This is a genomic window from Chloroflexota bacterium (assembly GCA_016875535.1).
Taxonomy (GTDB): Bacteria; Chloroflexota; Dehalococcoidia; order SHYB01; family SHYB01; genus VGPF01.
In genome coordinates, this window is record VGPF01000009.1 from 1 (window position 1) to 55,820 (window position 55,820).

The following is a 55,820-nucleotide window of genomic DNA, read 5'->3' on the forward strand; positions in this document are numbered from 1 at the left end:
GATATCCTAGTGAGCCTAATTGCCAAGGAGAGGGTCGCGGGTTCAAATCCCGTCTTCCGCTCCAGAATCTCAAAGGCCCCCGATCACCGGGGGCCTTTTCTTTCCCTTCTGCACCTCCCCCTCCCTCCGGTATGCTATATTCCCTCTCATGAGTTCTCCCCTTCGCTCTGCCCAAGTCGCCGTTGAAGGCCCCGTCGAAGCCATCGAGGCCTGCTTCGAGCGCGGCTGGACCGATGGCCTCCCCGTCATGCCGCCTACGCCCCAGCGCGTCGCCGAGTTCCTGGACGCCGCGGGCCTCGATCCCGCCGATGTCATCGGCTCCGTCCCCACCCGCGAAGTCGTCATCACCGCCGAAAAGGTCGCCGCCAACGCTGTCATGGCCGGCTGCCTCCCGGAATACATGCCCGTCGTCGTCGCCGCCTGCCGCGCCATGTGCGAAGAGCCCTTCAACCTCCACGCCAACTCCGGCACCCTCTCCGGCGCCGCCCAGATCATCGTCGTCAACGGCCCCATCCGCAAAGCGCTTGCCGTCAACTGCCGCGATGGCGCCTTCGGCCCCGGCTTCCGAGCCAATGCCACCATCGGCCGCGCCGTCCGCCTCGTCATCCGCAACGTTGCCCGCTCCATCCCCGGCTTCCTCGACCGCGCCTCCTTCTCCCAACCCGGCCGCTTCACCTGGTGCTTCGGTGAGAACGAAGAGGAGAGCCCCTGGACGCCCCTGCACGTCGAGCGCGGCCTCTCCCCGGATTCGAGCGCCGTCACCCTCTTCGCCGTTATGGACTCCGTCAAGGCCACCGGCCTCCGGCCCGATTCGCCCCAGTCTTTCCTCGATCGTGCCGCCTTCCTCGTCCGCAGCGTCTGGACCTACGAGCAGACCTCCAGCTACGATGCCGTCCGCAGCCTCCTCGTCGTCATCGGGTGGGAGCACATGGAGCTCTGCCGCAAGGCTGGCTGGACCAAGGCTAACATCCGCGACTATCTCTTCCCCAAGCTCCGCGCCCCTACGAGCGGCTGGGAGTTCCGCTCCCCCATCACCAGCCCGGACAACATCCTCGTCGTCGCAGCGGGCGGCCGCGCCATGATGCAGAGCTGGTTCATGGTGCCCTTCCCGAGCCACGGCCCCGTGACGCGCATCATCGAACCTCCACGGAGGAGCCCATGACCATAGCGGCCAAGCCCTACATCATCCTCGACCCGTCATCCGGCCCCCTCAAGGGCAAAGACCCACGGCCCATGGCCCGGCGCAAGCCCACTCTGGATGGCGCGGTACTCGGCCTCCTCGCCAACGGCAAGTCCAATAGCGGCGAGTTCCTTGAGGCCGTCTACGAAGAGCTTTCGAAGAGCTTCGAGTTGCCTGCGCCGCTTCGCTTCCGCAAGGACAGCGTCTCCGTGCCGCCCAGAAAGGCCGATTTTGAGCGCCTCACCAGGGAAGCGGGGGCCGTCGTCACCGCCATAGGCGACTGAGGCTCCTGCTCGTCGCGCAGTATGCGCGACTGCATCGAGCTCGAGTGGACCGGCGTCCCCTCCGTCGCTATCATCGCCGAACCCCTGGTCGGCTCCGCCGAGGCCATGAAGCGCGTCAGCGGCGTCCCCGATTACGACTACGTCGTCGTCCCATTCCCCGTCGGCGGCCTCAGCCGCGAGATGCTCCAGCTGCGTGCGCGGGAGATCGCCCCCAAAATCATCCACCTCCTCACCGCCAAGCGCTAAGGACAGTCCCATGCCCTCCTACAGCGTCATCTCCTCGGATACCCACCTCGAAATCTCGCCCGATCGGTGGACCTGGCGTCTCCCCGCCGACTACCGCGACCGCGGCCCCCGCGTCGTCCCCCTCACCGAGCGCGACCTGCCGCCGGGCATGCCCGTCTTCGGCGAGGGTTGGATCGCCGAAGGCATAGACCGCGCCGTGCCCCTCGGCATGAACCTCGCCGCGGGCAAAAACCCGGAAAAGCGGCGCACCTACGGCTGGTATTACCGCGAGAACCACATCGGCACGGGCGATGCCGCCCAGCGCCTGCGCGAGATGGACCAGGACGGCGTGGACGCCGAGGTTGAATATGCCGCCGTCGCAGGGCCGGGCTTCCTCGGCCGCATCAAAGACCGCGACCTCTACCTCGCCTGCATCGAAGCCTACAACGATTTCCTGGCCAAGGACTTCTGCTCCCACAACCCCGACCGCCTCTGGGGCCTCGCCCAGGTTCCCTTGACGGGCATCGAAGATGCCGTGGATGAGCTCAAGCGCACCCGGGGGTACAAGGCCATCAAAGGCTGGCAGCTAGGCGCATGGCCCAGCGGCAAAGGCCATCCCTCTCCGGAAGACGATGCCTTCTGGTCGCTTGCCCTCTCCCTGAAAGCGCCCATCACCGCCCACGTCACCTTCAGCCAGGACGCCGCCGGCGAGCCGAAGCGCAGCGGCCAGATCCTCGAAGGCACAGGCGCCCCCCTTCACCAGGTCATGGCCGGCGGCTGTCCGCGCCCCGCCTATACCGTCTGCCAGCTCATCGTCAGCGGCGTCTTCGACCGCTTCCCCGCCCTCCGCATCCACTTCGCCGAGACCGGCGCAGGCTGGGCTCCCTACTTCATGGAGCACGCCGACCAGATCTACCACCAGTTCGGCCACGCCAAGGGCGTCAAGCTCAAGATGCTCCCCAGCGACTACTTCAAGAGGCACGTCCTCCTCGGCTTCCAGACCGACCACTATGCCATGAAGAACCGCCGACTCATCGGTGTGGAGAACCTCTGCTGGGGGAACGACTTTCCTCACTCGGCAGGCGATTGGCCCGAATCCCGCCGCGTCATCGCCGAACACCTCGCGGACGCCACCGAAGACGAACGCCGCAAGATACTCTGGGAAAACGTCGCCCGCTTCTACGGCCTGGTCTAACGCCCTTGCCACCCTGAGACCCCGGAGTCCGCATTCGAGGTCGAAGGGGCTGCTCCTCAGCCCCTTCGTTCAATCTCCTCAGTGGTTCACCTATCTCTCCGGAACCTTGTCAGATCTGTGTTCATCTGTGCAATCGGTGGATGCACTCCTCTCCTTCCCCTACCTCAGCGGCGAAAACCCCAGCGGCAGCAGCATCCTGTCCTGCCACTCCTGCCGCCACTGCCACCCCTTCCGCATCCAATCCCACTCCCCCTGCTCCGGCAGCGGCCGTCCCGGCTTCATCCAGCTGCTCGGCTCGAACAGCCCCTTGCGGCCCGACTCGTTGGAGACGTACCACAACAACTCCCGAGGCTTCATGTGGTTCAGGAAGATGCCCTCCACGCGCCACCCGGCGGCATCCCACTTCGGGATCGCCTCCACCTTCAACGCCTCCAGGTACTCGATCAGCTTCCCCGCATTCACCTGCATCGTCTCGTGGAAGAAAAGCCTGCGGCGCTTCGCTCCGCGCACCACCCCCGGCTGCGGCGCCGGCGAGACCGGCACCGGCGACATCAGCTTCCCCTCCACGTCCTCCACCAGCGTCGCAAGCTCCCTGCTCCACGCGCCGCCCTTCGGCTGCGCCTTCGGCGCGCGCAGCAGCCAGCCTTCGTCGGAAAAGGCATCCGGCGACTCCACTTTCCAGATGAGCAGCGCCTCGCGGAGCGCCAACTGCACCTGCCACGCCCCCACCAGCTTCAGCCCCGCCCGCTCCGTCGCCGCCACTCCCCGTTTTTCCATCGCTGCTACGTACGCATCCCACTTCCCCGGCGTCACCTTCACGATCTCCTGCAGATAGAGCGTGGATTCCATCACATCCCTCCCCGTTTATGCTGTGCCAGCCACTCCTCGCGCAGGATGGCATAGAGCTTTCGGTCTTGGAATTTCCCTTTGGGTTTGTCGTGTTGTCGCAAGAGCCCTTCGTATCGCATCCCGCACTTCTCCATCACTCGATACGATCCGATATTATCGGGACTGCAGCGCGCCTCCACCCGGTTGATACCGAGTCGCTGGAACGCGAAGCGCAGGACCTCTCCGAATGCCTCCGTCATGGAGCCCTGCCCCCAGGAATCACGCGCTAAAGCGTACCCGGCTTCGATGCGTGCGTCCTTTTCTGAATAATGGATAAATCCGATCGCCCCGATGAGCCGATTATCTGTCTTACGCACGATGGCCCAAGAGGCAGGTTCGCCTCTGCGATAGTGCTTCAGCGTATCGCGCAGAAAACTCTTCGCATCCTCGATTGAGCGATGCGTCGGAAACGCGACATGCTTCGTCACCTCCGGGTCACGACCGTACGCATAGACCGCCTCCGCATCCGCCATCGTCAGCTTCCGCAGCACAAGTCGCTTCGTCCTCAGCGTCGGCAGCTCCCGGAATAACTCACTCGCTTTCATATCCTGCCCCCTAAACCTTTCCCCATCTGCGTTCTCTGCGACATCTGCGGACAATCCTCCCCTCCGTAACCATGCTCCCTGCTCCATGAACCTCTCCTCCCCCCTACTTCCCCATCCTCACCACCTCGCTCCACTCCGCCTCCGTCACCGGCTGCACGGAGAGCCGACCTCGCTTCAACAGCACCATATTCGCCAGCGCCGGGTTCGCCCGTATCGCCTGGACGCTCACCGGCCGCCTGAACCGCATATCCGGCTTCAGGTCCACCACATACCAGATCGGGTTCTCCGGCGTGCTCTTCGGATCATAGTGGTCCGACTTCTTATCCATCGCCGATTTGTCCGGGTGCGCCTCACGCGCCACCGTCGCCGTCCCCACGATCTCCAGCGGGTCGGTGCTGCTGTGGTAAAACAGCACCCCATCGCCAGTCCGCATCGCGCGCAGATTGTTCCGCGCCTGGTAGTTCCGCACCCCGTCCCACTCCGCCATCTTGTCCCTCACCAGGTCGTCATATGCATACTCCCCCGGCTCCGATTTCACTAGCCAATAGCTCTTCGCCATCGCACTCCTTTTCCTCTCTGTCGCCCTGAGGCGCGGTGATGTCCAATCACCACGACGAACGGGCCTGCGCTCTCCGGGTTGCCCCTCAGCCTATCCTCTACTCCGGTAGGGGCTGGCCTACCCACAGGGCTCCGATATCACCGGAGAGGCCAGCCCTCCCTGTCGAGCGCACCCTGCGCTCTTACCCTCGCCCAGCTTCCTAGTGCACCTCGGGAAGCGTCCGGGAGAGGGCCAGGGGAGAGGTCTCTGAAATCCCCCAGGTTGCCCCGCAACCCACCCACCAAACTGGGCTGCTACTGCAACCCCTATCCCTCCCTTCGTGTGCTCGTCTTCGAGCTACGGAAGGGGCCAGAGGTTAGGTCAAATTTCCCCCTACCCCACAACCTCCGCCAACCGCTCCATTTGCTCCATCCCGTTATCCGTCGGCGAAAAGATCACCTCATCCGCTCCCGCGTCCGCGAATGCCTGCACCGCCTGCCGTATCGCCTGCGGCGAATCCAGGATCCCCTTCACCGCTCCCTCCGCCAGCGCCGCGCCGCCGAACGCGTAATACCCGCGCACATATGCTCGCCCGCGCTCCTTCGCTTCATCCCCCAGGGCGAAGAACGACCCCGCGACGAATCGCGGCCTCCCCGGCCGCCCCGCCTCGCGCCATGCCTGCTCCGCCGTCGCGTACAGCTTCCCCGCCGAGCGCGGCCCTGTGCTTGCGATATACCCGTCGCCCCATTTCGCGATCCGCATCGCCGCCTTATCGGAGAACCCCCCGATCAGCACCTCCGGCCCGCCCTTCCGCGTTGGCGCAGGCCCAATCACTCCCTGCCCCTCCGCGAACGGCTTCTGCGACCAGATGTGATGCAGCAGCTCCAATTGCCTATCGAACCTTGCCCCGCGGTCCTTGAGCTCCGCAGTCGCGGCGGTGAAATCATCCTGGCGGATGCCGATGCCGAGCCCCAGCGTCAGGCGTCCTCCTGAGATTGCGTCCAGCGAAGCCGCCTCTTTTGCGAGGACCCCCGTCTGTCTCAGCGGCCCGATGAGCGCGGCCGTCACCAGCCGCACGCGCCTCGTCACCGCCCCTGCTGCCGTCAGCGCGATGAGCGGGTCGTAGTTGGCGTAGACCAGCCGGTCAATGACGCTAACCGAGGAGAACGGCCCCGCATCCGCCCTGCGCGCCCACTCCAGGATGCGCTCGCCGGACGTGCCGGGGATCGTGGATGGCAAGCCGATGCCGACTCTGATCATTTCGCGATGAACGACTTCTCTGTCTGCACCCACGCGAACTGGATAGCCTCGACGATTTGCTTCGGCCCGCCCGCCCGGAAATACGGCGCAACGTCCTCCAGGTGATAGCGGTTCTTATCGTAGAGTGTCATCCCCGCCTGGTCGGCGAACTCCAGCTCCCACACATGCGTCCACTTATTCGGCGGCCCGTACTCGTGCAGCACATGTCCCAGGGAAAAATTACCGATGCTCGGCGCCTCTCGCGGCAGGCCCAACAGCATCTCCTCCAACTCCGCCACCTTGTCCTTCGGCGTCCCGTCCTTCACCTGGATCGCCATCACCCGCCTCAGCAGGTTCCGCATCCCCGGGCTCCGCGTCCCCGAGCGATAGGCTGAATAGTAGATCGGCTCGAACTTGTCCGCGATCCGCGTCGGCGCCGACTGGCTGAAGACCGGCACCAGCTTCTGCACATGGTACGGGTGGTCCTGGTACGCCTGCACCGCGTTCTCCCCGGTGAACTCCATATCCCACATGTGCGAGATGGGACTGTTCGCCCGCAGGTTCGCCCCGATCTGCACCCGCGCGATGGACGGCACCTTGCTTGGCAAAGCGCGCACATCGCCCAGAACGGTCTCCGCCTGCGCAGGGCTCGTCCCCTCCTTGAAATGCACATAGGACACTCGACGGATCATCGCCATCACCTCGCTTCAAAGTGGCGAAACTATAGCACAGCCCCTGGCCCTCCCCCCGGATTACCCCCGGGCCCTTCCCCTCCCTTGACGGCACCATCGCCTCACGCCATAGTTACGCCCATCCTTCGCCAGGAGCGCCCCATGCCGGAAGACCCCATCGCCCAGGAGTACCGACGCCTCACCCCCAAGTCGCGCAAGGTCTGGGAGCGCACCGGCAAGTACATCGCCGGCGGCCTCTCCAGCACCGGCTCCATGGTTCCCTACCCCACCTACATCGTCCGCGCCGAGGGCCCCTACCTCTATGACGCCGATGGCCGCCGCATCACCGATTTCATGAACGGCAGCATGGGCCTGCCTCTGGGGCACAACCCGCCTGCCGTGCGCAAGGCCCTCCAGGAACAGATCAAGAACGGCATGTTCTACACCCTCGCCTCTGTCTACGAAGAGCGGTTGGCGAAGCTCATCTGCGGGCGCATCCCCTCCGTGGAAAAGGTGCGCTTCGCCCCCACGGGTAGCGAGGCGACGATGTTCGCCCTGCGCATCGCCCGCGCCTTTACCGGGAGAGGCAAGATCGCCAAGATGGACGGCGGCTACCACGGCAACCACGATGTCGCCTGGATCGGCCTGGGGAAGAACTACCTCCGCGACCCCCAGCAGACGGCGGCGGGCCTGATGCCCGGAACGGCCGAGAGCGTCGTGCGCCTCCAGTTCAACCACACCGAGGAGTGCGAGCGGCTCATCACCCGGCACAAGGACGAGCTTGCCGCCGTCATCGTCGAGCCTGTCCTTGGCGGCGGCGGCTGCATCACGCCCATCCCCGGCTTTTTGGAGATGCTGCGCGAGGTCACCAAGCGCCACGGCATCATCCTTATCTTCGACGAGATGATTTCCCTCCCGCTCTCCAAGGGCGGAGCCCAGAAACACTATGGCGTCATCCCCGATATGACCACCGCCGGGAAATCGGCCGGCGGCGGCATCCCCTTCGGCTTCTTCGGCGGCCGCGAGGACCTCATGGCGCTCACGGCTCCCGGCCCCAGCGGCGAGCGGCCCATCGTCAACCACGTCGCCACCTATTCCGGCCATCCCCTGGCGATGGTTGCGGGCGCGGCGGCCCTTGAAGCCATGACGCCTGCCGTCTACAAGTACATCCACTCCCTGGGCGAGATGGTTCGCTCGGAGATGCGCGCCCTCTTTGCTAGGATGGAGCTTCCCATCAAGGTCACGGGCGTTGGCCACATGTTCTGCTACCACTGGAGCGAGGCCGACGTGTGGGACTGGCAGACCTCAGCCGCAGCCCGCGCCGACCTCTCCGGCAAGCTCGGCATGGCCCTCTTCAACAAGGGCTACTTCGCCCGGGGGCGCGGCATCGTCACCGCCGCCACCAAGCCCGCCCACGTCAAAGGCCTGATCACGGCTATGGAAGGGGCTCTTGTGGAGACTGGCCTGGCGGGGTAGCTGCTCCTCCTTCCTACCTTTCTGCGTTCCTCTGTTCCCTCCTCATCTCTGTGCCCTCTGTGCTCTCGGTGGTAGACCCTCTTGTCCTCTCCCCACTTGACGTTAGTACTTACTATGGAAGTAGAGGAACGTATGGCGATACACCCTCAGCCTATGCCACAGAGTTCTGCAGAGCGGCCCCGTTGCGGGACGCCGCGCCGAATGGTACCCGGCGCTCAGCCCCCGCATCGCACTCGCACCTGGCCTAGGCCCACGCGACAAAGGAAGATCGTACGATCTGTCCGTCCTGGACGACTCATACGCGGGCGTGACCGGCTGACCCATGTCGCCGAGGGCACTGTGGGGAAGTCGCGAGACCGCTATCGCGATGCCCTGTCCCGGCCTTCCGGGAACGTTAGACGCCCGCACCTTTGCTGGACGCGTCCACCCATGGCACACCGTCGGGCCCTCTGCAGAACAAATTTCCCCACCAAAGACACCCTCGGAAAGGAGTCATCCAAAAGAGCCGCCACGCCGAGCGCGCATCAATACCTCCCAAGGCTTGTGTAGAATATCGCCGGAGAGAAAGATGGCGGCACGGCGCGCGGCGTTCATTTATGACCACCAGGTTTCGACGCATGTGCTCCGCACGGACCACCCGATGCGGCCCACGCGCCTGAGGCTGGTCTACGAGCTGCTGGATGCCTACGGCGCCTTCCGGCGATCGGCGTTGGTTGCGCCGCGGCCGGCGATGGTGGAAGAGCTGACGTGGTTCCATGATCGGGACTATGTGGACGCCGTCGCCTCCATCAGCCGGGGGGAATCGGAGTATGCCCCGGAGCGGTACCACTTCAGCGCCCAGGGGGATAATCCGCCCTACGAAGGGATGTATGAGGCCTCGGCGCTCTCCACCGGAGGCTCGCTCGTGGCGGCGGAGCTTGTGGCTGAGGGCCGCGCCGATGTGGCCTTCAACGTCTCCGGCGGGCTGCACCACGCGATGAAGGGCTACGCCTCCGGCTTCTGCATCTTCAACGACCCGGTGATCGCCATCGAGTTCCTCCGGCGACGGGGCCTCCGCTGCGCCTACATTGACATAGATTGCCACCACGGCGACGGTGTCCAGGCGGCCTACTACGCCACGAACGAGGTGCTGACGATCTCGCTCCACGAATCGGGGAGGTTCCTTTTTCCGGGGACGGGCGACGTGGAGGAGATGGGCGCAGGCAAGGGGAAGGGCTACTCGGTGAATGTGCCCCTGGGGCCGTACACGGACGATGCGACGCATACGTGGGCCTTCGAGCAGGTGGTCCCGCCGATCCTGGCATCGTTCAAGCCCGATGTGCTCGTGACGCAGCTGGGGATGGACACGCACTTCAACGACCCGCTGACCCACGGCGGCATGACGGTGGAGGGACACGGGCAGATCGTGAAGCGCCTGGGGGAATTGACCAAGAAGTGGGTCGCGCTCGGCGGCGGAGGCTATGACCTGGAGGCGGTGGCGCGCGGCTGGGCGAACGATTACGGCATCATGGCGAACATGGAGCTTCCGGACGCTATCCCCGCGACCTTTCGGGAGAAGTACGGCATCGCGAAGCTGAGGGACGGCGGCGCGCCCCTGGATGCAGAGACGCGGCGGCGGGCGCGGGCCTTTGCCGAGGCGACGGTGGAGAAGGTGCGCCGGCTGGTCTTCCCGGTCCACGGGATCGGCTAGGCGGCGCGGCTATTCCACAGGGGCGATGGCGTCTATCGCCTTCAGGTCTTCGGGCGTAAGCCTCCAGGTGAGGCCTTTGGCGTTCTCCACCACCTGCTCGGGACTCGAAGCGCCGCAGATGATGGTGCTGACTGCGGGGTTGCTGGCAAGCCAGGCGATGGCAAGCTCGCCGACGGTGTGGCCGCGCTCCTTGGCGAACTTTTCCAGAGCGGCCACCTTTGCGAAGTTGGCGTCCGTGAGGGACCTGCGGAAGTTGGCGGCCTTATCCATGCGGCTCCCGGGAGGGATGGGCGCGCCCTGCTTGTACTTGCCGGTGAGCACCCCGGATTCCAGAGGGAAGTAGGGGATGAGGCCGATGCCGAAGTGCTTGCAGGCGGGGATCAGCTCTTTTTCCACGCCGCGCTTGAGGAGGTTGTAGTAGTTCTGGGCTGAGACGAAGCGGTTGAGGCGGTTGGTTCGGGCTGTCCATTCGGCCTCCGTCGCGAACCAGCCGGTGTAGTTGCAGCTGCCGATGTAGCGCACTTTGCCCTGGCGGATGACGTCGTCCAGGGAGCGGAGGGTTTCCTCCAGGGGCGTGACCATGTCCGGGATGTGGAGCTGGTAGAGGTCTATGTAATCGGTCTGGAGGCGCTTGAGGCTGGCCTCCACGGATTCCATGATGTGCTTGCGGGAGGCATCCGCCATGTTGCCGCCGCCGATGGGGACGGAGCCGAACTTGGTGGCGAGGATGACCTTATCGCGCTTGCCTTTGATAGCCCTGCCGATGAATTGCTCGGAGAGGGTGTTGCTGTAGATGACGGCGGTGTCTATGAAGGTGGCGCCGATGTCTATGGACTGATCCAGGACGCGGGTGGACTGGGATTCATCGCTCCTGGAGCCGAAGTTGTTAGTGCCGAGGCCGAGGATGGGGACTCTGAGGCCTGAGGTTCCGAGTCGGCGCTGTTCCATGAGGCGGCTCCTTTGGCGCGTGGTGAGGCGGCAGACATGATAGCAGAGGCAGGAAGGGAAGCTCTCTCCCGAGGAGAGCCTTGAAAAGGAGGACTAGGAGGGCTCCCGGAAACTCTGGGGTCCTCCATAGGGTGAGAGTGGTGCCGTGGTTAGGCCTTAGGGAGACGAGCGAGGGCGGAGAGCATCGTTTGACTGGAGGGGATGTCCCACTGGGTGCGGCAGCGGTAGATGAATCGGATGAGGCCTTGCCTGTCTATCAGGATGGCGGCGGGACGGGCCAGGTGGAAGGAGTCGTACGAGAGGAGGACATGGAGGCCATAGGCCTTAATAACGGCGCGGTCAGGGTCGGAGAGCCAATCGAAGGGGAGGGGATTTGCGTCGGTCCAGTGGCGCAGGGAATCGGGTTTCTGGGCGGCGATGGCGAAGACGGCCACATCCGCGGCGGCGTACCTGGGGAAGTCTTGGCGCAACTGCGCCAGCCAGCGGCGGCAGTTGGGTCAGAGGGTGCCGCGGAGGAAGACGAGCAAGAGGGCGGAGCGCTTGAGCGTTTCCGCCAGAATCACGGTCCTGCCGGAGGCAGCGGTGAGAGAGAAATCGGGTGCGGGGTCGCCTTCGCGCAGGGTGGCGGTGCGGTCGCGGGACAAAGGGCCCCGCCGCTAGACGGACTTGGGGGCGCGCTGGGATGTGACGAGAATGGCATGGGCCTGATCGCCGACACCTTCCGCGATGCAGTCCATGAGGGTTGCGAAGATGCCGCGAGAGAGAAGCATCAGGCCTTCTTTGTCCTGAGGATTCGTGCGCAGGAGGTCTTCGCGGCGCTGGGAGAGGGACTGGAGGCGCTCCAGGAAGTGCTGCTGGCGCTGGCTGAGGCCTGCGCGGCTCGTGGAGGCAGGCTCCAGGGCGATGAGCCGAGGCTGTTCAATCTGTTCGGAGGGCGCCATGGGAATCCTCCTCTATCAGCGGGCTATCACTGTCATTATATACAGCGTTCGCGAGATTTTACCACATGGATGAATCACGGTTCATGAATTGAGTTGCAGCGGCCTCTCCCGGGCGGACGGCGCTCTCCGGTGCGGCACAGGGAGTCGTGGAAACGATAGGGCGCATCCCTATCAACCAGGATGCAAACACTTCCGCCTGACCTATCGGCTCAGGCGGACTGGGCCGAGGAAATGTCCCGGCGAGGGAGTTCACACTACGCTAGACCTCGCGATACTGGCCTTCAACGGTGTCACCGCCTTTGCCGCCGCCGGGGCCGCCATCGCCGGGCTGGCCGCCTTCTTGTCCGGGACCCGGGGGGCCGTCTTGCTGAGGGCCGGCGCCGGGATGGCCTTTGGCATAGACGTGCTGGCCGATCTTCTGCAGGGCCTCTTCAAGCTCGGCGAGGGAGGACTTGGTCGCTTCGGCGTTGTTGGCCTGGAGGGCTGAGCGCAGGGCGGCGATCTTGCCTTCGACGTCCGTTTTGAGGTCGGCGGGGATGGCCGCGGCGTGATCCTTGAGGAGTTTTTCTGCGTTGTAGGAGGCGCTATCGGCGCGGTTCTTGACGTCCACTTCTTCGCGCTTGCGCTTATCCTCTTCGGCGTGGGACTCGGCCTCCTTGACGAGCTTTTCGACGGCGGCCTTATCGAGCCCGGAGCTGGGCTGGATGACGATCTTCTGCTCCTTGCCGGTGCCCTTATCTTTGGCGGAGACGGAGAGGATGCCGTTGGCGTCTATATCGAAGGTGACTTCGATCTGGGGCATGCCGCGCGGCGCAGGGAGGAGGCCATCCAGGATAAAGCGGCCGATGGACTTGTTGTCCTTGGCCAGCTGGCGCTCGCCCTGGAGGACGTGGATCTCCACGCGAGGCTGGCTATCGCTGGCGGTGCTGAAGGTCTCCGACTTGGAGGTGGGGATGGTGGTGTTGCGCGGGATGAGTGACGTGGTGACGCCGCCGAGGGTCTCCACGCCGAGGGTGAGCGGCGTGACATCCAGGAGGAGGATATCGCGCACTTCACCGGCGAGGACGGCGGCCTGGATGGCGGCGCCGACGGCGACGACCTCATCCGGGTTGACGCCGCGATGGGGGTCCTTGCCGAAGAACTCCTTGACCTTCTGGATGACGAGGGGCATGCGGGTCATGCCGCCGACGAGGACGACTTCGTTGACGTCCTTTGGGGTGATCTTGGCATCGGCGAGGGCCTGCTTCATGGGCGGGAAGGTGCCCTCCACCAGGGGCATGACGAGCTGCTCGAGCTTGGCGCGGGTCATCTGCGTGACGAGGTGCTTGGGGCCGCTGGCGTCCGCCGTGATGAAGGGGAGGTTGATCTCCGTCTGGTTGACGGAGGAGAGCTCGATTTTGGCCTTCTCCGCGGCCTCCTTGAGGCGCTGGACGGCGAGGCGGTCCTTGGTGAGGTCTATGCCGTGCTCTTTCTTAAATTCGCCGGCGAGCCAGTCCATGATGACCTGGTCGAAATCGTCACCGCCGAGCTGGGTATCGCCGTTGGTAGACTTGACTTCGAAGACGCCATCGCCGATGTGGAGGATGGAGATATCGTAGGTGCCGCCGCCGAGATCGTAGACGGCGATGACCTCGTCCTTCTTTTTATCGAGGCCGTAGGCGAGGGCAGAGGCCGTGGGCTCGTTGATGATGCGGAGGACATCGAGGCCCGCGATGGTGCCGGCGTCCTTGGTGGCCTGGCGCTGGGCGTCGTTGAAATAGGCGGGGACGGTGATGACGGCCTTGGCGATCTTTTCGCCGAGCTTGGCTTCGGCGTCTTCCTTGAGCTTACGGAGGATCATGGCGGAGACTTCCGGGGGTGAGTTGGTCTTTCCGCCGAGCATCACCTGGGCATCGCCGTTGGGGGCCTTGACGACCTTATACGGCACGTTCTTGGTATCGCGCTGGGCGGAGGGATCATCGAACTTGCGCCCCATGAAGCGCTTGATGGAGTAGATGGTGTTCTCCGGGTTGGTGACGGCCTGGCGCTTGGCGACCTGGCCGACATAGCGCTCGCCGGTTTTGGGGTTGATGGCGACGACGGAAGGGGTAGTGCGTCCGCCTTCCGCATTTTCGATGACGCGCGGCTCGCCACCCTCCACGACTGCGACGCAGGAGTTGGTGGTGCCGAGGTCTATACCGATGATCTTTGCCATGACGGGGCTCCTTGCTGGAGTGGGTTCCTGGGATTGACGCGTCTATGCGTTGACGCGAACGTGGACGGTGGTGGGCGGGCCGCGACGAGCGGCGGTGGTGAAGGAGGGAGGCGCGGCCCTCTCCTGCTCGGCCTCTTTTTCGCCGACGACCTCGACGCCGAGGAGGGAGAGGACATCGTCAATGCCCTTGAGGGCATGCTGTTTGGCCTGGCCTTCGCCGGACTCCGCGGCAAGGCGCGCACGGAGGTTCAGCAGTTTGTTGGTGATAGCCAGAGCCAGTTCGACGCCTGCGAGGTTCAACTCCAAATCTTCCACGAGGTATTTGATAAGGCGCAGGCGGGCGATATCTTCCTCCGAGTAAAGGCGAAGCGTGCCCATGCGAGGCGGCTCGATAAATCCGGCGCGCTCATACTTGCGGAGGGTCTGCGGGTGCAGCTCCAGCAACTGGGCGGCAACACTGATGATGTAGAGGCCTTGCGCTTTTCTCATCGTGCCCTTGCCTCCGTGTGAGTCGTTTGGAGACACACCCATTTATAGCACCATGTCACGGGAATGTCAACGGAACGGGATAGGGGGAATGCACCTTATGGTGCTATGTCTATTGACATGAGAGATATCAATTCTTCTACTGCGTAACGAATCATCGGCCGCAGGCCCGAAGGATATCAGAAGGAGACTAGCGATGATCTTGCAGATGCGGCATCCGTTCATGGAGTTGGAGTCCATACGACAGGCGATGGACCGGGTGTTTGAGGACCCGTTCAGGTTCTCAAGGAGTGTGGCGGCCAGCGCGCGCTCCACAGGCGTGGACATGTATGAGACGCCTGAGGAGCTTGTGGTGCGGGCGGAGTTGCCGGGCGTGAAGCCGAGCGACGCCGAGATCACGATCGAGCGCGGGCGGCTGACGATCCGGGCGAAGCGGCAGGAAGACGAGGAGGCGGAGAGGAAGGCCGTCCGTTGGTTCTATCGCGACCTGTGGACGGTCGATTATGCGGCGACGGTGATGCTGCCCGATTCCCTAGTGGTAGACCAGGCGAAGGCTACGTATGAGAACGGCATCCTGACGCTGAGGATCCCGAAGGCGGAAGGGGCGAAGCCGAAGCAGATTAAGATTTCGGTGAGCGGCAAGCCGGCAGGGAAATAGCCCGGGCCGCCGAGAGGTATTGACAAGCTGTGGAGGCTCATGTACGATTTTGAGCAAGTTTTGAAAAAGTTCAGAACATACCACTTCCAAGGAGAAGCTCCCGGAAGGCGAATCGGCATCCAAAGAAAGACTACTGGGATGGAGCCGAGTGAGAGAAGCCCAGTCGGGAGGAACGAGATGTTGTACTTGAAGAGCTGCAAGAAGTGCGGGGGCGATATGTATCAAGAGAAGGATACATACGGCCATTTCCGCCAGTGCCTGCAGTGCGGACTGGTGCAGGACTTGGATGCGAAGCCTGCGCTTCCCGTGCAGAAGCCTGCCGCGAAGGCAGTCGGCGCTCCCAAAATCGCCGTTGCATAAGGATGTCGGTTATCGTGGCGTATCGGCGCTGAACTAGCGCGTCGCTATCGCACGGAATAAAAAGAAGGCCCGCCGTACGGCGGGCCTTCTTTTTGCCTTTCAAAGGGCGCTGCTAATCGGAGAAGCGCTCTTCCTTCCAGGGGTCGGCGTCATTGTGATAGCCGTTGACCTCCCAGAAGCCGGGGCGGTCATCGGCCATGAACTCTAGGCCGCGGAGCCACTTGGCGCTCTTCCAGGCGTAGCGGCTGGGGACGATGAGGCGCAGGGGCCAGCCGTGATCGGGCTCCAGGTTCTTCCCATCGTGCTTGTAGGCCAGGAGGACGTTGTCTTCCATGATGGCGCTGATGGGGAGATTGGTGGTGTAGCCGCCATCGCAGTAGGCCATGACGAACTTGGCGTCAGGCTTGGGGCGCACGGCCTTCAAGATCTCCTTCATGCTGACGCCCTCCCAGAGGTTATCCAGGCGGGACCAGCGGGTGACGCAGTGGAAATCGGCGGTGACGTGGACGCTGGGGAGCTTCATGAACTGGTCGTAGGTTAGCTCAATGGGGTTTTCGACGAGGCCCACGACGCGGAAGCTCCACTTTTTGGGATCGAAACGCGGCGTGGCACCGTAGGTAAGAACGGGGAACTTCTGAGTGACATCCTGTCCGGGCGGGACTCGTTGCCGTTCGGCCATGCAAGGTCTCCTCTCATATGCTTTCGAACGGTTGGATGGAACGGCCTATGCTAAAGGTGCCGGGAACTTCTTACAAGTCGCTTACGATTCATCCGGCCAGGCTTCAGGATCAATGAGGGGGACGAAGCCGCAGGGGCCGAGGGTCTCCGTGGTGACGCCATCGGCCGTTCTGGTGACGACGAGGAGGTCCTGGCCGTGGCGCGGGCCGACGGGGATAACCATGCGCCCGCCGACCTTGAGCTGGGCCACCAGGGAGTCCGGGATGCGCGGCGCGGCGGCGGTGACGATGATGGCGTCGTACGGGGCTTCTTCCAGGAGGCCGAGACCCTTGCCGGCCTGGCGGATGTGCACGTTCATGATGCCAAGGGCGTCCAGGGTTTTACGGGCCGATTCGATGAGGGCGGGATGCCGCTCCAGGGTGATGACTTCCTTGGCCAAGGAGGCGAGGACGGCGGCCTGGTAACCGCTCCCGGTGCCGAGCTCGAGGACGCGGTCGCGGCCTGTGAGCTTGAGGGCGGAGGTCATCATAGCGACGATGGTGGGTTGAGAGATCGTCTGGCCGCTGCCAATGGGGAGGGCCTGATCGGCATAGGCCATGTGGCGGACGCCGATAGGCATGAAGATTTCCCTGGGGAGGCGCTCCATGGCGGCGATGACGCGCTCGTCATTGATCTCGCGGCGGAGCTTGGCGAAGAGCTGGGAGCGTTGAGGAGATTCGCGGACTTTCAGAACATCGTCCAGACGGTCGGCATTGCCGTCTCCGGCTGTTTCAGGATTCTGATAGAGGAGAAGCCACTTGCCCATGATGCGCCCTTGGGGCCAACTATAGCATAGGCAGAGCCTTCCGGAGCGGCTTAAAGGCACAGCCGTGGCCTGCCAAAAGCAAGCAACCATACCAGATTGGATTCCTGAATCAAATGTCCGAAGTGGAGGGGTTGTAGTATGCGTTGACTTTCACAATCCCTCCTGGTAGCCTGTACCGTGGCTTCGAAAAGGCAGACAATTCACTAGATTTCCATAGATTTATGCCCCGTCTGGCAGAAGAGAAGTGGCTTTCCCTAGGTGACGCTAAGAGCATCCTTGGCGTCAATGAGACGACGCTCCGCGGCTGGGCGGACGGCGGACGGGTACGCAGCTTCAGGACGCCGGGGGGCCATCGCCGCTTTTCCAAAGAGGATATCGAACAGCTGGTGTCCGAGGGGCAGCGCGCAAGTCCCGGCAGAGGCGCTGTCTCCCAAGAAGCGACGGTGGAGCGGATCCGCAGGCGGTTCCACCGGAACAAGGGGCAGACCTACGATTGGACGGCCCACTTTGACGAAGAGACCAAGAACCGGATGCGGGTACTCGGCCGCTTATTGGTGAACCTGGCGACGGACTATGTGAGCCAGAAGCGGAAGAAGACGGAGCTGGCGGAAGAGGCGCGCTACATCGGACTGGAGTACGGGCGGCTGCTCTCTTCGGCGAAGGTCTCGCTGAAGGATGCGCTCTCCGCCTTTGTCTATTTCCGCAATTCGCTGCACGAGGCGATGACGAAGCAGCCTGCGACGAGCCAGAACATCGGCGAGATCCTGAGCGGCATCGCTTCCCTGGAGGACGCGGTGCTGCTGGCGATCTCCGAAGCGTACGAGAGGCGAGGCTAGTGTGAAGATCGTCGCTCTCGGCGTAAATCATCACACGGCGCCCGTGGAAGTGCGGGAGCGGCTGGCGATGGTGCGCGAGGAGCTGGCGCCCGCCCATGAGGCGCTGTGGCGCGTTGTTCCCAGCGGCGTCATCCTTTCCACGTGCAATCGGACGGAGGTCTACGGCCTGACGGACGATGATACGGACGGCAGGGTGAGCATCGCTGGGTTCCTGGCCGACTTCCACCACGTTCCGCCTCGGGAGCTTGCGTCCTATCTCTATTCCTGGGAGGGTGCCGAGGCGGTGCGCCATCTCTTCAGCGTCGCCTCGGGCATTGACTCGATGATCCTGGGGGAGACGGAGATCCTGGGGCAGGTGCGGGAGGCGCTCGTGACGGCCTCCATGACCGGCCCGGTAAGCCTGACGCTTTCCCGGCTCTTCCATCACGCGATGCGCACGGGGCGCAGGGCGCGTGTAGAGACGGAGATCAGCCGGCATGCCCTATCGGTGAGCCATGCCGCCGTGCAGATGGCGAAGCAAGTGTTTGACGGCCTGTCCCGATGCCGCGTGCTGGTGATCAGCGCCGGCGAGGCGGGGAAGCTGACGGCGAAGAGCCTGCGCGACGCAGGAGCGAAAGAGATCGGTGTGGCGAACCGCACCAGGGAGCGGGCGGCGGCGCTGGCGGGCGAACTGGGCGGGCGCGTGGTGGACTTTGAGGCGCTGAGCGACGCGCTCATAGACTATGACATCGTGATCAGCGCGACGGCCTCCGCCAAGTTCGTGATTCCGGCGGAGATGGTGAACCGGGCGATGGAGCAGCGGGGCGAGCGAGCCTTGTGCCTTATTGACATCGCGGTGCCGCGGGACATTGACCCGGCGAGCCGGAAGGTGCGGAACGTCTATCTGTACGACATTGACGACCTGGAGGCGGTCTCCCTTGCGAACCGGGAGCGCCGACAGCAGGAAGTGAGCAAAGTGGAGACGATCGTGGCCGAAGAGACGGCGCGCTTCATGGCGTGGGCTGACGGTCTGGAGGCGGTGCCGGTAATCACTTCTCTCCGTGAGAAAGCTGAAGCAATCAAGGCGCGAGAGGTGGCGAAGGCGATGCGCAAGCTGGGCCATCTTGCGCAGGAAGATAGGGAACAGATCGAAGCGCTGGCGGCGGCGCTGACGCGAAAGCTCTTGGACGATCCCATCAACGTCCTTCGCGAAGACGGACAGAACAAAGAGCAGGTCGAATCGGCGAAGCAGCTGTTCCGCCTCGAGCAGACCGAGCCGCGCGCGAACTAGCCGCCGGTGCGCCATGCCTCCACGTCAGCGCATCACCATCGGCACGCGGGGCAGTCCGCTGGCGCTGACGCAGACGAAGGGCGTCATCGCGCTGCTGCGCAAGCGCTTCCCTAAGGTTTCGTTCATCATCAAGGAGATACGCACCCAGGGCGACGTGAAGGCCGATGCGCCGCTTGAGAGCCTGCCGCGCGGGCTCTTTGCGAAGGAGCTTGAACAGGCGCTGGAGCGCGGGGAGATAGACCTGGCGGTGCACAGCTTCAAGGACCTGCCGACGCAACTTGCCCCAGGCTTTGCCATCGCGGCGATCACGAAGCGGGAGGACCCGCGGGACGTGCTGGTCTCGCCGAGCTATGCCTCGCTGCAGGCGTTGCCGAAGGGGGCGAGGCTGGGCACGAGCAGTCCGCGCCGGGCGGCGCAGATGCGGGCCTGGCGGCCCGACCTAGCGGTGCTGCCCATCCGGGGAAACGTGGGCACGCGGATCGCGAAGGCGGGCGGGCCGGGGTTCGACGGCGTGGTGCTGGCGGCGGCAGGCGTTCACCGGCTAGGCATGCATAGGCACATCAGGGAATATATCGCTCCGAGTATCTGTATCCCGGAGCCAGGGCAGGGCGCGCTGGCCCTGGAGGTTCGCGCCGGCGATGGGGCGACGGCGAAGATCGCGGCTGCGGCGCGGGACCGGGCGGCCACGGCGGCCGTGACGGCGGAGGTGGCGGTGCTGCGCGCCTTGGGCGGCGGCTGCAAGACGCCCATCGCGGCATACGCCGAGCGCAAGGGCGCGAAGCTCTATCTGCGCGCGATGGTCTCCGATACGGCGGGGCGGCGGGTGCTGAGGGCGACGGCGAGCGGCACAGACAATCACCCCGAGCGCCTGGGCACACGCCTGGCGAACCGCCTCCTGGCGATGGGCGCGGCCGACGTGCTCGCGGGAGAGAAAGAGAAGGCATGAGCAGAGAACGAGCGGCGAAGCCTCTAAGCGGGAAGCGTGTGATGGTGACGCGCTCCCCAGACCAATCTTCGGCCTTTGCCAATCTCCTGGCGGAGGCGGGTGCGGCGCCGGTGGTGATCCCGGCGATCATCGTGGGGCCGCCACCGGACTGGCGGCCTATGGATGAGGCCATCGCGCGCCTTGGCAATCACGATTGGGTGGTCTTCACCAGCTCCAACGGCGTTGACTATTTCTTCAAGCGGCTTGCGCACGCCGGGAAGGATGCCGCCGCCCTGGCGGGCAACAAGGTGGCGACGGTTGGGCGCGCGACGGCGAACACGCTGAGAGGGCACTGTCGTGAGCCGGATTTCGTGCCGTCCAAGCACACATCGGAAGTGCTGGTGAAGGAGATGGGCGAGGCGAGGCTGAAGGGCAAGCGCGTCCTGACGCCGCGCTCGGACATCGCGCCGGACGCGATCGTGAAGCAGATGCAGGCGATGGGAGCGACGGTGACCGATGTGCCCGCCTACCATACGGCCATGCCGGAGGAATCGCGGACGAAGGCCGTGCGGGCGATGACCGGAGGCGAAGTGGACATCGTGACGTTCACAAGCTCGTCCACGGTGATGAGCCTGATGACACTCCTGGGCGATAAGGCGAGGCCGCTTATCAACGGGGTCACGGTGGCATGCATCGGCCCCGTGACGGCCAAGACGGCGGAGGAGAACGGCCTGCGGGTGGATGTGATGGCGGGCGACAATACGACGACCGGGTTGGTGGCGGCGCTGGAGGCGTGGGCGGCGAGAAAGGGAGGATAGGGATGGCGGCGATATTTCCCGTCTTGCGGATGCGGCGGTTGCGGCGGAGCGAGCCGGTGCGGCAGCTGGTGCGCGAGACTTCGCTTTCGCCCCAGGACTTCATCTATCCGATGTTCGTGACACACGGGAAGGGCGTGCGCAAGGAGATCTCGGCGATGCCGGGCTGCTACCACCTTTCGCCGGACGAGGCGGTTCGCGAGGCTCAGGAGGTGAAGCGCCTGGGCATCCCGGCGGTGCTGCTCTTCGGCATCCCAGCATCGAAAGACGGCGTTGGGAGCGAGGCCTATGTGGAGAGCGGCATCGTGCAGCAGGCGGTGCGGGCGATCAAGCAGGCCGTTCCAGAGATAGTCGTCGTTACGGACGTCTGCCTGTGCGAATATACCGACCACGGGCACTGTGGCATCGTAGTGGACGGGCATGTGGAGAATGACAAGAGCCTGGAGCTCATCGCGCAGGCGGCGCTTTCACACGCCAAGGCGGGGGCGGACGTCGTCGCGCCGTCAGACATGATGGACGGGCGCGTGGCGGCGATCCGAAGACTCCTGGACGCCGACGGCTTCAGCACAACGCCCATCATGTCCTACGCGGCGAAGTACGCTTCCGCGTTCTTCGGGCCATTCCGCGAAGCGGCAGGCTCGGCGCCGCAGTTCGGCGACCGGCGCGGGTACCAGATGGACCCGGCGAACGCGCGGGAGGCGCTGCGCGAGATGGAGATGGATATTGGCGAAGGGGCGGACATCATCATGGTGAAGCCGGCACTGGCCTATCTGGATATCATCGCGCGGGCACGGCAGCGGTTCGACCTGCCCATAGCGGCATACAATGTGAGCGGCGAGTATTCGATGCTGAAGGCGGCGGCGCGCAACGGCTGGCTGGACGAGCGGCGCTCCGTGATGGAGGCGCTAACGGGCATCAAGCGCGCGGGGGCGGACATCATCATCACCTACCACGCCAAGGATGCGGCGAAGTGGCTGAGCGAGTAAAATTGCCAGCCGTGGATGAAACATTTTGAGAGGATTTTCCGTCTTATCGCTATGGAGGAATTCCATTCGTTCTATAAGCACGAGCAGGCATGGTTCTGGTCGGCGTCGTGGCAAGAGGCCGAAGCGGAGGCAGAGGCGGATATCAAGGCCGGCCGGGTGAAGAAGTTCGCCTCTGCTGAGGCCATGCTGCGGGACCTCGATGCCTAGCCGCTCCGAAAGGCTCTTTCAAGAGGCACAGCGGTATCTGCCCGGCGGCGTTGACAGCCCGGTTCGCGCCTTCCGCGCGGTGGGCGGCGCGCCGCGATTCATCGCGCGCGGCAGGGGGGCGTACCTTTTCGATGCCGACGGCAAGCGCTACGTTGACTACGTCGGCTCCTGGGGGCCGCTGATCTTGGGCCACGCCCATCCGAAAGTTGTGGCGGCGCTGCAGAAGGCGGCGAGGCTGGGGACGAGCTATGGCGCGCCGACGGAGCTGGAGACGACGCTGGCAAAGCTGGTGGTGAAAGCCTTCCCCTCGATAGAGATGCTGCGGTTCGTCAGCTCCGGCACGGAGGCGTGCATGAGCGCCATCCGGGCGGCGCGGGCCTACACGGGCCGCGACACGATTGTCAAGTTCGACGGCTGTTACCACGGCCACTCCGACGGCCTACTGGTGAAGGCAGGCTCCGGCGGCGCGACCTTCGGCGTGCCGGACAGCGCGGGGGTGCCCGCGGCCTACGCGGCGCTGACGCTGGTGGCGAAGTATAACGACGCTTCTTCCGTGGAGGCGCTGCTGCAGGCGAACAAGGGCAAAGTGGCGGCGATCATCATCGAGCCGATCGCGGCGAACATCGGCGTTGTGCCGCCGAAGCCGGGGTTCCTCAAGGCGTTGCGGGAGATGGCGGATGCCCACGGCGTGCTGCTCATCTTTGATGAGGTGATCAGCGGCTTTCGCGTCGCCTTCGGCGGCGCACAGCAGCTCTACGGCATCAAGGCCGACCTGACGTGCCTGGGGAAGATCATCGGCGGTGGCATGCCTGTAGGCGCGTACGGCGGTCGCAGAGAGATCATGGAGAAGATCGCGCCGCTCGGCCCGGCCTATCAGGCGGGAACGCTTTCCGGCAACCCGTTGGCGATGACGGCGGGCATAGAGACGCTGAAGGCGCTTTCGGCGGCGGGTGTCTACAAGCGGCTGGAGAAGGCGTCCAATGCGTTGGAGGTGGGATTGGGGGAGGCGGCGCGGAAGAACGGGCGGGAGGTCGCCATCACGCGCATGGGCTCGCTGTTGACGCTCTTCTTCGCCAAGGGCCCCGCCGATTCGTGGGCGGCGGTGGAAAAGGCGGACCGCCAGCAGTTCGGGGCCTTTTTCCACAGGATGCTGGAGTCCTGCATCTACCTGCCGCCTTCGCAGTTCGAGGCGTGGTTCGTCTCGCTGGCCCATAGCGAGAGCGATATCCAAAAGACAGTAAGGGCGGCGGAGAAAGCGCTGGCGGCATAGGTCCAGGCCTATCCACAATAGACAGCTTTCCCTTGTGGCGGTTTTCCTACATGTTGTATACTACCGCCACTCTTTCGGGGGTGGCGCATGAAGCTCTCTTGTCTGCAAGAGAACCTGAGTCGTGGGCTGGCCATTGTGGGCCGCGCGGTGGCAACGCGCACAACGTTGCCGATCACGAATAACGTCTACCTGGCGACGGAGAATGGCAGGCTGAAGCTCGCCGCCACGAACCTTGAGATCGCCATTGTCCACTGGGTCGGCGCGAAGATCGAGAAGGAAGGGGCCATCACCGTTCCCGCGCGCTTGCTCACGGACTTCGTCAATTCGCTCCCGAACGATAAGGTGGAGATGGACCTTTCCGGCAAGTCCAAGAGCCTCCAGCTGAAATGCGCCAAGTTCGAGGCGCGGTTCAGCGGCATGGACGCCGAGGACTTCCCGCCGATCCCGACGATTGACCAGGGCGTGACGATGAAGATCGAGGCGGAGCATCTGCGCACCGCCATCGGCAGGGTCGTCTTCGCGGCGGCGACGGAGGATTCGCGGCCTGTGCTGACGGGCGTCAACCTGGAGGTGGAGGGCGACATGCTGACGCTGGCCGCCGCCGACGGCTTCCGCCTCTCCGTGGACAAGACGAAGGTGAGCACGCCGGTGAAGGAGAAGCTGTCCGTCATCGTCCCGGCGCGCGCGTTGAACGAAGTAGGGAAGCTCATCGCCGAGGCGAAGGACCCCGTGACGGTCACGGTGAACGCGGCGAAGAGCCAGATCCTCTTCTCCATGGAGAATGTGCGGCTCGTCTCGCAGCTCATCCAAGGGGCCTTCCCCAACTATTCGCAGTTGATCCCGCAGAAGCACAGCACCCGGGTCACGGTTGACCTGGAGGAGTTCCTGCGCGCGACGAAGGCGGCTTCGATCTTCGCGCGGGACGCCAGCGGCATCGTGCGGCTGCACATGACGCCGAAGGACGGGGCGGACGGCGAGGGCAAAGTGGCGGTCTCCGCCAGGGCGGAAGAGGTAGGCGACAACGTGGGCGAAATCGAGGCGCACATCGGGGGGCCGGAGGCGAAGATCGCCTTCAACGCGAAGTACCTGACGGACGTGCTCAACGTCATCGGCAAAGGGGAGCTGCTGCTGGACGTGACGAACGCCTCAAGCCCGGGGCTCTTCCACCTCAGCGGCGCCAAGGACGCGAATTACAAGCACGTGGTCATGCCGATGTTTGTGCAGTGGTAGGGCTGAGCGCATAGCGCGCGCTTCAGGATTCGGTCTCCCTCATACAACCTTCGTGTCGTTGGCAAGGGACCTACCGCGGCAATCCCAGACCTCGCGTCGCGATTAGATTTCGTTGGATCTCGTTCGTGCCGCCGGCGATGGATGTGCTTAGCGATAGGGCATACATCCGCAGCAGTCTCCCTGCCAGCTTCGCATGCTTTGATTCGGTCTCAACTTGACCGTACAGGCCGAGCAGCTGCATGCCTACCCGAGCCATGGCCTGGAGCAGCTCTGCCCCAGATACCTTGGTGATTGAGGCTTGGGTGGTGGGGAGTTCTCCCTTGGCAAAGGCCTGGGCCACCCGGTAGGCCATCAGCCGATTCATGTTCACTCGAATAACAAGATCGGCGAGGCTCTGGCGAATAAGCCTTGCCGACGCGCTCTCACGGCTGAGCGCGGAAATATCCCTGACATATGCGACAAGCTCCTCGAGTGTCCTGCGCCCCCTGGCGGAGTAGTCGATCCGTTGCCGTTCGAATGTCAGCAGCGTCACCGATACAGCCCAACCGCGATTCTTCTCGCCGACAAGCCAGCGCTTCGGGATCCGGACGTCATCGAGAGTAACCTCATTGAAATGATGGCCGCCGATCATGTCATGGATAGGCCGCACCGTCACTCCCGGCGACTTCATATCAAGGAGCAGAAAGCTCAGCCCATTGTGGCGAGAGTTTGCCTCTCCTGTACGCGCCAAGAGGAACATCCAGTTCGATAGGTGCGCGTTGCTTATCCAGACCTTTCGCCCGGTGACGATGAAGTCATCTCCATCCTCCACCGCCCGGGTTGTGAGGGAGGCGAGGTCCGAGCCGGTTCCCGGCTCGGAGTAGCCCTGGCACCATACCATCTCCCCTCTGGAAAGCGGGGGCAGAAAGGTACGCTTCTGCTCCTCGGTGCCATGAAGGGCCAATGTCGGCCCCAAGAGCTCGACGCCGATGTCCCGGACTGAGGCTCGATGGTAGGCCAGTTCTTCGAGGTAGATCGTCTGCATGATCGGCGATTCGCCGAGCCCGCCGTATTCCTTAGCCCAACCTATCGTCAGCCAGCCCTTCTTCGCCAATTTCTTGCGTAAAACGAGGATGACCTCCATGTTTCGTTCTTCGCTGCTGAGAACCGGGCCGTCCCAATCCGGCGGCAGCGATGCCTGCAGGAAACTCCGCATATCGTGTTGGAAGCGCTCTTCAGTTTCGGAGAAAGAGAAGTGCATAGGTATCTCCCGGAGGCTACAGGTCGGAGGCCAAGGCCGCGCTGAGCAATGATGTTTCGGTGAATCTCATTTGTCCAACTCGGTTTGTGATAGATCTGCGCAGGTCTCTTACCTTCAAGGAAGGGCGCCGGCGTTCGGCATATCAAAGTCTGAAGACCCATTGCCCAATCATGCGCCGGTTTACCATACATCCCGCTATGGGTTCAATGATGGCCGAGCGCCGGAGGATGCACGCTCGAAGGCCCGATACATCGGGGCCTTGTTTTTTCTCAGGCGGAATCTATGATTGTGGCGACAGCTTCGTCAGGAGCCTGTGATGCAATTCGGATTGTTCACCTGGTTCAACCCGCTGCCTGGGCAATCGGAGGCTGAATCCTTCGCGTGGGGATTCCAGGAGATCGAGACGGCGGAGGCCATGGGCTGGGACACCGTCTGGCTACCGCAGCAGCGCTTCTCCGGATCGCTGATCCTCAGCGCCTCTCCCTTTGTGATGGCGACGGCGGCAGTGGCGCGGATCAAGCGGATCAAGATCGGGCTGGCGATCCACACGCTGGGGCTGAACACGGGGAAGAATGAGGACCCGCGAGTATCGCGCTATGCGGCGCTCTGGCCCTCCGACCCGCTGGAGACGGCGGAGGCCGTGGCGACGATAGACCAGGTGAGCCGCGGGCGGTTCATCTACGGGGCGGGCGGCTACACGGCGGGCGACCCGCAGCGCCAGCGCAACTTCTACGAATTCCTGGAAGTGATGCAGCTTGCCTGGAAGGATGGGCCCTTCCCGGGCTACGAAGGCGAGTTCTACCGCCATCCGCCGAACCCGGGCGTCGCGCCGAAGCCGTACAGCAGGCGCATCCCCATCTCCGTAGCGGCGGACAACCAGAAGAGCTTTCCCAAAATCGGCGAGAAAGGCTATCAACTACTCATCGGGGCCGGAACGTCGCACAATCCGCGCGGGGAATCGGCGATGATCGAGGATGTGAAGCGATACAGGGAGTCGTGGAAGGCGGCCGGCCACCCGGGCGAGCCGCAGATCACGGTGCGCATCCCCACGCACGTGGCGGAGACGAAGGAGCGCGCGCTGCAAGATGTGGAGGAGACGATGAAGCTGGCCTGGGAGCGCGCGCTGAACAAGATGCTGCCGCAGGCGGCCCCGGGCACGCCGAGCGCGCAATCGGCGGAGCGGATGAACCTCTTCGGGACGGCTGAAGAGGCGATCGAGCGCATCCACCGGCTGAGAGAGACCATGGGCGCGACGGAGATCATGTTCGAGACGAACTACTGGGGCCGGATCCCGACCGAGCGCGTGCTGAACTCCATGCGCCTCATCACAGAGAAGGTCATCCCCAAGTTCGCGTGACCGGCCCGCCGAGAGCCATCATGAAGCACGACCCACGACTCTACATCACGGGGCACAACGCCAAGGGCGAGTCCATCTGGGCGGCGGAGCGCGCCCTTGACCTGGCCGCGCCCGCGCAGGGCGTGAAGACGGACCCGCTGTGGCAGATCTCGCGGGTGCCGGTGCCGATGGATGAAAGCGGCGCGGTGACCCCCGGCCTCTTGTGGTTCGCGAACGGGCTCAACTTTCGCTACGTGGTCTTTCCGCCGCGATCGCGGCGGGCTTCCGCATTTGAGAGGCCGCCGCGGGCGGGGCTGCACGAGACGGACACCGTGGACCTCATCGTCATGGTCTCGGGCGAATTGTACGTCGGGCTTGAGGGGACGAAGAGAGAGGTGGCCCTGCGGTCGGGAGACGTCCTCATCCAGCGCGGGACGACGCACTACTGGCACAACAAGGGCAAACGTCCCGCCGTCTTCACCGTCGTCATCGTGGATGCCAAGCGGACGGCCAAGACGCCGCGGACGAAATCAGGCGCGCGCTCCACGAGAGTCGGCAGGCCGGCGCAGATGCGCCGGTGATGCCGCGCCATCCGGCGACCGGGTGATCGTTGGGTTCATGGTCAGTCATACCCTCCGGAGCATCGCTTCTCGCCCCATGCCGTGTGACAATAGAAGGTGCGATGTTGTTTGCCCATCTTTGCGTAAAGGTGTCCTAACGTGAGCGATTCACAGAATCAGCCCGTGAACGAAAACGACGTGAGCCAGGCAGGAGGGATCCTCTTTGATGTCTCCGAGCGCCGCTTCCTCGAGGGGCCGCACACCTGGAGGAACGGGCTGGTTCAGGCTACGTGAGTCTTCTTCGAGATGATCCGCGGCTTCCGCACCCTGCACTTTGTGGGGCCGTGCGTCACGGTCTTCGGCTCGGCGCGATTTTCTGAAGCCAATCCGAATTATGCGCTTGGTCGCGCCGCTGGCTTTGAGCTGGCGAAGGCGGGCTTCACGGTGGTCACCGGCGGCGGCCCCGGCATCATGGAGGCGGCGAACCGAGGCGCGAGGGAGGCTGGCGGCCACAGCGTGGGCTGCGGCATCAAGCTGCCGATGGAGCAGGCGCGCAACCCCTACATAGACACGTGGGTGGAGTTTCACTATTTCTTTGTGCGCAAGGTGATGCTCGTCAAGTATTCCTACGGCTTTGTCGTGCTGCCCGGCGGCTTCGGCACGATGGACGAGGTCTTTGAGACGGCGACGCTGATCCAGACGGGCAAGATCAGGGACTTTCCTCTGGTGCTGTTGGGCAAGGACTTCTGGACGCCCATCCTGAACTTCATGCGCGACCGCATGGTTGGCTACGGGACCATCAATGCGGAGGATATTGACCGACTGATCGTCACCGACGATCCAAAAGAGGCGGCGGTGCGGATCCGCCAGACGGCCTTCACGAAGTTCGGGGTGCGGTTCGCAAGGCCGAAGAAGCGGCGGTGGTGGCTTCTGGAGGGCAGGGCTAAGCGGCGGCCATCGCCTCAGGGCTAGGCGCGCCCCAGGAGATCCTTGAGCACGTAGCCATTGTGCTCCCCCAGGTATGGGAAGCGGCGGATGTCCGCCGGGGCGGTGGAGATGTGGAAGGGCGGCGCGTGGTAGGTGAACGATTCGCCGTCCGGATGCTTCCGCGAGGCGAGATAGGTGCGGTGGGCCAACTGCGGGTCGCTGTGCAGGTCCCCTGGCTTGTGCACGGCCCCGGCCTCCACGCCCGCCGCTTGCAGCTCGCGCATGGACTCATCGGGCGCGCGCGCGCCCGTCCACCCTTCGATGAGCGCCGTCGCCTCCGCCTCATTTGCCCGGCGCGCCTGCAGCGTCGCGAAGCGCGCATCGCGCGCCATCTCCCCGCGCCCTATGGCGGCGCAGAGCTTCGCCCAATCGGCATCCGAATGCACGGCGATGGCGCACCAGGCGTCATCGCCTTTGCAGCGGAAGGCACCGTGGGGCGAAGCGGCGTCCGAGCGGTTCCCCTCGCGCGTTGCGATCCTGCCGCTCACCTGGTAATCCAGGATCGCCGGCTCGACGAAGAGGAGCGGCGCCTCAAGCTGCGAGAGGTCAATGTACGCGCCCTGCCCGGTGCGCCGTCGCCGCTCGAGCGCGGCCAGGACGGCAGCGACGGCCAGCGGCGGGCCGATGTAATCGGTATAGGCGCCGACGGGCAGACACGGCTCGCGGTCCGGCCAGCCGGAGACGTGGACAAAGCCGCCCCTGGCGGCGAGTCCCGCGCCAAGGCCGATGTGGTGCGCATGCGGGCCCGTCTGCCCCAGGGCGCTCATGCTGATCATCACCAGGTCCGGCCTGACGGCGCGCAGGCGCTCGTAGGTGAGGCCCCAGCCCTTGAGGACGCGCGGCGAGTAATTCTCGACGATAACGTCCGATTGCGCGATGAGCGCGGTCGCCGCCTCGATGGAGCCGGGCTCGTTCATATCGAGCGTCAGGGAGAGCTTCGAGTGGTTGTATTGGGCGAAGCGCGCGCTATTACCGCCCTTCACATTGCCGCGCTTGGGCGGATGGAAGCGCAGCTGGTCGGCGCGTTTGACGCCTTCGATTTTGATGACCTCCGCGCCGTAATCGCCGAGGGTTGTTCCCGTGAGCGGGCCTGCGATGAGCGTGGAGAACTCCACCACGCGGATGCCGTGCAGTGGCGCTGCGCTCATATCGCGCCCTGCGCTTTCAGCTTCGCCACTCGGCGCGGCGCGAGGTTGAGGATGCCGCCATAGACGGCGGCGTTGTGTTCTCCCGGCCTGGGCGCAGGCCGTGTGGGAAGGGGACGCTCCTCCGGGCAGAGGATGAAGGTGCCCGGGTGCAGCACGTCGCGGCCCAGGTCCGGGTGGCGCACGTTGGTGAAGAAGCTGCGCGCCTGCAGCTGCGGGTCGGCGCAGATATCGGCCACGGTGCTGATGGCATCGGCCAGCAGGCGGCGCTTCACGGCCTCTTCACGGATCTGGGCCTTCGTCTTCGTCATGAAGAAGCGGAGAAGGTCGTCTTCATATCGGGAAAGCTGTTCTTTTGCAACCTGCTCGATTTTTGTATTTTGGATATCTACATGCTCCAGGCCGCCGGCCATGCCCACTTCCTTCATCCACTGGACCAAGGGCGTCATGAACGGCACCGCGTTCTTGCCGAAGCTGATAAGAAAGGCTAGGTGGCCGTCCTTGCACGGATAGATGGAGCGCCGGGAGACCGTCGTCACCATTCGGCTGCCCTCGCGCTTGAACTCGGCGCGGTCCACCTCCCAGGCCGGGAGGGCACTGCCGATGGGCAGGATGAGGGAGTCCAGGATGGAGCAATCAACGTGAGAGCCTTCGCCGGTCTGCATGCGCGCCGCGTGGGCCATCAGCGTGCCGACCGCCGCGTAGCTGCACCCGTGGGCTACGGCCTGCTCTATGGAGACGCGCACCGGCGGGCGGTCCGGGTCGCCGATGAGGTTCATGATGCCGCCCAGGGCCATGAGCGTCAGGTCGGACGCGCGGTAGTCCTTGTACGGGCCGCTCTGCCCGAACGCGGTGATGGAGGTGAGGACGATGCCGGGATTGACGGCGCGCAGCGCTTCGAAGCCGAGGCCGAGGCTGTCCATGTGCCCCGGCGCAAACGATTCGATGACGACATCGGCCTTTGCCGCGAGCTGCTTGAAGAGGGCCGTTCCCTCGGGCCGCGCGAGATCCAGGGTGATGCTCTCCTTGTTGTGGTTGTAGGAAAGCCACACCATGCTATGGGCCTTGCTCTTGACCTTGGCCACGCGCGGCCCGGAGCTGCGCCCGGGATCGCCGCCGGGCGGCTCCACCTTGATGACGCGCGCGCCCAGATCGGCCAGGATGCGCCCGGCCATGGAGCCCTTTTCATCTGTGAGGTCGAGCGCGGTGAGGTGCGAAAGGAAGCCGTATCTGCCGGGCACGGGATGCTCCTAGATGACGCCCTGCTCGCGGAGCTGGGCGAGCTTGGCATCGTCAAAGCCGAGGATGGAGGCGTAGACGTCCCTATTGTGCTGGCCCAGCTCGGGCGCGGGTTTGTTGAAGTCATACTGCATGCCGGACATGTGCTGGAAGGGCGAGCCGATGACCTTCAGCTTCCCCACTCCAGGCTGGTCCACTTCTTTGATCATGCCGCGGGCCGCGATGTGCGTATCGTGCAGCAGCTGGTCCACGGACTTCACGATCCCGGAGGCGACGCGGTTCTTGAGGAGGATCTGCATCGCCTCCTCTGCCGTCTTATCGCTCAGCCAGACGTCAATCAGCGCATCGGCGTCCTGGCGGTGCTTCCGGCGGCCCTTGCGTCCCGCCCAGTCCGGGTCGTTCGCCAGCTCGTCGCCGCCGACGAGCTTGAGCATCGTCTGCCACTGGCGGTTGGAGACGCACCCGATGTAGATGTAGTCGTCCTTCGCCTTGAAGACGCCTCGCCCGGCCATCTCGTTCTCGCCGCCCGTGCGCTCGATGACGACATTTTCCGCGAAGTACTTGGGGATGGCGAAGGAGCCGACGAGATACCAGACCGTATCGTGCATCGAAATGTCTATCCACTGGCCCTGGCCTGTCTGGCGCTGCTGCATGATAGCGGCCAGGATGGCGATGGTGAGATAGAGCGGGCTGTGGAAATCGGCGACGGAGAAGGGGAGAGGCATTGGCGGCTTATCGGGCTCGCCGTTCATGCCGGTCAGTCCGCCCATCGCCACAACGGCGAAGTCGTAGGCCATCATGGGGCTGTAGGGCCCCGTCTGGCCGAAGCCGGAGAGGGAGGCGTAGACGGCGCGCGGGTTGACGGCCTTCACATCGTCATAGCTCAGGCCCCAGGCCTTCATCATCCCCGGCTTGAAGTTCTCAACGATGACGTCCGACTTCTTGGCGATATCCAGGGCGATCTTGCGTGCCTCGGGCTTCCGGAGGTCGAGGGTGACGCTCTTTTTGCCCCGGTTCCACTGGGTGAAGTGGTAGGGCCACTTGCCCAGCAGCGGCGGCAGCGTCCGTGAATCGTCGCCGACTCCGGGCGCCTCCACCTTGATGACCTCCGCCCCGAAATCGGCTAGGAGGAGCGTGCAGAGCGGCGCGGCGGCGACCCGGGAGAAGTCCAGGACGCGCACACCTTCGAGTATCTTTGCCATGGGGCCTCCTCTCTCATGACTGCGGCGGCGGTTACTCGCCGCGCGGCAGGCCCAGGCCGCGGGTGGCGATGACGTTGCGCTGGATCTCGGAGGCGCCGCCGGTGATGGTGGACAGGGGCGCCGCATGGTAGGCCTGGGCGAAGGCCCCTTCGCCGGGGACGTGCTTGGAGCCGGCCTCCAGCTCGCCGTAGTGCCCCAACATCTCCATGCTCGTATGGACGAGTTCCTTTTCGAATTCGGAGATGAGGACCTTGAGCGATGAGGCCTCATAGCTCGGCATGATCTTGTTGGACATCTGCCACCCCACCTTATAGCAGAGGACGCGTAGGGCGCGCAGTTTGGCGGCGTGCCGCGCCGCCTCCCGCCGGAGGGGCAGTTCGTCCCAGAGTAGCCGGCCGTTGCGCGTGTGGCTTTTTGCGTAGTCAATGATGCTGGTGAGCATCCGCGCGTGCATGCCCACATTGAAGATGCGCTCGTAGGCCAGCGCCGTGCTGGCGTAGTAGAAGCCCTTGTTCTTTTCGCCCACCAAGCGATTCTTGGGAACGCGGACGCCGTCATAGAAGACGGCGTTGGTGCGCGCGCCGCTTACCGCGTACATCGGCGTCAGCTTGATGCCGGGAGACCTCATGTCCACCATAAAGAGGGAGATGCCCTTGTGCTTGGGGGCCTTGGGGTCCGTGCGCACGGCCAGCCAGTGGTACTCCGCCCAGTGGCAGGTGGTGTTGTACATCTTCTGCCCGGTGATGATGAAGTCGTCGCCGTCCTCCACCGCCTGCATCTTGAGGGAGGCGAGGTCCGACCCGGCCTCCGGCTCCGTGTAGCCCAGGGCGAAGTCTATCTCGTACTTCGCGATCTTGGGCAGGAAGAACCGCTTCTGCTCCTCCGTCCCGTGCTGCATCAGCGTCGGCCCCACGATGCGCCCGCCGGTGTTGAAGCCCCCGGAGGAGGTGAGGCCGGAGAGGGCCATCTCGTCCAGGAGGATGAAGCGGTACATGGGGCTGGCGTCCATGCCGCCGTATTCCTTGGGCCAGGTCAGCGTGAGCCAGCCGCGCTCGCCGAGCTTGCGCAGGATGGCGCGCATCTTGGGGACGAAGGCTTCGTCCTCCGGGTCCAGCGGCGGCGCGCCGCCGACTTCGGCGGTGAAGAAGCTGCGCGCCTCGGCGCGGAACAACTCTTCTTCCTTGGTGAAGTTGAAGTCCAGCATAGGTTTGCCTACCAGATGGGCGCGCCGGCGGCCACGGCGGCCGCCACGCGATCGGCGCTGTGCGCCGTATCGCCGTAGGCGTATGCCGCGGTGCGCGCCTCGCGATAGTAGAGGTAAAGCGGATGCTCGCGGATAAGGCCGATGCCGCCGTGGACCTGGTGGGCCACAACGGTTGTGCGGAGATAGGCCTCGTTCGCCAGCTGCTTCGCCATGGCGGCCTCCATCGCGGCGGGCTTGCCCGCGCTGATGCGCCAGGCGGCCTCCCAGGTGATGCCGCGGGCCAGCTCGATGCCCATGACGATATTCGCGCAGTGGTGCTGGACGGCTTGGAAGCTGCCGATGGGCCGTCCGAACTGCACGCGCTGCTTCACATATTCGATGGTGAAATCCAGGACGTGCTGCATGCCGCCGAGCATCTCGGCGCATTTGGCTGCCGTGGCCCGCTCCAGGATCTTTTCGATGAGAGGCCAGCCCCTATCGCGTTCGCCCAGGAGCCTATCGCGCGCCACGGCCACGTTCGTGAACGTCACTTCGTACTTCTTTTCGCCCCCCATCGTGACGAGCGGCGTGTGGCTGACTCCCTGGGCGCGCGCATCCACGATGAAGAGGGAGACGCCCGTCCCCGTGCGGGCGGCGCAGGTGAGATAGTCGGCGGAGCCGGCGTATGGGACAAAGAGCTTTGCGCCGTTGAGGACATAGCCGTCCTTCGCCGCCTTCGCCTCCAGCTTGATCGCCTCCTGTGCATAGGTCGCATCGCCTTCAAGCAGGGCGAGCGCGAAGATCGCCTCGCCGCCGGCGATGCGGGGGAGAAAGCGCTCCTGCTGGGCCTTGCTGCCGCCGAGCATGAGCGGGAGCGCGCCGCCGATGACGGTGGCGAAGAGCGGCGCGGGCAGGAGCGCGCCGCCCGTTTCTTCCAGGAGGGCGCAGAGGTCTAGGAAGTCGCCGCCGGTGCCGCCGTGGGCCTCGGGGATGATGAGCCCCTGCCACCCAAGGTCGGCCATCTCCTTCCACATCCCATTGTCAAAGCCCGATTCTGTCTTGGTGATGCGGTCTATAAAATGCTTGTCGCAGCGCGCCGTCAGGAAATCCCGCGCCGCCTTCTTGAGCATCTGCTGTTGTTCGGTGAAGCTGTAGTCCATGGCTGTGCGCCCGCTGCGAGGCTTAAAAGCCAAGCTCCTTATAGCGTTCGTCGCGGGACTTTGTCGCGCCCTTCGTCCCGCCCTCTTTCCGCTCCTTGAACAGGTTCCACTCCTCCGGCTCCAGGCGCGCCTGCACGCTCACCGGATGCTCGAAGGCGGCCAGGCGGAAGCCCTCCACAACGCCCAGGATCTCGTAGATGCGGTGCATCGTCTCCTTGCCCATGTAGACGTAGTCCTTGTGGCAGAGGGCCAGGGCCTGGGCCCAGCGTTCCACTTCCGCCTCCAGCTTCTCCAGGGGCACGATGCTGTTGATGCCCCGCGGCCCGATCTCGGAGACGTCTATCTTCCGGCCCAGCCATAGCATCTCGTGCGCCAAGGCGGGGCCCATCCGCAGGATCTCCATGATGGCCGTGGTGGCCCCTGGACCGTGCATGCGCGCCGGGGTGTAATAGAGCTTGGTTCCCTCAGCCGCGATGATGAAATCGCACAGCATGATCCAGTCAATCGCGCCGCCGACGACATGGCCGTGGACCTGCGCGATGGTGATCTTGTGGGTGTAGAACTTTGCCAGGTTCTTCCGGAAGGCCATGTGGTCGTGGTAGAAGCGGACGCGCTGGGGCGGGTGCTTATCGCCTGCCCACTGGGGCGCGAATGCCTCCACGCCTTCCTTCTCTCTATCGTGATAGACGTTGCCCAGGCGCTGCATATCGTATCCTGCGGAGAAGGCCTTGCCCGCGCCGCGGATGATGATGATCTTGATATCGTCGTCGCTCTCCGCCTTTTCGAAGGCCTCCGCGAAGGCTGGGATATCCTTGGCCGTGAAGGCGTTGAGCTTCTCGGGACGGTTGAGTGTCAGGCGGAGGATCTGGCCGCTCTTTTCATAGAGGACGAAAGGCTGTTCGCTGGACATAACGTGCTCCTTGGGCGAGACGGCTCAACTGGGTCGCGATGGAAGTCGGCAGGTGGGAGAACTATAGGAGATACAGAGGGTTTCGGCAAGGAGAGCCCACCAGCCTGCCAGAGGCGGGAAGTCCCGCGCGTCAAGATTTCGGGCGGAGCTGAAGAAGGACTGCTCCTGTCACGCTGCTCACCGAAAGCCCGGAGAAGAGCCCCGCTCCCACGCCGGCCGCCACGCCGATGCCGATGATTTCCCCGGCGGCGCACAAGAGCGTCCAGCGCAGCCACAGGGCTTTGGTTGCTAGGTTCGGTCGAAGCGCCGCGCTCTTCCCGCGCATCGCTCATGCCCCGTCCAGTGTGATTTCGATGACGACACGGGTCCTGGCCATGTCAGCGGCGCGCTCGGCGGTGAGTTTCTTATACTGCCGTTGCAAGCAGCGGGCGATCGCTGCCGTATCGTCGCTGAAAAGCTGCGCGTTTCCAGTTACCGATCTCCCGCGCAACTGCAACCTCACCTGGTGCTTGGCGCTGACGTTCTTCCACCATGAGCGGTCATTCCGGCTCACAATCGTGACGAGGCTGCCCTGCCGGGTGTACTCCACCGGAGTCGTGTAGCGCCTGCCGCTCTTTCTCCCGGTGACGGTGATGAGCAGAACGCGGCTGCTCATCAGGAAATGCAGCGGGGACCTTAGGAGCAACTTCGCAAACGGGTTCACCGCTCTGTTCATGAGTGCCCGCATCTGCCGCCAACCTGCTTCCTGGGATCAAGACACAGGATCGCAGGAGGATATGCCGGATGCGTGAACTGAGGCCGTGCCCGTGTGCAGAGGCCGTGAAAGGCTGAACCCATGGACGGGCAGAGCGGGCGACGAGCCCTGCTACTTCCCCGGCTTCTTTTTCTCAGGAGGAGCTGACTCTTGTTCTTTCGCCGCTGCCGCCTCAGCCTTCACCAACGGGAGCTTGGTGTTGTACATCTCGCTCAGGACGCGCAGGAAGGCCATCGTCGCCGGGCTGTAGTGTTGGGCGCGGCGGATAAGGACGCACGTTGGCAGGACCACCCGGTGCGCGCCGGTCAGCGTGATGTGGACCAGGCTCTTTTGGCGCAGATCCCGCTCGATGGCTCCGAGGGGCAGGAAGGAGACGCCGAAGCCGATCTCCACCATGCGCTTCGTCGCCTCGATGCTATCCAGATTCATCTCCACCCGCGGCACGATGCCCGCCTCCTGGCAGACCTCCTGGATGAGGACGAAGTAGGCCGAGCCAGGATCGTAGAGGATAAGCGGCTCCTTGGCGATCTCATAGATGCTGGCCTTTCCCTTCATCGCGAAGGGATGCTTGGGGTGCGCCACCAGCACGATCTCCTCTTCGTAGATCGGCATGGCCAGGATGTCAGGGTGGTGCAGCTCTCGCGCCAGGCCGACATGGGCCTCCTCGTCCACCACCATGTTGAGCACGTCCGATGAGCGCCCCACCTTGATGTGCAGCTTGATGGCCGGGAACTTGGCGCGGAAGCGGTCCAGCATCGTCGGGAGGCTGTAGGTGCCGATGGTGCGCGCCGATGCGATGGTGAGCACGCCGCCCAGGGCCTGCCGCGCCGCCACCACCGCCTCTTCGCCCTGCTTCAGCTGGTCCAGCGCGCGCTCGGCGAAGGGCAGAAAGGCCTTGCCCATCTCGGTCAGGCGCACGCCGCGCCCCATCCGGTGGAAAAGAATGCCTCCCATCTCCTGCTCCAGGGCGTGGATGCGCGCGCCGAGGGCGGGCTGCGTGACATACAGGCCCTCAGCCGCACGGCGGAAACTGCCGCGCTTGGATGCCTCCAAAAAGGCTTCAAGCTGCGCGATCTCCATCCCGCTCCTCCGTCCCACGTGTGATAATTCGGACTTATCGTTCGTATAGGAAAGACAAGGCTGGCATTATACCACCACGGCCCGTTACTCTGGTGCAGGGTTGTGCGGTGGTGCGGCAGATACTCGCAATGAGGTTTGACCAGTGGGGCCTTCGCTACAGATGCTCGGACGGCCTACGGACCGCTACGCAGGAATTCTCTCCCAGGAAGCCCTCGAGTTCGTCGCCGCGCTCTCCCTTCCCTTTGAGCCGACCCGCCGCGCCCTGATGCGAGCCCGCCGCGCCCGGCAGGCGGAGATCGATGCCGGCCGCCTGCCGTCGCTCCCCCAGGAGGATGCGGGCATCCGCGCCCAGGCCTGGCGCGTGCCGCCTGCCCCAGCCGACCTCCAGGACCGCCGCGTGGAGATCACCGGCCCCGCCTCCGATCGCAAGATGGTGCTCAACGCACTCAATTCCGGTGCCCTGGGCTACATGGCCGATTTCGAAGATGCCAACTCCCCCGGCTGGGCACAGTGCATCGAAGGCCAGATCAACCTGCGCGATGCTGTCCTCCGCACCTTGACCGTCCAACGGGCGGATGGCAGCGAGGAGCGACTGAAGGAGAAGACGGCGACGCTCCATGTGCGTCCTCGGGGCCTCCACCTGATGGAGCGCCATCTCTTAGTGGATGGTCAGCCCGTCAGCGCCGCCCTCTTCGATTTCGGGCTCTTCTTCTTCCACAACGCCCGCGTCCAGCTCGAACGGCGCACCGGCCCCTATTTTTACCTCCCTAAATTGCAGAACTGCCAGGAGGCGCGGCTGTGGAGCGATCTCTTTGACTCCGCCGAAGACGCCCTCGGCCTTCCCAGGGGCGTGACCCGCGCTACCGTCCTCATCGAGCACATCCTTGCCGCCTTTGAGATGGATGAGATCCTGTACGAGCTTCGCGGCCATATCACTGCGCTGAACCTGGGGCGCTGGGACTACATCTATAGCTATATCAAGGCCTTTCGGGACGCCTCCTGGTCGCTCACGCCAGACCGTGGGCAAGTCACTATGGCCACTCCCTTCCTGCGCGCCCCGGCCGAGATGCTCGTCGCCGCTTGCCACAAGCGCGGGGCCCATGCCCTCGGCGGCATGTCCGCCTTCATCCCTCGGAAGAACGATCCGGAGGCGAACGCCGTCGCCATTGCCCAGGTGCGCGCTGATAAGGAGCGCGAGGCGAGCCAGGGTTTTGATGGCGCATGGGTCGCTCATCCCGCCCTCGTTGAGTCTGTTGCCCAGATCTTCGATCGGGCGTTCAGCGGCCCCAACCAGCTTGGCCATATCCCGGAGACACGCGCCGCCTCCAGCGATCTGCTGGAAGCGCCCAAAGGCGCGATCACGGAGGCGGGCGTTCGCGGCAATATCAGCGTCGCTCTGCAGTATCTGGAGGCCTGGGTGCAGGGCAGTGGCGCAGTCGCGATTGCGAATCTCATGGAGGACACGGCCACTGCCGAGATCGCCCGCTCTCAGCTCTGGCATTGGGCCAAGCGCCAGGCCCGCCTCGCCGATGGCCGCCCCATGACCCACGACCTCTATTACCGCCTCCGCAGTGAGGAGACGGCGAAGCTCGTCGGCGCGCGGGCGGATAAGGGCCCGGGCGCGCTGGACAAGGCCGTGGACCTGCTCGATGAGCTCGTGACCGCCGACCACTTTGTGGAATTCCTCACCATCCCAGGCTATCGCTACCTTCAGTAAGTCTTAGGAGGACGAAAGTGCAGAACCGTGCCGCAAGGATCCAGGAGCAGATCGCCGAGCTTGAGCGCAGTTGGACCGCCGACGTTCGGTGGAAAGGCATCAAGCGCGCCTATTCCGCTGGCGAGGTCGTCTCCCTGCGGAGCAGCTTAAGGGTGGAGCAAACCATCGCGAAGGCGGGCAGCCGGCGATTGTGGGACCTCCTCCACACGGAGCCCTATATCGCCACCTTCGGCGCTCTCACCGGCGGCCAGGCCGTGCAGATGGTGAAGGGCGGCCTCAAGGCGATCTATCTCAGCGGCTGGCAGGTCGCCGCCGATGCGAACCAGGGCGGCAACACCTACCCTGACCAGAGCCTCTACCCTGTGAACAGCGTCCCCGCCCTGGTCAAGCGCATCAACAACGCCTTCATGCGCGCCGACCAGATCGAAGGCGATGGCGATATCCACTGGTACGCCCCCATCGTCGCCGATGCGGAGGCCGGTTTCGGCGGGCCTATCCACGCCTTCGAGCTGATGCGCAACATGATCGAAGCCGGCGCCGCGGGCGTCCACTTTGAGGACCAGCTGGCCGCTGAAAAGAAGTGCGGCCACATGGGCGGCAAGGTCCTTGTCCCCACCTCCCAGTTCATCCGAACGCTGACCGCCGCGCGCCTGGCCGCCGATGTCTTGGATGTGCCCACGCTCCTTGTCGCCCGCACAGACGCCCGCGATGCCACCCTGCTCACCTCCGATGTTGACCCCTATGACCGTCCCTTTGTCACCGGAGAGCGCACGGTGGAGGGCTACCACATGGTCAAGAAGGGCATGGCCTCGCCCACGGCCCGCGCACTTGCCTACGCCCCCTACGCCGACCTCATCTGGTTCGAAACCTCCGTTCCCGAGCTGGCAGAGGCCAAGAAGTTTGCCGAGACCATTCACGCGAAGTTCCCCGGCAAGCTCCTGGCATACAACCTCTCGCCGTCCTTCAACTGGCGCCGCCACCTTGACGCGCCCACCATCGCCAAGTTTCAGAGTGAGCTCGGCGCCATGGGCTTCAAGTTCCAGTTCATCACCCTCGCCGGCTGGCACCTCCTCAACTACCACACCTTCGATATGGCCTGCGGCTTTGCCACGGAGGGCATGCCCGCCTACGTTCGCCTTCAGCAGGCCGAGTTCGCGCGGGAGTCCGATGGCTACACCGCCGTCCGCCACCAGCGCGAATCCGGCGCCGAATACTTTGACAAGGTCGCCATGGCGGCATCGGGCGGCCAAAGCTCCACTACGGCCCTTCACGGCTCAACGGAGGAGGAGCAGTTCGAGACGGCGAAGGCCCGCTAACCGTCTGACGTGACCCTCCTCGGCGCAAAAAGCAACGGGGCCGCTCATTCGAGCGGCCCCGTTTGTTATCTGAAAACTCGCAGTGCCTGCTAGTATTGCAGGTCTAAGTGCGGCCTGCCCCACAAGTGCTTCCGAGTGAGCGAGAGGCTGCAGGCATCTATGAAGGCGTTGACCACTTCCGGGTCGTAGAGGCGTCCGCGCTCGGTGCGCAGGGTCTCCAGCGCCTTATTGATCGGTTGCTCCGCCCCAGGCGCCGAACTGCCGATCATGCGGTCGAAGGCATCCACCACGGCGATGATGCGCGCCGCCAGGGGGATGGACTCTCCCCGCAGCCCGGCGGGGACGCCGCTGCCGTCCCAGTATTCGTGGTGAAAGAGCACCATCGGCATGATGGGCGTCAGCCACGGGAGGCTGGAGACGATTTTGGCGGCCCGCAGGCAGTGTGCTCCGTTGTCCGTGGGGCGCGGGGGATGCCCCGCCGGGCGGGCGGGAGCGGCTTCGCCGCCGATGATGCGGCCGATGTCATGCAGATAGCCTGCGACCTCAAGCTGGTCAAGGTCGCCGCCGCGCATGCCTATCACCTCTCCCGTCTCCCGCGCCATCTTGCCCACGCGCAGCGAATGCGCCCACAGGAGCGGGTCCGCAAGGCCGGACATGCTCTCCAACAGCGGCATGACCTCATGCAGGCGAGCCCGCAAGCTCCCCGAATGCGACGGGGACTCCTCACGGATGTACGAAAGATTTTCGGTCGGACGGACGAGTGTGGTCATTGCACTTCCTCCCCGGGAAGTTAATGAACGTCCTTCAGCAATCCGAGCTCTATGGCCTTGGCGACGGCCTGTGCCCGGCTCGGCTCCCCGAGCTTCAACAAGATATGTCCTACATGGGTGTTCACGGTCTTCACGGAAAGGTCGAAGTGCTCCGCTATGGCGCGGTCCGTGGCGCCCTGCTGGATCATCTCCAGGATCTCAAGTTCTCTGGCGGTGAGGTCTCGCAGCGGCGGGGTGGAGGTCTCTTCCTTCGGCTGATCGGCCAGGAAGTCTATGACCCGCGCACTCATAAGATCCGGCAGCGCCGCCTTGCCTTCGTGGACCGTATGGATGGCTTTTAAGAGCTCCTCGCCCGGCGCATCCTTCAGGAGATAGCCTCGCGCGCCCGCCTTCACCATCGCCTTGACGTACTGGTCATAGTCGAATGCGGTGAGCGCCAGGCACTTGACTTCCGGGTGCTCCTTGCGCAGTGCCTTCACCAGGTCTATGCCGCTCCCGCCTTTAAGGCGGATATCAACCACGGCGACGTCCGGGCGGGTCTCCGCGATGACGGCAATCGCCTCCTGCACCGTCTCCGCCTCGCCGATGACCTGGATGGACGGGTCCTGGGTCAAGAGGTACTTGGTGCCCTCCCGGAACATCTGGTGATCGTCCACAAGGACAACCCTAACCGTTCCGCCGGGTGCGTGCTCTCGCACATCGGATATAGACAGCGTCGCCACGTTGAATCCCCCTCCTTGCAGCATTCGCGTGAACTGTGTGCAGGCCAGGCTACCAGGGTTGGAAGTATAAAAAATCCGTAAGAAAAGCCTAGGTACGTACGTACAGGGTGAAGGGTTGGTAATCGGCAGTCCTTTGCCGATTACTGCTTTTTGATATAGCCGTGCTCGATGGCGATGCGCACGGCCTCCGCCCGCGTGGTGGCTCCCAGCTTTGAAAAGATGTTCGCCACGTGGGACTCGGCGGTGCGCTGGGAGATTCCCAGGCGCTCCGCGATCTCCTGATTGCGCCGCCCCTGGTAGAGCAGCTCCAGCACTTCGATCTCCCGAATCGTCAGGTCGTCCGGGGTACGCGGGGAGTCTCGTCGCTCCCGGCTGAGGCTGTCCAAGACGGAGGCCGCGATCCGCCCCGGAAGAACCCCGTGCCCTTCGTAGACATCATGGACCGCCTTGATGAGTTGCTCAGGCGGCGTATCTTTCAGGAGGTAGCCGCGCACGCCCGCTCTCGCCAGGGCGTCCACGTACTGCTCGAAGTCGTGGGCCGTCAGCACCAGCACCCGCGCCGTGGATCCCTTGCGCATCAGCGCCCTGGCCACATCTATCCCGCTGCCGTTCTTGAGCCGGATATCCAGAATCACCACGTCGGGGGCCAGCTCATCGGTCAGGCGCAAGGCCTCTTCCGCCGTCTCGGCCTCGCCCACCACCTAGATCCCTGGGTCTGCCTCAAGCAGCGCCTTGGTCCCAACGCGCACGAGGGCGTGGTCTTCCACCAGGAGGACGCGGATAGTGTGCCCTGTCGTCATACGCTCCGTGCCGCCTCGGGGAGGGCAGAGTCCGCCTCCACCGGGACGCTGATGGTAATCGTGGCGCCTTGGCCCGGCGCGCTCTCGATGGCAAGCGTCCCGCCCGCGTGGCGGACCCGCTCGCGCATGCCCAGGAGCCCAAGGTGGCCGTCCTTGGCCGCCCGCTCCCGTTCAGCCGCGCCGAAGCCTCTGCCGTTGTCCATGATCGAGAGGATGGCCTTACCTTGGGCGATTCTAAGGGATATCGTCGCCTGTGTCGCCCCTGAGTGCTTCACCACGTTGTTCAGGGCCTCCTGGGCGCAGCGGTAGATGGCCAACTCCGAGGCCGCGGGGAGGCGCGTCTCATCGGGAAAGCCGTCCAGGTCCATGGTGATGTGTACCGCCTCTTTTCCGGGCAGGTTCCGTGCCAGCCAGTCTATCGCATACCGCAGGCCCAGGTCGTCCAGCATCGGCGGGCGGAGGGCGTTGGTGATGGCGCGCAGCTCCGTGACGAGGGATTTGCCGACGTCAATCACCTTGTCAGAAGGCACGGCGGTTCTGGACAGGAAGATGGCCTGTTGCAACGGGCCGTCATGGAGGTCTATGGCCAGGCGCGCCCGCTCTTCTTCCTGGGCGGTCATCAGCCGCCCGTTCAAGTCGCGCAGCTCATCGCTCAGCTTGGAGCGCGCCAGCAGCATGCTGACCAGCGTGGCCATCGGCTCCATTAGCTTCACATCGTCATCCCGAAAGGCCTCCCCTCCCGATTTAGGCCCGAGAAGGAGCGCCGTGTCTTCATCCAGCACAAAGGCGAGGACCGGGTCGCTTTCCAACTGCCGGATAGCGCTGCCTCGAGAAGGCAGAAAGCCCGGACTGTCATAGGCGCGTCGCAGGCGCTGGGCGGACATGCCGCCCGAGATGATTTCGGAGGCCGATTGAGACCTGCCGGTGACGACGAGATACCCCTCGAGTCTGGCGATCGCCTTCACTTGCTCCAACATGGAGACGACGACGTCTTTGGGCTGCCGCGCCCGCTGGGCCTCTTTGGACAACTCCACGATAGCCTCCCGGTAATCGAAGACATCCCGGTAGACGTAGGTGTCCGCCAGACGCTGCAAGATGGGGCGCAGGTAGGCGAAGGCGAGGGCGCCGAAGACAACGGCCCCGGAGGTGATGAGGAGGTCGTTGCGGCGCGATTCAAAGAGGTCCGGCTTGATGGTGATGCCGATCCCCACGAGCAGGATCATAACGACGAGCAACAGGCCGGAGAGGATGACGTACACGGCGCCGCGCTGGACCAGCCTCCGGATGCCGAGCATCTGGTATTGGAAGATGGAGTAGGCGAAGCCGGTGGGTATTGCCAGGAGACCGAGTGCGGCGATATCAGGGCGAACGATCTCATCCACGCCGCTGGCGATGGGAAGAAAGACGAGCAGGAGGAGCGGGATGAGTCCTAAAATTGTTGCAGACGAGACGATGGCCACAACAGAGCGCTCATTATGAGTGCTTGCGCGCCGATAGCCTGTTATGAGCGCGATGATTGAGAAGATGATGAGGAGGATGAAAGCTATCGAGATACAGGCCTGAAGCCAGGGATATATGTTCGGTTGTGCCGCTGCGGTAAGGATATATATTGCAGTAAGGCCGATACCCGACCAAAGGGTGATGCTCCGAACCTTTTCGACTAAGCGCGGAGTCCCAGGTGTGAGGCTGGTGTAGAAGGCGAATAGGGCCCAGGGCGAGAACCAGACCAAGGGGAATTGGAATCCTAGCGCCCAAACCGTGAGTGCTCCCTCAGATGCCGGGACCAACGCAAGGGAGCAGCCTGCGGCGAGTCCCATAAGCCAAAAACTTCGAGCCGACTTGAGATCCGGACGTCTCCACAGCACTAAACTCCCGAACGTGACAAAAACAAGACCCAGTAAAGGGAGGGTGTACCGTGAGGCGCCCTCAACTGAACGCCCGGCCTCGGCTCTGATGGGTGCTTCACTGCCTGAGGCCCCAGGCCGGACCACGCTACGCGGCCGTTCCGTGCCTCCACCCGTTATCCGGAGGACCGGGTCGCCTACTCGGAGGCCTGCATCCCAACCTGCGCCCGCGGGCATGACCCAGGAGACGCAGTACGGAGCGGCCTCACACTCCTCCAATCGTATTTGCAGCAAAGGAGAGTCAGTGACAGAACGCTGAGCAAAGAAGAAGAGGCTCGCAAAGAGCAGAACACTGGAGAGGACTAAACCGCGGAGGAGGGGGAGGTTAGGGGAGGGTTGGCTTGAGGTTCGCGAGGATCCTTCGGCTTGTCCTCGAGAAGTGAGCGAAGCAACCGGGTCTGACATCCGTGCTTTTCCAATCGTTCCAGGATTGCTTCGGCCCTCATTCTATACCAGTGAGCAAGCGTGAGGGTGAACCGAATCGCCCCGGCCGTCTCGATTGCAATGCGCACCTGCATCTCGCCCGTTGGATCCATTCCCCCGGCGTTGAACGCCGAGCGGCAGGCATCCAGTTCTGGGCTGTCACCCTTGGCGTGCAGGAAATAGGCGATCGGCACGGTTTTCTTTTTGAGGGCGATGTCGCTGGTGCCTGGTGAGAGTATCGAAGCGTCTGACGCATCGTCGAGCAGTTGGCTATACGTTCCAAAGTGCAGGCCGAATGCCGCTAGCTCTGAAGTTACTGAGGTGCTTGCCCCTGCAGCCAGCGCGATCGCTTTGCCGATGGCCCCCGCCTTTGCTTCGGTCATCTCTTTCGCCTCCTCCAGCGATGGCGTCTCATTGCCCTGGAGGTCAAGATCCGCCTGTTGCCCGGAGCAAGCGGTCACGAAACTGGAGTAGACCTGACTCCAATCTACTTGGAGACCACTCGCTGCTCTGGATGCTTCGAAGAGATGGGAGGCAAGGAACAGAAGCGCCGGGCCGATTTGCTGATCGGCGTTCGTGCTGTGCCTATCGTGGTCTGCTAATGCATCAAAGACATGGCTGGCCGATACGATGACTTCGGTCGCTGCGGCGGCTTTGGCACCAACCTGAAGCTGCTTCCCTCCTCCAGCAAAAAACGCGCCCAACGCGATCTGCGTTGGGCGTAAGGGCGTCCTTTCGTGGAGCGGGTGCGGGAACTTTTTAAGGGTTGTCTCTATGCGCTCTCGAAAGGAGGGCGCGACTGCGCCGCTGGCCAGGGCTTCAAGGATCGAGGTTTTGACCAGCAGCGCAGTCTCATGAGCGAGCATTTAGATCCAACCGGCCTCTTGGGCGCGCAGGACGGTCCCGCTGACTTCGGTCGGGCGTGCGGCGGCGCCGGCCAGGGCGAGCGTGGCTTCCTTCTTCCCGATCAGCATCTCGAGCGCTGCGCGAACTGCATCCTTCTGCATGGTGTCTCCCGGACATGTGTATTTCCCGCTCTGCGGGATGGCACCCATTCAACCAGGGGGATGGCACCCACTCAACGGTACAAATAAACCCGCTACGTAAATGTTTCTACCTATGCCGAAGCATACCAGCCGCCAGGCTCGTGCGCACGCCCCCTCCGGGGCAAAAGTGGAGTCTTCCCTACCGCTCTGTCATAATCTGGGGTCAGTTGCGGCGGCAGGAGCCTAGAGGGAGGCGCGGCGATGGCTGAAAACAGTCAAACGACCCTTTCCAAAACGGAACAGAACCTCTGGAACGCCATCGTGAGCGAGTCCATGGCCCAGCTCAAGTATTCCGCCTTCGCCCTCAAAGCGCTGGAGGAGGGCCACCCGGAGGTCGCTCAGGTCTTCCAGGAGACAGCCGGCGCGGAGAACATCCACGGCATCAACCAGCTTAAGACCGCCGGGGCCGTGAAGTCCACGGCGGAAAACCTTCGCAGTGTCACCACCGGCGAGGCCAAAGAGATCGCCTCGCTCTACCCCAGGATGATCCGGGATGCCCTGGATGAAGGGCGTATGGATGCCGCCCAGGCCTTTGCCGTGGCCATGGATCGGGAGCGCTACCACCTGGAGAGCTTCATGCGCGCCCTGGACCTGCTGGAGAAGAAGATGGGCAAACAGCCGGAGGCCGCGCCTTCCATCGCCCTGCCCCCGCGTCCCATGTCTATCCCTGAAGCCCAGGTGCAGCAGATGGCCTCGGCCGCTCCTGCGATGGAACCTAACAGGCCTGTGGCTCCTATAGAGGCAACGGCCCCCGCCTATGGCCGCGCCATGCGCGAGGTGGAGCGCGAAAAGACGCGCCTGGCCGCCGTCCGCCGCATCCGCGAGGTCGTCTTCGGCGCGCAGGATGGGCTGATGAGCACGTTAGCCCTGGTGACCGCCCTTTCCGCCTCGGTAAGCGCCAACTCCACCGTCGTCGTCGGTGGACTTGCCACCGCCCTTGCGGGCATGGTCTCCATGGCCACCGGCACCTACCTTGGCTCCAAAGCTGAGCAAGAGGCGTTCAAGGCTGAGATTGAGAAAGAGGCCAAAGAACTGGAGGCTAACCCCGCTGAAGAGATGGCGGAGCTTGTCTTCCTCTACCACCAGCAGGGCATGTCTTACGCTCAGGCGCGCGACTTGGCGGAGCACATCGCGGCCGATAAGGAACTGTGGCTTCGCACCCTGGTGGAGAAAGAGCTCGGCATCAGCCCTGACGTCCTTGGCAACCCGGTGAAAGATGCCCTCACCATGGGCGCTGTCTTCATCCTCGCGGCCATGGTCCCCATTCTGCCCTTCTTCTGGATGGAGGGGAATGCCGCCATCGGCGTTGCGGCCGGGCTTGCGCTCACTGCGCTCTTCGGCCTGGGCACGGCCAAGGGCAGAGTGGTGAAGCGCAGGCCCTTGATGCAGGGCCTGGAAGTGCTCATCATCGGCACCGCGGCGGCCGGCGTCGGCTATCTCCTCGGCGAAGGCATCCCCAGGCTCATCAACTAACGCACCCATACCTCACTCAAGAAAGGCTCTTCATTGCCTACCCACATCCTCCTCACCGGCGGCGCGGGCTTCATCGGCTCCCGCGTCGCCTCCCGGCTCCTCGATGCGGGCCACCGCGTCACCGCCGTGGACGAGATGAATGACGCCTACGATGTGCGTTTGAAAGAATGGCGGCTGAAGCAGCTCCTGGGGAGACGCGGCCTCTCCTTCCATCGCATAGATATCCGTGATCGCTCGGCCCTTCGCCCCCTCTTCAAGACAAAGGTTGATGCCGTCATCAACCTCGCCGCCCGCGCCGGCGTTCGACAGTCCATCGCCAATCCCTGGGTCTACTTCGAGACCAACACCACTGGCGCGCTGAATCTCCTGGAGCTCTGCAAGGAGTTCGGCGTCGGCAAATATGTCCTCTCCTCCACCTCAAGCGTCTATGGGGGAAAGAACAAGATTCCATTCCGGGAAGATGCCAATACCAACTACCCCATCTCGCCCTACGCCGCCTCCAAGAAGGCCGCCGAGGCCCTCTGCTACACCTACCACCATCTCTTTGGGCTCGATGTCACGGTGCTGCGCTACTTCACGGTCTATGGCCCCGGCGGGCGGCCCGATATGTCGCTCTTCCGCTTCACCCAGTGGATTGCGGAGGGCCGCCCCGTCCTCGTCTACGGCGATGGCCGCCAGTCCCGCGATTTCACCTATGTGGACGATGTGGCTCGCGGCACCATAGCGGCGCTCAAGCCCGTCGGGTATGACGTCATCAACCTCGGCTCAGACCGTCCGCTCACGGTGAACAAGGCCATCAGCCTCATCGAAACACGGCTGAAGAAGAAGGCCAAGGTGAAGCGCGAGCCGATGCACCCGGCGGACATCCGCGCTACCTGGGCCGATATCGGCAAGGCGCGCCGAATCCTGAAATGGGAACCGAAGACGACCACCGAGCAGGGCATCGCTAACCTGGTGGACTGGTATCTGGAGAATCGCGCCTGGGCCAAAGAGATCGAGACGGGCGGCTAGGCGCGGAAGTAGTCCACCGTCCGCTTCAGGCCTTCGCTCAAGCCCACCTTCGCCGACCAGCCGAGCCCTCGCTTCGCCTTGCGCGCGTCCAGCCAGATCTTGTAGACCTCGCCTTTGCGCGCCGGGGCATGCTTCGGCGGGTTCTTGGTCCCGGTAAGGCGCACCAGTTCCTTCGCCACCTGGTTCACGCTGGCGCCCTTCCCCGTCCCGATGTTGAAGGAATCGTTCTTCTTCTGCGCCAGCGCCTTCATGTTCGCCTCGGCCACGTCCGCCACGTAGACAAAGTCGCGCTGCTGCGTGCCGTCGCCGAAGATCAGCGCATCCTCGCGCGCAAGGAGCCGTCTGGTGAAGATGGCCACCACGCCCGCCTCGCCCTCCGGGTCCTGGCGCGGACCGTAGACGTTGCTGTAGCGCAGGATGGTGTGCTTGAGGCCGTGCAGGTCGCCGTAGAGCCGCACAAAGACCTCGGCGGCGTACTTGCTCGCGCCATAGGGCGAAAGCGGCCGGATGGGATGCGATTCGCCGCAAGGCAGCCGCTCCGGTTCGCCGTAGAGCGCGCCGCCGGTGGAGCTGTAGATGAACCGTTCGATGGCGAAGGCGCGGCACTGCTCCAACAGGTTGATGGTGCCCAGGACGTTCACATCCGTATCCATCCCCGGCTCTTTCACTGACCTGATGACGCTCGCCTGCGCCGCCAGATGAAAGACATACGACGGCTTGACCTTCGCGAAGATCTCCCGCAAGTCGGGAGATCGGATGTCCGCCTGGTAGAGCGTCGCCTTCGGGTGCAGGTTCTCCTTCCGTCCGATGACCAGGGAGTCCACGGCGGCGACCTGATAACCCTTCGCGATGAGCCGGTCCACCACATGGGAGCCGATGAACCCGGCTCCGCCGGTGACGAGCGCTACCTTTGGTGCGGCCATGCCTTTGTCCTTTGGTGAATGTCGCGGCTCATACTAGCCGATTTTCCCCTTTGCAGCGCGCCTCTGCGCCAGGCGCCGCTCCGCAAGTCGCCAGACGATGAGCACCGCGACCACGCCCCCGATATCAATGAAGACATCGGTTACTGACCCTACGCGCCAAGGGGTGTAGCGCTGGTGGGCCTCGTCGCCGATGGCATAGGCGGCGGCGATCGCGAAGCTCAAGGCGTAGGCGGGATCGCGGCGCAGGAAGCCGAAGGCGATGCGCAGCAGGAGCGCCAGCGAACCGAACTCGGCGGCGTGGGCCATCTTGCGAAAGGCCAGGGTCAGCCCCTCTTTCTTCTCTACAACGATGCCCGGCGTTGTTGATTGGGAGGAGTAATAGAAGATAACGCCCATAAGCCCGGCGGAGAGAAGAAGCGCAACGGCTTGCGGAAGGCTCGGCGTGCGCAAGGGGGCCTAGGCGATCCGCGAAAGGGCCTTCGGCGCGATGCCGCCAAGCGACCGGACGACTCCCTGGAGCACCGGCCACCGCAGGAACTCCTTGATGGCGCCGCTGTGCCAATCGAACCCGAGGCTCTCCGATTGGAGGAGCTTCTCTACAAAGCCGTTGGAGGCCAGCGCTTCTATGATGAAGTCTATCTGGCGATCGCCCAGCAGCTCGTAGATGCGGCGCGCGTTGTAACCCGAATCCAGCTCTCCGCCGAGCACGCTCTTCCACTCGCGCTCATACTCAGAGAGCGCGTCTTCGGTGAGGTCGTCGCGCCGCAGGGCGTTGTGGAGCGCCTCCGCCGCAATGCGGCTGGCGAGGAAGCTGTAATAGATGCCGCCGCCCGTGGTGGGCTTCACCTGGCCCGCCGCATCGCCGATGACGAGCACCCGGTCGCGGTAGGCCTGCTTCAGCGGTCGCAAGGGGATCGCCCATCGGCTCGGCCCGCTCACCACTTCCCCCACGATGCCCTTCTCCTGCAGATGCGCCAGCAGCTCGGCGAAATGCTCGTTATTCTGCTTCCGCGCCATCAGCCCCAGCAGCGCCCGGTTCTCCGTCGTCGGCGTCAGCCAGCCGAAGAATCCCGGGGCGAAGCGCTTGCCCAGGTGGACATGGATCTCGTCCACGCCCGTCGTCGTCACCGTGGCCTGGATGCCTCCGGCGTAGTCCTGCACCTGCCCCAGCCCCAGCGACTTGGTGAGCCTGCTCCCGAACCCGGCGGCGATGACCACGCTCCTCGCCTTGATCTCTTGCGGCCCCGCGCCGTTCTGCACGATGGCGCTGATGTGGTCGCGCCCCGGCTCCACGGAATGGACGGTGTGGCCCAGCAGATAGGTCGCGCCCGCCTCCTGGGCCTGTTGCGCGTAGCTCGCCACGTAGGAGACTCGGTCCACGATGTAGGCTTGCGGCTCCTCCCGCCCGATGTGGATCGCCTGGCCCCCAGGCGCGCTCACGGACGCGCTCCGCGCCGCGCGGTAGATGTGTTCCGGCGCGATGGGGAACTGGCGGATGCATTCCGCCCCCACGATGCCGGTGCACAGCTTATCGCCGATGGCGTAGCGGCGGTCCGCCAAGGTAACGCGGTAGCCGCGCTTGGCCAGCTCTAGGGCAGCATTATTGCCCGCCGGCCCAGCGCCGATGATGAGAACGTCTTCCACGTTGGTGGTAATCGCCTTACGGAAGGTTGTGAGGCAGCCCGGAACCCTTGAAGCAATCCTTCGGGAAGTATAACAAATGAGGAGTGATTCATGTACCCGCGCACGAGACGCCAGCGAAAAGAAAAGCCCTCCGGTTATATGACCGGAGGGCTTTTGCGCCAAGATGCTGGAGTTGCGTTAGCGGCCCTTCCACTTTGCCAGGTCGCGCACCCCGGCCACCTTCCACCGCAGGTTGTCATCGTTCACCAGCTGCACTTCGCTCTGGCGGTGCTCGCCCCCGGCCAGCGCCGTCTCCACGATGACGGAGGCCGTGTTGCAGCCCACCACAGGCGTGCCCATGTTCACCAGTTCGATGTTCTTCCCGAGCTCCTGGTTCGCGGCCTGGAGGAAATCGTTCGAGACGATCTGCTTCATGCCGTTGCCGTTGTTGTCCTTCACGAAGCGGAAGTACTCGCGCACGCGGCTCTGGATCACCTCGCGGCGCTGGATAACCTGGCCCGCGCTGCCCCCGATGCCGCCTAGGTTGGAGCTGTCCTGGGAGACGGCCAGTTTCCCCTTCACAAGGATCGAATGTCCCTGGTCCGAGCGGTCAACCACGCAGAGGACGGTGTAGCCCTTGGCCATGAGCTCTTGGCGGACTTGCAGGGCCACATCCAGGGCCGTCGCGCCTGCGGCAACCTTGATCTCCATCTTGCGCGGCGCGTTCAGGACGATCCTGCCCTCTGCCGTTGCCGCGCCGGTAAGGTTCAGTTGGTAGACCTCTTCTGCCGATTCCTTCTTGGCCGCCTGCGCCGTGCTGCATCCCGCGACGACCAGTGTCCCTGCAAGCGCTGCCGCCAGTGGCAACAGTATGCGACGCATAGAAATCCTCCCGACGCTCTTATCGAGTGCCGCTTGTGAGTTGAATCGCTATTTAGTATAAGTCTAAAACTAAGTTTAGTCTAGCCGGTTCCACAAGAGACGCCCCTGGGATGCACGGTGTAGAATCTGGCCTATTCCCTGGAGACCTGGAGTCCCACATGGCAGTAGCCACAACCCGCCTGAAGCTCGAGACCAAGGGCGGCGGCCAGATCATCGAGATCACCCAGGAAGTCCTGAGGCGTGTGGCGGACTCCAAGATACGGCACGGCATCGTGACGGTCTTCCTCACCGGCACCACTGCGGGCGTGGGCATCATGGAGCTGGAGCCTGGGACGGTGAAGGACCTCCAGGCAGCCATGGAGCGCTTGGCCCCCAGGGGCGCGACCTACCAGCACAACGCCATAAACGCCGGGGAGACCAACGGCCACTCCCACCTCCAGGCCAGCCTCTTTGGGCAATCGCTCGTGGTCCCGGTGGAGGGCGGCAAGCCCGTCCTAGGAACGTGGCAGCGCATCATCGTCATGGACTTCGATTCCCGGTCGCGCACGAGGGAGATCGTGGTGCAGACGATGGGCGAATAGCCGCTTGTCCCATCTCCAGGGGACGACTATCATGGATTGCGGTTCCTTTCACACCCGATGTTCTTGAGGTGTCGTCATGCAGCACAGGCCTCCCGCCGCTGAAGGCAAACCGTCCAGCCGCCAGGTTGTCCGCTACGCCGTCTACCGCCTTTCGCCCGAGTGGCGCAGGCTGGATGGAGCGACGCGGGACGCCGGGAAGCGCGAGTTCGCGGCGGTCATCGGCGAGCACAACGATAGGATGATGATCCGCCCCTACAGCCTCACAGCCACTAGGGGAGACGCCGACTTCATGCTGTGGACTGTCGCCAACTCCCTGGACGATTTTCAGTCGCTCTACACGGGGCTCGCGCGGACGGGCCTGGGGAAGTACGCCACCATCCCCTACTCCTACTTCGCCATGACGCGCCGCTCCATCTATATAGACAAGCACACCCACGAAGGCCAGGAGGGCGCGAGGCTGAAGATCCGCCCCGGCGGCGCGAAGTTCCTCTTCGTCTACCCCTTCGTGAAGTCGCGTGAGTGGTACGCCCTGCCCATGGCCGATCGCCAGCGCATGATGGACGAGCACATCGCCGTGGGCCACAAGTACCCGGGCATCCGCATCAACACCAGCTACTCTTTCGGCCTGGACGACCAGGAGTTCGTGGTGGCCTTTGAGGGAGACAACCCCAGCGAGTTCCTGGACCTGGTGATGGAGCTGCGCGACTCCCAGGCCAGCTGCTACACCATCCGCGATACGCCCAGCTTCACCGCAGCCGCCATGCCGCTGGACCAGCTGCTGGCGACTCTCTAGGAGGCGATGATGGCGAAGCACGTAACCTTTTATTGGAAGACCACCTGAACCACGTGCCGCAAGGCGAAGGCGTCGCTTTCGCAAAAGGGCGTGAAGTTCACCGAGCGCGAGCTGGCCAAGCAGCCCCTGACCCCGGATGAGATCAAGCGGCTCTCTGGCGGCAAGCCGAACGACCTGATTGATCGCAAGAAGCCCTCCTTCCGCGCCCTCGGCATCGGCGATAAGACCCTCTCCGATAAAGAGGCCATCGAACTGATGCTGAAGAACCCGAGCATCATCCGCCGCCCGATCTACGACGTGGACGGGCAGATCGTCCTCGGCGTGGACGAGGCGAAGCTGAAGAAGCTTCTTGGTTAGGAAGTCAGGAACACTAAGTGTCCGGATCGCAGTCTCGGCAAGAGGGATGCAGCCAACCCGCGCTGCCTGATCTGCTGGAGGGCATCGCGCGCTTCAACCGTGGCGAATACCACCCCTGCCATGAGATCGTCGAAGCCCTGTGGAAGCGCACGCCCGGCCCTGTCCGCGATCTCTACCAGGGCATCATCCAGCTCGCTATCGCCCTCCACCACACGCGCAGCGGCAACTTCGCCGGCGCCACGGCGATGTACGAGAAGGCCATCGCCAAGCTCGTGCCCCTTGAGCCGGCCTGTCAGGGCGTGGATGTAGCGGGCCTGGCGGCCCAGGCGCGCGCGGCGCAATCGGCCGTCGCGGCCCTCGGCGCGGGCGGCCTTTCGCGCTTCGAGTGGAGCCGCGCGCCGAAGATCAGCCTGCGCGACACCTCGGTATAATGCGCCCATGAAAGAGTTGCTGATGCGCGCCCTGGATACCGCCGTGAAGCGCGGCGCCTCCTATGCCGATGTCCGCTACCTGGAGACGAAGCAGGAAGTCGTCATCGTCAAGGATAACCGCATCGAGGCGGTGACCCGGAACGTGACTCGCGGCTTCGGCGTGCGCGTCATCGCCAACGGCGGTTGGGGCTTCGCCAGCAGTTCCCGGCTGGACGCCAGGGAGATGGACACGGTGGCGGCCACCGCGGTGCGCATCGCCCAGGCTTCGTCCTCCGTCCTCCGGGATCCGGTGAACATCGGCGAGCCGTACAAGATCGTCGCGACCTACCGGACACCGGTGCAGCGCGACCCCTTCGCCGTAAGCGCGGAGGCCAAGGCCGCTCTCCTCTTGGAGGCGACGCGGCAGATGACCAAGGTGAAGCACATCGTCACCGGGACGGCGAACGCGGAGGTCTTGCGGCACCACAAGATCTTCGCCAGCACCGAGGGAAGCTACATCGAGCAGACGCTCTACGAGACGGGTTGCGCCATAGAGGCGACGGCCGTTGACGGGAGCGAGGTGCAGAACCGTAGCTACCCCAACAGCATCGGCCGCCACCAGGGCTGCGAGGGCTGGGAGCTGGTGGAGCGCTACGACCTCCCCGGGAACGCGACGCGAATCGCGGAAGAGGCCTCCGCCTTGCTCAAGGCGAAGCAGTGTCCCTCCGGGGAGACGACGGTGATCCTGGACGGCTCGCAGACGGCGCTCCAGGTGCACGAGTCCTGCGGCCATCCCATCGAGCTCGACCGCGTCTTCGGCTCAGAGGCCGCCTTCGCAGGGACGAGCTTCCTCACCACGGAGAAGCTCGGCACGTTCAAGTATGGGTCGGATGCGGTGAACATGACGATAGACGCGACTATCCCCGGAGGACTCGGCACCTTCGGTTTCGATGATGAAGGCGTTCCCGCCCAGCGCGCCGATATCGTGAAGCGCGGCCTCTTCGTCGGCTACCTCACCTCCCGGGAGACGGCGGCGAAGCTGGGCTGGCGCAGCAACGGCGCGATGCGCGCCAGCAATTGGGACCGCCTGCCCATCATCCGCATGACGAATGTGAACCTGGAGCCCGGCCCCTGGCGCCTGGACGACCTCATCGCCGATACGGACAGGGGCATCTATATGCAGACGAACCGCAGCTGGAGCATTGACGATAAGCGGCTGAACTTCCAGTTCGGGACGGAGATCGCCTGGGAGATCAAGAACGGCAAGCTGGGCGAGATGCTGAAGAACGCCACCTACACCGGGATCACGCCGCAGTTCTGGGGCTCATGCGACGCCGTTTGCGGCGGCGACGAATGGCTGGTCTGGGGCGTGCCGAACTGCGGCAAGGGCCAGCCGGAGCAGGTGGGCCACGTGGGCCACGGCGCCGCGCCCGCGCGCTTCCGCAACGTTCGCGTCGGCATGATGTAGGCCCCATGTCATCCTAAGGGCCTCTGGTGCGGCACGCGGTCCGAGAGGCTCGGACTCGTAGGAACGAGAGTGAAGACACACACGGTCCGAGCAGTCCGGACTCGTAGGAATGAGAGTGACGACACGCGCTCCGGTGCGGCACACGGAGTCCTTCAGAAAGGACCGCGTTCGTCCGATGTAATCGGACCGCCCCTACAGAGGATGGTGGGTTGCAGGAGCAACCCAGGCGGCGTAGGCCCGTTCGTCGTGGTGATTGGGGATCGCC

At 64.1% G+C, this 55,820-nt stretch carries 59 protein-coding genes; 27 read left to right on the top strand and 32 right to left on the bottom strand.

Annotated elements, in window-relative coordinates; translation table 11 throughout:
• The first annotated feature begins 148 nt into the window (after positions 1-148).
• The 4 genes from FJ039_04390 to FJ039_04405 are packed head-to-tail and all read left to right on the top strand — an operon-like array spanning position 149 to position 2,884.
• Positions 149-1,162: a hypothetical protein gene (locus FJ039_04390; protein ID MBM4405410.1), complete on the top strand. Its 1,014-nt coding sequence runs from the start codon at positions 149-151 to the stop codon at positions 1,160-1,162.
• Positions 1,159-1,464 (top strand): hypothetical protein, encoded by a 306-nt coding sequence (locus tag FJ039_04395; GenBank protein MBM4405411.1) that lies wholly within the window; start codon positions 1,159-1,161, stop codon positions 1,462-1,464. The genes FJ039_04390 and FJ039_04395 overlap by 4 nt, the downstream gene beginning before the upstream one ends.
• 21 nt (positions 1,465-1,485) lie before the next feature.
• Positions 1,486-1,710, top strand: coding sequence for a hypothetical protein (locus FJ039_04400; protein MBM4405412.1), 225 nt, complete (start codon positions 1,486-1,488; stop codon positions 1,708-1,710).
• A 10-nt stretch (positions 1,711-1,720) separates the two neighbouring features.
• Positions 1,721-2,884, top strand: a complete 1,164-nt coding sequence (locus tag FJ039_04405) for an amidohydrolase (GenBank protein ID MBM4405413.1) — start codon at positions 1,721-1,723, stop codon at positions 2,882-2,884.
• A gap of 159 nt (positions 2,885-3,043) precedes the next feature.
• Here FJ039_04405 and FJ039_04410 read toward each other — a convergent pair whose 3' ends face one another.
• The 5 genes from FJ039_04410 to FJ039_04430 all read right to left on the bottom strand — a co-directional run bounded on the left by FJ039_04410 (position 3,044) and on the right by FJ039_04430 (position 6,792).
• On the bottom strand, positions 3,044-3,733 hold the full coding sequence (locus FJ039_04410; protein ID MBM4405414.1) for a hypothetical protein: 690 nt from the start codon (positions 3,731-3,733) through the stop codon (positions 3,044-3,046).
• The gene (locus tag FJ039_04415) at positions 3,733-4,404 is read right to left on the bottom strand and encodes a GNAT family N-acetyltransferase (GenBank protein MBM4405415.1); all 672 of its coding nucleotides are present in this window, start codon (positions 4,402-4,404) and stop codon (positions 3,733-3,735) included. The genes FJ039_04410 and FJ039_04415 overlap by 1 nt, the downstream gene beginning before the upstream one ends.
• A gap of 16 nt (positions 4,405-4,420) precedes the next feature.
• Positions 4,421-4,876 carry an EVE domain-containing protein gene (locus FJ039_04420; protein ID MBM4405416.1) on the bottom strand — a complete coding sequence of 152 codons (456 nt, stop codon included), beginning with the start codon at positions 4,874-4,876 and terminating at the stop codon, positions 4,421-4,423.
• 372 nt (positions 4,877-5,248) lie between these two features.
• Positions 5,249-6,112 carry an LLM class flavin-dependent oxidoreductase gene (locus FJ039_04425; GenBank protein ID MBM4405417.1) on the bottom strand — a complete coding sequence of 288 codons (864 nt, stop codon included), beginning with the start codon at positions 6,110-6,112 and terminating at the stop codon, positions 5,249-5,251.
• Positions 6,112-6,792, bottom strand: a complete 681-nt coding sequence (locus tag FJ039_04430) for a Dabb family protein (protein MBM4405418.1) — start codon at positions 6,790-6,792, stop codon at positions 6,112-6,114. The genes FJ039_04425 and FJ039_04430 overlap by 1 nt, the downstream gene beginning before the upstream one ends.
• On the opposite strand from FJ039_04430, the gene FJ039_04435 reads away from it, so the two are divergent.
• Positions 6,760-8,241, top strand: a complete 1,482-nt coding sequence (locus tag FJ039_04435) for an aminotransferase class III-fold pyridoxal phosphate-dependent enzyme (protein MBM4405419.1) — start codon at positions 6,760-6,762, stop codon at positions 8,239-8,241. The two genes, FJ039_04430 and FJ039_04435, sit on opposite strands and share 33 nt — an antisense overlap.
• A 322-nt stretch (positions 8,242-8,563) precedes the next feature.
• Positions 8,564-9,931: an acetoin utilization protein AcuC gene (locus FJ039_04440; GenBank protein ID MBM4405420.1), complete on the top strand. Its 1,368-nt coding sequence runs from the start codon at positions 8,564-8,566 to the stop codon at positions 9,929-9,931.
• A gap of 9 nt (positions 9,932-9,940) precedes the next feature.
• Here FJ039_04440 and FJ039_04445 read toward each other — a convergent pair whose 3' ends face one another.
• From FJ039_04445 to FJ039_04465, 5 genes are all read right to left on the bottom strand, one after another.
• Positions 9,941-10,879, bottom strand: a complete 939-nt coding sequence (locus tag FJ039_04445; GenBank protein MBM4405421.1) for an aldo/keto reductase — start codon at positions 10,877-10,879, stop codon at positions 9,941-9,943.
• A 149-nt stretch (positions 10,880-11,028) separates the two neighbouring features.
• Positions 11,029-11,358 carry a peroxiredoxin family protein gene (locus FJ039_04450; GenBank protein ID MBM4405422.1) on the bottom strand — a complete coding sequence of 110 codons (330 nt, stop codon included), beginning with the start codon at positions 11,356-11,358 and terminating at the stop codon, positions 11,029-11,031.
• 177 nt (positions 11,359-11,535) lie between these two features.
• Positions 11,536-11,820, bottom strand: a complete 285-nt coding sequence (locus FJ039_04455; protein MBM4405423.1) for a hypothetical protein — start codon at positions 11,818-11,820, stop codon at positions 11,536-11,538.
• A 259-nt stretch (positions 11,821-12,079) separates the two neighbouring features.
• Positions 12,080-14,014 carry a molecular chaperone DnaK gene (dnaK, locus tag FJ039_04460; GenBank protein MBM4405424.1) on the bottom strand — a complete coding sequence of 645 codons (1,935 nt, stop codon included), beginning with the start codon at positions 14,012-14,014 and terminating at the stop codon, positions 12,080-12,082.
• Between the two features lie 42 nt (positions 14,015-14,056).
• On the bottom strand, positions 14,057-14,503 hold the full coding sequence (locus tag FJ039_04465) for a MerR family transcriptional regulator (protein ID MBM4405425.1): 447 nt from the start codon (positions 14,501-14,503) through the stop codon (positions 14,057-14,059).
• Positions 14,504-14,696: 193 nt separating this feature from the next.
• Here FJ039_04465 and FJ039_04470 point away from each other — a divergent pair, with 193 nt between their 5' ends.
• Both FJ039_04470 and FJ039_04475 read left to right on the top strand, forming a co-directional pair.
• Positions 14,697-15,158: an Hsp20/alpha crystallin family protein gene (locus FJ039_04470; GenBank protein ID MBM4405426.1), complete on the top strand. Its 462-nt coding sequence runs from the start codon at positions 14,697-14,699 to the stop codon at positions 15,156-15,158.
• Between the two features lie 177 nt (positions 15,159-15,335).
• Complete coding sequence (locus FJ039_04475) at positions 15,336-15,518, top strand: hypothetical protein (protein ID MBM4405427.1); 183 nt, start codon at positions 15,336-15,338, stop codon at positions 15,516-15,518.
• A 112-nt stretch (positions 15,519-15,630) separates the two neighbouring features.
• On the opposite strand, the gene FJ039_04480 is transcribed toward FJ039_04475, so the two are convergent.
• Positions 15,631-16,197 (bottom strand): sulfite oxidase-like oxidoreductase, encoded by a 567-nt coding sequence (locus FJ039_04480; protein MBM4405428.1) that lies wholly within the window; start codon positions 16,195-16,197, stop codon positions 15,631-15,633.
• 81 nt (positions 16,198-16,278) lie between these two features.
• Positions 16,279-17,001 (bottom strand): protein-L-isoaspartate(D-aspartate) O-methyltransferase, encoded by a 723-nt coding sequence (locus FJ039_04485; GenBank protein ID MBM4405429.1) that lies wholly within the window; start codon positions 16,999-17,001, stop codon positions 16,279-16,281.
• Between the two features lie 221 nt (positions 17,002-17,222).
• Between FJ039_04485 and FJ039_04490 the strand changes: the two genes are divergently transcribed.
• From FJ039_04490 to dnaN, 7 genes are all read left to right on the top strand, one after another.
• On the top strand, positions 17,223-17,837 hold the full coding sequence (locus FJ039_04490; GenBank protein MBM4405430.1) for a helix-turn-helix domain-containing protein: 615 nt from the start codon (positions 17,223-17,225) through the stop codon (positions 17,835-17,837).
• A gap of 1 nt (position 17,838) precedes the next feature.
• Positions 17,839-19,107: a glutamyl-tRNA reductase gene (locus tag FJ039_04495; protein ID MBM4405431.1), complete on the top strand. Its 1,269-nt coding sequence runs from the start codon at positions 17,839-17,841 to the stop codon at positions 19,105-19,107.
• A 13-nt stretch (positions 19,108-19,120) separates the two neighbouring features.
• A complete protein-coding gene (gene hemC, locus FJ039_04500; GenBank protein MBM4405432.1) occupies positions 19,121-20,053 on the top strand; it encodes a hydroxymethylbilane synthase in 933 nt (310 codons plus the stop codon).
• Positions 20,050-20,850 (top strand): uroporphyrinogen-III synthase, encoded by an 801-nt coding sequence (locus FJ039_04505; protein MBM4405433.1) that lies wholly within the window; start codon positions 20,050-20,052, stop codon positions 20,848-20,850. Before hemC ends, FJ039_04505 begins: the two co-directional genes overlap by 4 nt.
• 2 nt (positions 20,851-20,852) lie before the next feature.
• Entirely contained in the window at positions 20,853-21,833 is a 981-nt protein-coding gene (gene hemB / locus FJ039_04510) for a porphobilinogen synthase (GenBank protein MBM4405434.1), read from the top strand.
• A 199-nt stretch (positions 21,834-22,032) separates the two neighbouring features.
• Complete coding sequence (gene hemL / locus FJ039_04515; GenBank protein ID MBM4405435.1) at positions 22,033-23,310, top strand: glutamate-1-semialdehyde-2,1-aminomutase; 1,278 nt, start codon at positions 22,033-22,035, stop codon at positions 23,308-23,310.
• Between the two features lie 87 nt (positions 23,311-23,397).
• Positions 23,398-24,540: a DNA polymerase III subunit beta gene (dnaN, locus tag FJ039_04520; GenBank protein ID MBM4405436.1), complete on the top strand. Its 1,143-nt coding sequence runs from the start codon at positions 23,398-23,400 to the stop codon at positions 24,538-24,540.
• Positions 24,541-24,610: 70 nt separating this feature from the next.
• Here dnaN and FJ039_04525 read toward each other — a convergent pair whose 3' ends face one another.
• On the bottom strand, positions 24,611-25,780 hold the full coding sequence (locus FJ039_04525; GenBank protein ID MBM4405437.1) for an acyl-CoA dehydrogenase: 1,170 nt from the start codon (positions 25,778-25,780) through the stop codon (positions 24,611-24,613).
• A 316-nt stretch (positions 25,781-26,096) separates the two neighbouring features.
• On the opposite strand from FJ039_04525, the gene FJ039_04530 reads away from it, so the two are divergent.
• The 3 genes from FJ039_04530 (at position 26,097) to FJ039_04540 (ending at position 28,648) form a co-directional block, all read left to right on the top strand.
• Positions 26,097-27,137 carry an LLM class flavin-dependent oxidoreductase gene (locus FJ039_04530; protein MBM4405438.1) on the top strand — a complete coding sequence of 347 codons (1,041 nt, stop codon included), beginning with the start codon at positions 26,097-26,099 and terminating at the stop codon, positions 27,135-27,137.
• A gap of 20 nt (positions 27,138-27,157) precedes the next feature.
• Positions 27,158-27,697, top strand: coding sequence for a cupin domain-containing protein (locus FJ039_04535; protein MBM4405439.1), 540 nt, complete (start codon positions 27,158-27,160; stop codon positions 27,695-27,697).
• Positions 27,698-27,982: 285 nt separating this feature from the next.
• A complete protein-coding gene (locus FJ039_04540; GenBank protein ID MBM4405440.1) occupies positions 27,983-28,648 on the top strand; it encodes a TIGR00730 family Rossman fold protein in 666 nt (221 codons plus the stop codon).
• On the opposite strand, the gene FJ039_04545 is transcribed toward FJ039_04540, so the two are convergent.
• The 9 genes from FJ039_04545 to FJ039_04585 form a co-directional block, all read right to left on the bottom strand.
• Positions 28,645-29,811 (bottom strand): CoA transferase, encoded by a 1,167-nt coding sequence (locus FJ039_04545; protein ID MBM4405441.1) that lies wholly within the window; start codon positions 29,809-29,811, stop codon positions 28,645-28,647. The two genes, FJ039_04540 and FJ039_04545, sit on opposite strands and share 4 nt — an antisense overlap.
• Positions 29,808-31,049 (bottom strand): CoA transferase, encoded by a 1,242-nt coding sequence (locus tag FJ039_04550; protein MBM4405442.1) that lies wholly within the window; start codon positions 31,047-31,049, stop codon positions 29,808-29,810. Before FJ039_04550 ends, FJ039_04545 begins: the two co-directional genes overlap by 4 nt.
• A 9-nt stretch (positions 31,050-31,058) precedes the next feature.
• Positions 31,059-32,375, bottom strand: coding sequence for a CoA transferase (locus FJ039_04555; GenBank protein MBM4405443.1), 1,317 nt, complete (start codon positions 32,373-32,375; stop codon positions 31,059-31,061).
• The gene (locus tag FJ039_04560; GenBank protein ID MBM4405444.1) at positions 32,281-33,453 is read right to left on the bottom strand and encodes an acyl-CoA dehydrogenase; all 1,173 of its coding nucleotides are present in this window, start codon (positions 33,451-33,453) and stop codon (positions 32,281-32,283) included. The genes FJ039_04555 and FJ039_04560 overlap by 95 nt, the downstream gene beginning before the upstream one ends.
• Positions 33,454-33,461: 8 nt before the next feature.
• Positions 33,462-34,625, bottom strand: coding sequence for an acyl-CoA dehydrogenase (locus FJ039_04565; protein MBM4405445.1), 1,164 nt, complete (start codon positions 34,623-34,625; stop codon positions 33,462-33,464).
• On the bottom strand, positions 34,615-35,502 hold the full coding sequence (locus FJ039_04570; GenBank protein MBM4405446.1) for an enoyl-CoA hydratase/isomerase family protein: 888 nt from the start codon (positions 35,500-35,502) through the stop codon (positions 34,615-34,617). Before FJ039_04570 ends, FJ039_04565 begins: the two co-directional genes overlap by 11 nt.
• A gap of 130 nt (positions 35,503-35,632) precedes the next feature.
• Complete coding sequence (locus FJ039_04575; GenBank protein ID MBM4405447.1) at positions 35,633-35,827, bottom strand: hypothetical protein; 195 nt, start codon at positions 35,825-35,827, stop codon at positions 35,633-35,635.
• Between the two features lie 3 nt (positions 35,828-35,830).
• Positions 35,831-36,229 carry a nitroreductase family deazaflavin-dependent oxidoreductase gene (locus FJ039_04580; GenBank protein ID MBM4405448.1) on the bottom strand — a complete coding sequence of 133 codons (399 nt, stop codon included), beginning with the start codon at positions 36,227-36,229 and terminating at the stop codon, positions 35,831-35,833.
• A 138-nt stretch (positions 36,230-36,367) separates the two neighbouring features.
• Entirely contained in the window at positions 36,368-37,336 is a 969-nt protein-coding gene (locus FJ039_04585; protein MBM4405449.1) for a LysR family transcriptional regulator, read from the bottom strand.
• 160 nt (positions 37,337-37,496) lie between these two features.
• Between FJ039_04585 and aceB the strand changes: the two genes are divergently transcribed.
• Together aceB and aceA are read left to right on the top strand one after the other, a co-directional pair.
• Complete coding sequence (gene aceB, locus FJ039_04590) at positions 37,497-39,053, top strand: malate synthase A (GenBank protein MBM4405450.1); 1,557 nt, start codon at positions 37,497-37,499, stop codon at positions 39,051-39,053.
• Between the two features lie 17 nt (positions 39,054-39,070).
• Entirely contained in the window at positions 39,071-40,369 is a 1,299-nt protein-coding gene (aceA, locus tag FJ039_04595; protein MBM4405451.1) for an isocitrate lyase, read from the top strand.
• Between the two features lie 89 nt (positions 40,370-40,458).
• On the opposite strand, the gene FJ039_04600 is transcribed toward aceA, so the two are convergent.
• The 6 genes from FJ039_04600 to FJ039_04625 form a co-directional block, all read right to left on the bottom strand.
• Positions 40,459-41,139, bottom strand: coding sequence for an HD domain-containing protein (locus tag FJ039_04600; GenBank protein MBM4405452.1), 681 nt, complete (start codon positions 41,137-41,139; stop codon positions 40,459-40,461).
• Positions 41,140-41,159: 20 nt separating this feature from the next.
• The gene (locus FJ039_04605) at positions 41,160-41,885 is read right to left on the bottom strand and encodes a response regulator transcription factor (GenBank protein MBM4405453.1); all 726 of its coding nucleotides are present in this window, start codon (positions 41,883-41,885) and stop codon (positions 41,160-41,162) included.
• A 116-nt stretch (positions 41,886-42,001) separates the two neighbouring features.
• Positions 42,002-42,562, bottom strand: a complete 561-nt coding sequence (locus FJ039_04610) for a response regulator transcription factor (GenBank protein ID MBM4405454.1) — start codon at positions 42,560-42,562, stop codon at positions 42,002-42,004.
• A complete protein-coding gene (locus FJ039_04615) occupies positions 42,563-42,661 on the bottom strand; it encodes a response regulator transcription factor (GenBank protein MBM4405455.1) in 99 nt (32 codons plus the stop codon).
• Positions 42,658-44,970: a sensor histidine kinase gene (locus FJ039_04620; protein MBM4405456.1), complete on the bottom strand. Its 2,313-nt coding sequence runs from the start codon at positions 44,968-44,970 to the stop codon at positions 42,658-42,660. The genes FJ039_04615 and FJ039_04620 overlap by 4 nt, the downstream gene beginning before the upstream one ends.
• Positions 44,868-45,854, bottom strand: a complete 987-nt coding sequence (locus tag FJ039_04625) for a hypothetical protein (protein MBM4405457.1) — start codon at positions 45,852-45,854, stop codon at positions 44,868-44,870. Before FJ039_04625 ends, FJ039_04620 begins: the two co-directional genes overlap by 103 nt.
• 381 nt (positions 45,855-46,235) lie before the next feature.
• On the opposite strand from FJ039_04625, the gene FJ039_04630 reads away from it, so the two are divergent.
• Together FJ039_04630 and FJ039_04635 are read left to right on the top strand one after the other, a co-directional pair.
• On the top strand, positions 46,236-47,507 hold the full coding sequence (locus FJ039_04630) for a hypothetical protein (protein ID MBM4405458.1): 1,272 nt from the start codon (positions 46,236-46,238) through the stop codon (positions 47,505-47,507).
• A gap of 45 nt (positions 47,508-47,552) precedes the next feature.
• Entirely contained in the window at positions 47,553-48,518 is a 966-nt protein-coding gene (locus FJ039_04635) for an NAD-dependent epimerase/dehydratase family protein (GenBank protein MBM4405459.1), read from the top strand.
• Here the strand turns inward: FJ039_04635 and FJ039_04640 are convergent.
• Genes FJ039_04640 through FJ039_04655 form a run of 4 tightly spaced genes read right to left on the bottom strand, consistent with a single transcriptional unit; the run spans position 48,515 to position 51,946 of the window.
• Positions 48,515-49,441 carry an NAD-dependent epimerase/dehydratase family protein gene (locus tag FJ039_04640; GenBank protein MBM4405460.1) on the bottom strand — a complete coding sequence of 309 codons (927 nt, stop codon included), beginning with the start codon at positions 49,439-49,441 and terminating at the stop codon, positions 48,515-48,517. The two genes, FJ039_04635 and FJ039_04640, sit on opposite strands and share 4 nt — an antisense overlap.
• A gap of 33 nt (positions 49,442-49,474) precedes the next feature.
• Complete coding sequence (locus tag FJ039_04645) at positions 49,475-49,891, bottom strand: VanZ family protein (GenBank protein MBM4405461.1); 417 nt, start codon at positions 49,889-49,891, stop codon at positions 49,475-49,477.
• Positions 49,892-49,897: 6 nt separating this feature from the next.
• Positions 49,898-51,250 carry a geranylgeranyl reductase family protein gene (locus tag FJ039_04650; GenBank protein ID MBM4405462.1) on the bottom strand — a complete coding sequence of 451 codons (1,353 nt, stop codon included), beginning with the start codon at positions 51,248-51,250 and terminating at the stop codon, positions 49,898-49,900.
• Between the two features lie 12 nt (positions 51,251-51,262).
• The gene (locus tag FJ039_04655) at positions 51,263-51,946 is read right to left on the bottom strand and encodes a hypothetical protein (protein ID MBM4405463.1); all 684 of its coding nucleotides are present in this window, start codon (positions 51,944-51,946) and stop codon (positions 51,263-51,265) included.
• Positions 51,947-52,104: 158 nt separating this feature from the next.
• On the opposite strand from FJ039_04655, the gene FJ039_04660 reads away from it, so the two are divergent.
• The 5 genes from FJ039_04660 to FJ039_04680 all read left to right on the top strand — a co-directional run bounded on the left by FJ039_04660 (position 52,105) and on the right by FJ039_04680 (position 55,555).
• Positions 52,105-52,527, top strand: a complete 423-nt coding sequence (locus FJ039_04660; GenBank protein ID MBM4405464.1) for a YjbQ family protein — start codon at positions 52,105-52,107, stop codon at positions 52,525-52,527.
• Positions 52,528-52,603: 76 nt separating this feature from the next.
• Positions 52,604-53,320, top strand: a complete 717-nt coding sequence (locus FJ039_04665) for a chlorite dismutase family protein (GenBank protein MBM4405465.1) — start codon at positions 52,604-52,606, stop codon at positions 53,318-53,320.
• A 90-nt stretch (positions 53,321-53,410) separates the two neighbouring features.
• Entirely contained in the window at positions 53,411-53,677 is a 267-nt protein-coding gene (locus FJ039_04670; GenBank protein ID MBM4405466.1) for a hypothetical protein, read from the top strand.
• Positions 53,678-53,694: 17 nt separating this feature from the next.
• Positions 53,695-54,108, top strand: a complete 414-nt coding sequence (locus FJ039_04675; GenBank protein MBM4405467.1) for a DUF309 domain-containing protein — start codon at positions 53,695-53,697, stop codon at positions 54,106-54,108.
• 7 nt (positions 54,109-54,115) lie between these two features.
• On the top strand, positions 54,116-55,555 hold the full coding sequence (locus FJ039_04680; protein MBM4405468.1) for a TldD/PmbA family protein: 1,440 nt from the start codon (positions 54,116-54,118) through the stop codon (positions 55,553-55,555).
• The last annotated feature ends 265 nt before the right edge of the window (positions 55,556-55,820 follow it).

Coding starts and splice junctions, on each gene's coding strand:
- FJ039_04390 (MBM4405410.1), top strand. CDS start 149: ATGAGTTCTCCCCTTCGCTCTGCCCAAGTCGCCGTTGAAGGCCCCGTC.
- FJ039_04395 (MBM4405411.1), top strand. CDS start 1,159: ATGACCATAGCGGCCAAGCCCTACATCATCCTCGACCCGTCATCCGGC.
- FJ039_04400 (MBM4405412.1), top strand. CDS start 1,486: ATGCGCGACTGCATCGAGCTCGAGTGGACCGGCGTCCCCTCCGTCGCT.
- FJ039_04405 (MBM4405413.1), top strand. CDS start 1,721: ATGCCCTCCTACAGCGTCATCTCCTCGGATACCCACCTCGAAATCTCG.
- FJ039_04410 (MBM4405414.1), bottom strand. CDS start 3,733: ATGGAATCCACGCTCTATCTGCAGGAGATCGTGAAGGTGACGCCGGGG.
- FJ039_04415 (MBM4405415.1), bottom strand. CDS start 4,404: ATGGAGCAGGGAGCATGGTTACGGAGGGGAGGATTGTCCGCAGATGTC.
- FJ039_04420 (MBM4405416.1), bottom strand. CDS start 4,876: ATGGCGAAGAGCTATTGGCTAGTGAAATCGGAGCCGGGGGAGTATGCA.
- FJ039_04435 (MBM4405419.1), top strand. CDS start 6,760: ATGCACATAGGACACTCGACGGATCATCGCCATCACCTCGCTTCAAAG.
- FJ039_04430 (MBM4405418.1), bottom strand. CDS start 6,792: ATGGCGATGATCCGTCGAGTGTCCTATGTGCATTTCAAGGAGGGGACG.
- FJ039_04440 (MBM4405420.1), top strand. CDS start 8,564: ATGTCGCCGAGGGCACTGTGGGGAAGTCGCGAGACCGCTATCGCGATG.
- FJ039_04445 (MBM4405421.1), bottom strand. CDS start 10,879: ATGGAACAGCGCCGACTCGGAACCTCAGGCCTCAGAGTCCCCATCCTC.
- FJ039_04455 (MBM4405423.1), bottom strand. CDS start 11,820: ATGGCGCCCTCCGAACAGATTGAACAGCCTCGGCTCATCGCCCTGGAG.
- dnaK (MBM4405424.1), bottom strand. CDS start 14,014: ATGGCAAAGATCATCGGTATAGACCTCGGCACCACCAACTCCTGCGTC.
- FJ039_04465 (MBM4405425.1), bottom strand. CDS start 14,503: ATGAGAAAAGCGCAAGGCCTCTACATCATCAGTGTTGCCGCCCAGTTG.
- FJ039_04470 (MBM4405426.1), top strand. CDS start 14,697: ATGATCTTGCAGATGCGGCATCCGTTCATGGAGTTGGAGTCCATACGA.
- FJ039_04475 (MBM4405427.1), top strand. CDS start 15,336: ATGTTGTACTTGAAGAGCTGCAAGAAGTGCGGGGGCGATATGTATCAA.
- FJ039_04480 (MBM4405428.1), bottom strand. CDS start 16,197: ATGGCCGAACGGCAACGAGTCCCGCCCGGACAGGATGTCACTCAGAAG.
- FJ039_04485 (MBM4405429.1), bottom strand. CDS start 17,001: ATGGGCAAGTGGCTTCTCCTCTATCAGAATCCTGAAACAGCCGGAGAC.
- FJ039_04490 (MBM4405430.1), top strand. CDS start 17,223: ATGCCCCGTCTGGCAGAAGAGAAGTGGCTTTCCCTAGGTGACGCTAAG.
- hemC (MBM4405432.1), top strand. CDS start 19,121: ATGCCTCCACGTCAGCGCATCACCATCGGCACGCGGGGCAGTCCGCTG.
- FJ039_04505 (MBM4405433.1), top strand. CDS start 20,050: ATGAGCAGAGAACGAGCGGCGAAGCCTCTAAGCGGGAAGCGTGTGATG.
- hemB (MBM4405434.1), top strand. CDS start 20,853: ATGGCGGCGATATTTCCCGTCTTGCGGATGCGGCGGTTGCGGCGGAGC.
- hemL (MBM4405435.1), top strand. CDS start 22,033: ATGCCTAGCCGCTCCGAAAGGCTCTTTCAAGAGGCACAGCGGTATCTG.
- dnaN (MBM4405436.1), top strand. CDS start 23,398: ATGAAGCTCTCTTGTCTGCAAGAGAACCTGAGTCGTGGGCTGGCCATT.
- FJ039_04525 (MBM4405437.1), bottom strand. CDS start 25,780: ATGCACTTCTCTTTCTCCGAAACTGAAGAGCGCTTCCAACACGATATG.
- FJ039_04530 (MBM4405438.1), top strand. CDS start 26,097: ATGCAATTCGGATTGTTCACCTGGTTCAACCCGCTGCCTGGGCAATCG.
- FJ039_04535 (MBM4405439.1), top strand. CDS start 27,158: ATGAAGCACGACCCACGACTCTACATCACGGGGCACAACGCCAAGGGC.
- FJ039_04540 (MBM4405440.1), top strand. CDS start 27,983: ATGATCCGCGGCTTCCGCACCCTGCACTTTGTGGGGCCGTGCGTCACG.
- FJ039_04545 (MBM4405441.1), bottom strand. CDS start 29,811: ATGAGCGCAGCGCCACTGCACGGCATCCGCGTGGTGGAGTTCTCCACG.
- FJ039_04555 (MBM4405443.1), bottom strand. CDS start 32,375: ATGCGGCGCCCCTGTCCACCATCACCGGCGGCGCCTCCGAGATCCAGC.
- FJ039_04560 (MBM4405444.1), bottom strand. CDS start 33,453: ATGCTGGACTTCAACTTCACCAAGGAAGAAGAGTTGTTCCGCGCCGAG.
- FJ039_04570 (MBM4405446.1), bottom strand. CDS start 35,502: ATGTCCAGCGAACAGCCTTTCGTCCTCTATGAAAAGAGCGGCCAGATC.
- FJ039_04575 (MBM4405447.1), bottom strand. CDS start 35,827: ATGCGCGGGAAGAGCGCGGCGCTTCGACCGAACCTAGCAACCAAAGCC.
- FJ039_04580 (MBM4405448.1), bottom strand. CDS start 36,229: ATGCGGGCACTCATGAACAGAGCGGTGAACCCGTTTGCGAAGTTGCTC.
- FJ039_04585 (MBM4405449.1), bottom strand. CDS start 37,336: ATGGAGATCGCGCAGCTTGAAGCCTTTTTGGAGGCATCCAAGCGCGGC.
- aceB (MBM4405450.1), top strand. CDS start 37,497: ATGCTCGGACGGCCTACGGACCGCTACGCAGGAATTCTCTCCCAGGAA.
- FJ039_04600 (MBM4405452.1), bottom strand. CDS start 41,139: ATGACCACACTCGTCCGTCCGACCGAAAATCTTTCGTACATCCGTGAG.
- FJ039_04605 (MBM4405453.1), bottom strand. CDS start 41,885: ATGCTGCAAGGAGGGGGATTCAACGTGGCGACGCTGTCTATATCCGAT.
- FJ039_04615 (MBM4405455.1), bottom strand. CDS start 42,661: ATGACGACAGGGCACACTATCCGCGTCCTCCTGGTGGAAGACCACGCC.
- FJ039_04620 (MBM4405456.1), bottom strand. CDS start 44,970: ATGTCAGACCCGGTTGCTTCGCTCACTTCTCGAGGACAAGCCGAAGGA.
- FJ039_04625 (MBM4405457.1), bottom strand. CDS start 45,854: ATGCTCGCTCATGAGACTGCGCTGCTGGTCAAAACCTCGATCCTTGAA.
- FJ039_04630 (MBM4405458.1), top strand. CDS start 46,236: ATGGCTGAAAACAGTCAAACGACCCTTTCCAAAACGGAACAGAACCTC.
- FJ039_04640 (MBM4405460.1), bottom strand. CDS start 49,441: ATGGCCGCACCAAAGGTAGCGCTCGTCACCGGCGGAGCCGGGTTCATC.
- FJ039_04655 (MBM4405463.1), bottom strand. CDS start 51,946: ATGCGTCGCATACTGTTGCCACTGGCGGCAGCGCTTGCAGGGACACTG.
- FJ039_04660 (MBM4405464.1), top strand. CDS start 52,105: ATGGCAGTAGCCACAACCCGCCTGAAGCTCGAGACCAAGGGCGGCGGC.
- FJ039_04665 (MBM4405465.1), top strand. CDS start 52,604: ATGCAGCACAGGCCTCCCGCCGCTGAAGGCAAACCGTCCAGCCGCCAG.
- FJ039_04680 (MBM4405468.1), top strand. CDS start 54,116: ATGAAAGAGTTGCTGATGCGCGCCCTGGATACCGCCGTGAAGCGCGGC.